General features: G+C 60.4%; 51 protein-coding genes, 4 tRNA genes, 1 pseudogene and 1 CRISPR repeat array (1 of these 57 cut by a window edge). Of the genes and pseudogenes, 25 read left to right on the forward strand and 31 right to left on the reverse strand.

Going from position 1 to position 57,031, the window contains the following annotated elements; all coding sequences use genetic code 11:
* On the forward strand, nucleotides 1-93 hold a 93-nt coding region (locus tag QP934_RS03165; protein ID WP_156474291.1), incomplete at its 5' end, for an IS3 family transposase.
* Between the two features lie 90 nt (nucleotides 94-183).
* Here QP934_RS03165 and QP934_RS03170 read toward each other — a convergent pair.
* From QP934_RS03170 to rplJ, 6 genes are all read right to left on the reverse strand, one after another.
* On the reverse strand, nucleotides 184-4,179 hold the full coding sequence (locus QP934_RS03170) for a DNA-directed RNA polymerase subunit beta' (protein WP_340419746.1): 3,996 nt from the start codon (nucleotides 4,177-4,179) through the stop codon (nucleotides 184-186).
* 107 nt (nucleotides 4,180-4,286) lie between these two features.
* Complete coding sequence (locus QP934_RS03175; protein WP_340419745.1) at nucleotides 4,287-7,781, reverse strand: DNA-directed RNA polymerase subunit beta; 3,495 nt, start codon at nucleotides 7,779-7,781, stop codon at nucleotides 4,287-4,289.
* A gap of 384 nt (nucleotides 7,782-8,165) precedes the next feature.
* On the reverse strand, nucleotides 8,166-9,182 hold the full coding sequence (locus QP934_RS03180; protein ID WP_419126789.1) for a DUF3068 domain-containing protein: 1,017 nt from the start codon (nucleotides 9,180-9,182) through the stop codon (nucleotides 8,166-8,168).
* Nucleotides 9,183-9,251: 69 nt separating this feature from the next.
* On the reverse strand, nucleotides 9,252-9,584 hold the full coding sequence (locus QP934_RS03185) for a HigA family addiction module antitoxin (protein WP_419126790.1): 333 nt from the start codon (nucleotides 9,582-9,584) through the stop codon (nucleotides 9,252-9,254).
* 134 nt (nucleotides 9,585-9,718) lie between these two features.
* On the reverse strand, nucleotides 9,719-10,108 hold the full coding sequence (gene rplL / locus QP934_RS03190; RefSeq protein WP_005322882.1) for a 50S ribosomal protein L7/L12: 390 nt from the start codon (nucleotides 10,106-10,108) through the stop codon (nucleotides 9,719-9,721).
* A gap of 88 nt (nucleotides 10,109-10,196) precedes the next feature.
* Entirely contained in the window at nucleotides 10,197-10,718 is a 522-nt protein-coding gene (rplJ, locus tag QP934_RS03195) for a 50S ribosomal protein L10 (protein WP_284839184.1), read from the reverse strand.
* A 314-nt stretch (nucleotides 10,719-11,032) separates the two neighbouring features.
* Between rplJ and QP934_RS03200 the strand changes: the two are divergent.
* From QP934_RS03200 to QP934_RS03215, 4 genes and pseudogenes are all read left to right on the forward strand, one after another.
* Nucleotides 11,033-12,191: pseudogene (locus QP934_RS03200) on the forward strand (cryptochrome/photolyase family protein).
* A 32-nt stretch (nucleotides 12,192-12,223) separates the two neighbouring features.
* A complete protein-coding gene (locus QP934_RS03205) occupies nucleotides 12,224-13,240 on the forward strand; it encodes a pyridoxal-phosphate dependent enzyme (RefSeq protein ID WP_419126791.1) in 1,017 nt (338 codons plus the stop codon).
* Nucleotides 13,237-14,538 carry an FAD/NAD(P)-binding protein gene (locus tag QP934_RS03210; protein WP_349819585.1) on the forward strand — a complete coding sequence of 434 codons (1,302 nt, stop codon included), beginning with the start codon at nucleotides 13,237-13,239 and terminating at the stop codon, nucleotides 14,536-14,538. Before QP934_RS03205 ends, QP934_RS03210 begins: the two co-directional genes overlap by 4 nt.
* Nucleotides 14,535-15,923: a Y4yA family PLP-dependent enzyme gene (locus QP934_RS03215; protein ID WP_419126792.1), complete on the forward strand. Its 1,389-nt coding sequence runs from the start codon at nucleotides 14,535-14,537 to the stop codon at nucleotides 15,921-15,923. Before QP934_RS03210 ends, QP934_RS03215 begins: the two co-directional genes overlap by 4 nt.
* 84 nt (nucleotides 15,924-16,007) lie before the next feature.
* On the opposite strand, the gene rplA is transcribed toward QP934_RS03215, so the two are convergent.
* From rplA to QP934_RS03250, 7 genes are all read right to left on the reverse strand, one after another.
* Nucleotides 16,008-16,712 (reverse strand): 50S ribosomal protein L1, encoded by a 705-nt coding sequence (rplA, locus tag QP934_RS03220; protein WP_049383568.1) that lies wholly within the window; start codon nucleotides 16,710-16,712, stop codon nucleotides 16,008-16,010.
* A gap of 68 nt (nucleotides 16,713-16,780) precedes the next feature.
* A complete protein-coding gene (rplK, locus tag QP934_RS03225) occupies nucleotides 16,781-17,224 on the reverse strand; it encodes a 50S ribosomal protein L11 (protein WP_049358678.1) in 444 nt (147 codons plus the stop codon).
* Nucleotides 17,225-17,396: 172 nt separating this feature from the next.
* On the reverse strand, nucleotides 17,397-18,326 hold the full coding sequence (nusG, locus tag QP934_RS03230) for a transcription termination/antitermination protein NusG (protein ID WP_349819583.1): 930 nt from the start codon (nucleotides 18,324-18,326) through the stop codon (nucleotides 17,397-17,399).
* 124 nt (nucleotides 18,327-18,450) lie between these two features.
* Entirely contained in the window at nucleotides 18,451-18,786 is a 336-nt protein-coding gene (secE, locus tag QP934_RS03235) for a preprotein translocase subunit SecE (RefSeq protein ID WP_349819582.1), read from the reverse strand.
* 212 nt (nucleotides 18,787-18,998) lie between these two features.
* Nucleotides 18,999-19,071, reverse strand: a tRNA-Trp gene (locus QP934_RS03240).
* 140 nt (nucleotides 19,072-19,211) lie between these two features.
* Nucleotides 19,212-19,283, reverse strand: a tRNA-Met gene (locus tag QP934_RS03245).
* Between the two features lie 38 nt (nucleotides 19,284-19,321).
* Nucleotides 19,322-19,397 (reverse strand) — tRNA-Thr (locus tag QP934_RS03250).
* A 396-nt stretch (nucleotides 19,398-19,793) separates the two neighbouring features.
* Here QP934_RS03250 and deoD point away from each other — a divergent pair.
* Genes deoD through QP934_RS03270 form a run of 4 tightly spaced genes read left to right on the forward strand, consistent with a single transcriptional unit; the run spans nucleotide 19,794 to nucleotide 24,146 of the window.
* Nucleotides 19,794-20,519: a purine-nucleoside phosphorylase gene (gene deoD / locus QP934_RS03255; RefSeq protein WP_349819535.1), complete on the forward strand. Its 726-nt coding sequence runs from the start codon at nucleotides 19,794-19,796 to the stop codon at nucleotides 20,517-20,519.
* Between the two features lie 16 nt (nucleotides 20,520-20,535).
* A complete protein-coding gene (locus tag QP934_RS03260) occupies nucleotides 20,536-21,903 on the forward strand; it encodes an MFS transporter (RefSeq protein ID WP_349819534.1) in 1,368 nt (455 codons plus the stop codon).
* An 11-nt stretch (nucleotides 21,904-21,914) separates the two neighbouring features.
* The gene (deoC, locus tag QP934_RS03265) at nucleotides 21,915-22,562 is read left to right on the forward strand and encodes a deoxyribose-phosphate aldolase (RefSeq protein ID WP_349819533.1); all 648 of its coding nucleotides are present in this window, start codon (nucleotides 21,915-21,917) and stop codon (nucleotides 22,560-22,562) included.
* Between the two features lie 3 nt (nucleotides 22,563-22,565).
* Nucleotides 22,566-24,146: a phospho-sugar mutase gene (locus QP934_RS03270; protein ID WP_349819532.1), complete on the forward strand. Its 1,581-nt coding sequence runs from the start codon at nucleotides 22,566-22,568 to the stop codon at nucleotides 24,144-24,146.
* On the opposite strand, the gene QP934_RS03275 is transcribed toward QP934_RS03270, so the two are convergent.
* The gene (locus QP934_RS03275; protein ID WP_340419733.1) at nucleotides 24,143-24,727 is read right to left on the reverse strand and encodes a DUF2335 domain-containing protein; all 585 of its coding nucleotides are present in this window, start codon (nucleotides 24,725-24,727) and stop codon (nucleotides 24,143-24,145) included. The genes QP934_RS03270 and QP934_RS03275 overlap by 4 nt on opposite strands.
* Before the next feature lie 142 nt (nucleotides 24,728-24,869).
* Here QP934_RS03275 and QP934_RS03280 point away from each other — a divergent pair, with 142 nt between their 5' ends.
* Nucleotides 24,870-25,142, forward strand: coding sequence for a hypothetical protein (locus QP934_RS03280; RefSeq protein WP_340419732.1), 273 nt, complete (start codon nucleotides 24,870-24,872; stop codon nucleotides 25,140-25,142).
* Nucleotides 25,143-25,206: 64 nt separating this feature from the next.
* On the opposite strand, the gene QP934_RS03285 is transcribed toward QP934_RS03280, so the two are convergent.
* Together QP934_RS03285 and QP934_RS03290 are read right to left on the reverse strand one after the other, a co-directional pair.
* Nucleotides 25,207-25,288 (reverse strand) — tRNA-Tyr (locus QP934_RS03285).
* 110 nt (nucleotides 25,289-25,398) lie between these two features.
* Entirely contained in the window at nucleotides 25,399-26,403 is a 1,005-nt protein-coding gene (locus QP934_RS03290) for a polyprenyl synthetase family protein (RefSeq protein ID WP_239274472.1), read from the reverse strand.
* Nucleotides 26,404-26,501: 98 nt separating this feature from the next.
* On the opposite strand from QP934_RS03290, the gene QP934_RS03295 reads away from it, so the two are divergent.
* Complete coding sequence (locus QP934_RS03295; RefSeq protein WP_349819531.1) at nucleotides 26,502-27,767, forward strand: geranylgeranyl reductase family protein; 1,266 nt, start codon at nucleotides 26,502-26,504, stop codon at nucleotides 27,765-27,767.
* 33 nt (nucleotides 27,768-27,800) lie between these two features.
* Here the strand turns inward: QP934_RS03295 and QP934_RS03300 are convergent, their stop codons facing one another.
* The 6 genes from QP934_RS03300 to QP934_RS03325 form a co-directional block, all read right to left on the reverse strand.
* A complete protein-coding gene (locus QP934_RS03300; protein ID WP_225746017.1) occupies nucleotides 27,801-28,490 on the reverse strand; it encodes a demethylmenaquinone methyltransferase in 690 nt (229 codons plus the stop codon).
* 11 nt (nucleotides 28,491-28,501) lie between these two features.
* The gene (locus QP934_RS03305) at nucleotides 28,502-29,701 is read right to left on the reverse strand and encodes a glycosyltransferase family 4 protein (protein WP_284787773.1); all 1,200 of its coding nucleotides are present in this window, start codon (nucleotides 29,699-29,701) and stop codon (nucleotides 28,502-28,504) included.
* A gap of 60 nt (nucleotides 29,702-29,761) precedes the next feature.
* Nucleotides 29,762-30,232, reverse strand: a complete 471-nt coding sequence (locus QP934_RS03310; RefSeq protein ID WP_299138128.1) for a DUF3592 domain-containing protein — start codon at nucleotides 30,230-30,232, stop codon at nucleotides 29,762-29,764.
* A complete protein-coding gene (gene menD, locus QP934_RS03315) occupies nucleotides 30,233-31,855 on the reverse strand; it encodes a 2-succinyl-5-enolpyruvyl-6-hydroxy-3-cyclohexene-1-carboxylic-acid synthase (protein WP_419126793.1) in 1,623 nt (540 codons plus the stop codon).
* A 72-nt stretch (nucleotides 31,856-31,927) separates the two neighbouring features.
* Nucleotides 31,928-32,659, reverse strand: coding sequence for a hypothetical protein (locus QP934_RS03320; RefSeq protein ID WP_419126794.1), 732 nt, complete (start codon nucleotides 32,657-32,659; stop codon nucleotides 31,928-31,930).
* Between the two features lie 78 nt (nucleotides 32,660-32,737).
* Nucleotides 32,738-35,140 carry an ATP-binding cassette domain-containing protein gene (locus QP934_RS03325; protein ID WP_419126795.1) on the reverse strand — a complete coding sequence of 801 codons (2,403 nt, stop codon included), beginning with the start codon at nucleotides 35,138-35,140 and terminating at the stop codon, nucleotides 32,738-32,740.
* Between the two features lie 219 nt (nucleotides 35,141-35,359).
* Here QP934_RS03325 and QP934_RS03330 point away from each other — a divergent pair, with 219 nt between their 5' ends.
* Complete coding sequence (locus QP934_RS03330) at nucleotides 35,360-36,271, forward strand: hypothetical protein (protein WP_419126796.1); 912 nt, start codon at nucleotides 35,360-35,362, stop codon at nucleotides 36,269-36,271.
* 3 nt (nucleotides 36,272-36,274) lie between these two features.
* On the opposite strand, the gene QP934_RS03335 is transcribed toward QP934_RS03330, so the two are convergent.
* Nucleotides 36,275-37,300 (reverse strand): o-succinylbenzoate synthase, encoded by a 1,026-nt coding sequence (locus QP934_RS03335; RefSeq protein WP_419126797.1) that lies wholly within the window; start codon nucleotides 37,298-37,300, stop codon nucleotides 36,275-36,277.
* 309 nt (nucleotides 37,301-37,609) lie between these two features.
* On the opposite strand from QP934_RS03335, the gene cas9 reads away from it, so the two are divergent.
* The 7 genes from cas9 (at nucleotide 37,610) to menE (ending at nucleotide 46,752) form a co-directional block, all read left to right on the forward strand.
* Nucleotides 37,610-40,966, forward strand: a complete 3,357-nt coding sequence (gene cas9 / locus QP934_RS03340; RefSeq protein ID WP_419126798.1) for a type II CRISPR RNA-guided endonuclease Cas9 — start codon at nucleotides 37,610-37,612, stop codon at nucleotides 40,964-40,966.
* Nucleotides 40,967-40,969: 3 nt separating this feature from the next.
* Nucleotides 40,970-41,884 (forward strand): type II CRISPR-associated endonuclease Cas1, encoded by a 915-nt coding sequence (cas1, locus tag QP934_RS03345; protein ID WP_340419722.1) that lies wholly within the window; start codon nucleotides 40,970-40,972, stop codon nucleotides 41,882-41,884.
* 7 nt (nucleotides 41,885-41,891) lie between these two features.
* Nucleotides 41,892-42,197 (forward strand): CRISPR-associated endonuclease Cas2, encoded by a 306-nt coding sequence (gene cas2 / locus QP934_RS03350; protein ID WP_419126843.1) that lies wholly within the window; start codon nucleotides 41,892-41,894, stop codon nucleotides 42,195-42,197.
* A gap of 50 nt (nucleotides 42,198-42,247) precedes the next feature.
* Nucleotides 42,248-43,689: direct repeats of the CRISPR family, unit length 36 nt; unit sequence GAAGTCTATCAGGGGTAATGAGAACTGAACCCCAGC.
* Nucleotides 43,690-43,756: 67 nt separating this feature from the next.
* Nucleotides 43,757-44,218: a DIP1984 family protein gene (locus QP934_RS03355; protein WP_419126799.1), complete on the forward strand. Its 462-nt coding sequence runs from the start codon at nucleotides 43,757-43,759 to the stop codon at nucleotides 44,216-44,218.
* A gap of 293 nt (nucleotides 44,219-44,511) precedes the next feature.
* Entirely contained in the window at nucleotides 44,512-45,480 is a 969-nt protein-coding gene (locus QP934_RS03360; RefSeq protein WP_419126800.1) for a 1,4-dihydroxy-2-naphthoyl-CoA synthase, read from the forward strand.
* Nucleotides 45,480-45,605, forward strand: coding sequence for a hypothetical protein (locus tag QP934_RS03365; protein ID WP_340419898.1), 126 nt, complete (start codon nucleotides 45,480-45,482; stop codon nucleotides 45,603-45,605). The genes QP934_RS03360 and QP934_RS03365 overlap by 1 nt, the downstream gene beginning before the upstream one ends.
* 10 nt (nucleotides 45,606-45,615) lie before the next feature.
* Nucleotides 45,616-46,752 (forward strand): o-succinylbenzoate--CoA ligase, encoded by a 1,137-nt coding sequence (gene menE, locus QP934_RS03370; protein WP_419126801.1) that lies wholly within the window; start codon nucleotides 45,616-45,618, stop codon nucleotides 46,750-46,752.
* On the opposite strand, the gene QP934_RS03375 is transcribed toward menE, so the two are convergent.
* Nucleotides 46,749-47,432 (reverse strand): metal-dependent transcriptional regulator, encoded by a 684-nt coding sequence (locus QP934_RS03375; protein WP_419126802.1) that lies wholly within the window; start codon nucleotides 47,430-47,432, stop codon nucleotides 46,749-46,751. The genes menE and QP934_RS03375 overlap by 4 nt on opposite strands.
* 108 nt (nucleotides 47,433-47,540) lie before the next feature.
* Here QP934_RS03375 and QP934_RS03380 point away from each other — a divergent pair, with 108 nt between their 5' ends.
* The 5 genes from QP934_RS03380 to QP934_RS03400 are packed head-to-tail and all read left to right on the forward strand — an operon-like array spanning nucleotide 47,541 to nucleotide 51,811.
* Entirely contained in the window at nucleotides 47,541-48,461 is a 921-nt protein-coding gene (locus tag QP934_RS03380) for a metal ABC transporter substrate-binding protein (protein ID WP_239194745.1), read from the forward strand.
* Entirely contained in the window at nucleotides 48,461-49,171 is a 711-nt protein-coding gene (locus QP934_RS03385; RefSeq protein WP_419126803.1) for a metal ABC transporter ATP-binding protein, read from the forward strand. The genes QP934_RS03380 and QP934_RS03385 overlap by 1 nt, the downstream gene beginning before the upstream one ends.
* Nucleotides 49,168-50,022, forward strand: coding sequence for a metal ABC transporter permease (locus tag QP934_RS03390; protein WP_419126804.1), 855 nt, complete (start codon nucleotides 49,168-49,170; stop codon nucleotides 50,020-50,022). Before QP934_RS03385 ends, QP934_RS03390 begins: the two co-directional genes overlap by 4 nt.
* Nucleotides 50,019-50,846, forward strand: a complete 828-nt coding sequence (locus QP934_RS03395; RefSeq protein ID WP_419126805.1) for a metal ABC transporter permease — start codon at nucleotides 50,019-50,021, stop codon at nucleotides 50,844-50,846. The genes QP934_RS03390 and QP934_RS03395 overlap by 4 nt, the downstream gene beginning before the upstream one ends.
* 38 nt (nucleotides 50,847-50,884) lie before the next feature.
* A complete protein-coding gene (locus QP934_RS03400; RefSeq protein WP_284810968.1) occupies nucleotides 50,885-51,811 on the forward strand; it encodes a 1,4-dihydroxy-2-naphthoate polyprenyltransferase in 927 nt (308 codons plus the stop codon).
* Here QP934_RS03400 and QP934_RS03405 read toward each other — a convergent pair.
* The gene (locus QP934_RS03405) at nucleotides 51,808-52,134 is read right to left on the reverse strand and encodes a DUF4229 domain-containing protein (protein WP_284820894.1); all 327 of its coding nucleotides are present in this window, start codon (nucleotides 52,132-52,134) and stop codon (nucleotides 51,808-51,810) included. The two genes, QP934_RS03400 and QP934_RS03405, sit on opposite strands and share 4 nt — an antisense overlap.
* 38 nt (nucleotides 52,135-52,172) lie before the next feature.
* Between QP934_RS03405 and QP934_RS03410 the strand changes: the two genes are divergently transcribed.
* A complete protein-coding gene (locus tag QP934_RS03410; RefSeq protein ID WP_286687760.1) occupies nucleotides 52,173-52,418 on the forward strand; it encodes a hypothetical protein in 246 nt (81 codons plus the stop codon).
* Here QP934_RS03410 and QP934_RS03415 read toward each other — a convergent pair.
* From QP934_RS03415 to QP934_RS03440, 6 genes are all read right to left on the reverse strand, one after another.
* Nucleotides 52,415-52,675: a helix-turn-helix domain-containing protein gene (locus QP934_RS03415; RefSeq protein WP_308572785.1), complete on the reverse strand. Its 261-nt coding sequence runs from the start codon at nucleotides 52,673-52,675 to the stop codon at nucleotides 52,415-52,417. The two genes, QP934_RS03410 and QP934_RS03415, sit on opposite strands and share 4 nt — an antisense overlap.
* Nucleotides 52,676-53,695, reverse strand: coding sequence for a c-type cytochrome biogenesis protein CcsB (gene ccsB, locus QP934_RS03420; protein WP_419126806.1), 1,020 nt, complete (start codon nucleotides 53,693-53,695; stop codon nucleotides 52,676-52,678).
* 94 nt (nucleotides 53,696-53,789) lie between these two features.
* Nucleotides 53,790-55,421, reverse strand: a complete 1,632-nt coding sequence (locus QP934_RS03425) for a cytochrome c biogenesis protein ResB (protein ID WP_419126807.1) — start codon at nucleotides 55,419-55,421, stop codon at nucleotides 53,790-53,792.
* Between the two features lie 7 nt (nucleotides 55,422-55,428).
* On the reverse strand, nucleotides 55,429-56,232 hold the full coding sequence (locus tag QP934_RS03430) for a cytochrome c biogenesis CcdA family protein (protein ID WP_419126808.1): 804 nt from the start codon (nucleotides 56,230-56,232) through the stop codon (nucleotides 55,429-55,431).
* Entirely contained in the window at nucleotides 56,233-56,844 is a 612-nt protein-coding gene (locus QP934_RS03435; RefSeq protein ID WP_419126809.1) for a TlpA disulfide reductase family protein, read from the reverse strand.
* A protein-coding gene (locus QP934_RS03440) for a histidine phosphatase family protein (protein ID WP_239274497.1) crosses the window boundary here: on the reverse strand, nucleotides 56,844-57,031 show its 3' portion. The gene runs 421 nt beyond the window's last position; the window shows 188 of its 609 coding nt (coding positions 422-609); its start codon lies off the right edge, out of view; it ends in the stop codon at nucleotides 56,844-56,846. The genes QP934_RS03435 and QP934_RS03440 overlap by 1 nt, the downstream gene beginning before the upstream one ends.

The raw sequence follows: 57,031 nt of genomic DNA on the forward strand, positions 1-57,031 counted from the left end.
CAGTGGTACAACACCGAACGCATCCAACAACGACTCAAGGGTCTGACCCCGATGCAATATCGAAATCAGACCCTTGAAGCCCTAACCGCCTAGAATTAAACCAGTCCAACTTTCAGGGGCCAGTTCATCGTTCAGGAAGGCGGGGCCATTTATTTCCCGCGTTAACGCAAATTGAACTGCACGTTAGAAGGTGAAGTCCTCATCCAGAGGAACGGAAGCGCCGGTGAATTCACCGAAGCCGTCATCGCCGTAGATGGAATCGCCGTACGTCGGAATCGAGTATGCGGCGTTGCGCGCAGCTTCGGTCGGCTTGACGGAGATGTTGCGGTAGCGGGAGATACCGGTACCGGCCGGGATGAGCTTACCGATGATGACGTTCTCCTTAAGGCCGATGAGCTTATCGGAGCGCTTGTTAATAGCGGCGTCGGTAAGCACGCGAGTGGTCTCCTGGAACGATGCAGCAGACAGCCAGGACTCGGTAGCCAAGGAGGCCTTGGTAATACCCATGATCTCCGAGCGCAGCTGAGCCGGCTCGCCGCCTTCTGCGACCTGGGCAGCATTGAGCTGCTTAGCCTCAGAGAGGTCGATGAGGTTACCCGGCAGCAAGTCCGTGGTACCAGCATCGATGACGGTGCCGCGGCGCAGCATCTGGCGGATGATGATCTCGATGTGCTTATCGTGGATAGCCACGCCCTGGGTACGGTACACAGCCTGCACCTCATTGATGAGGTGCTGCTCCACGCCACGGCGGCCGAGAACCTCGAGAACGTCGTGCGGGTCAGCCGCACCACGCATCAGGCGGTCACCAGTCTCAACGTGGTCGCCGTCCTTGAGGGAACGCTCGATCATGGCATCCGGGTTGGACTCCATTGGACGACGAACCTGAGCCAAGCCCTGACGCTTGGAGAGCTTCTCATAGACCACGTCATCAGAGCCGTCATCCGGGGTGATGGTCAGGGTCCAGAAGTTGCCCTCATCGGACAGGGACACGGTGCCGTCAACGGAGGCGATAGGAGCGCGGTTCTTCGGGTTACGGGCCTCGAAGAGTTCCTGAACACGCGGCAGACCGCCGGTAATATCGCCACCGACACCACCCTGGTGGAAGGTACGCATAGTCAGCTGGGTACCCGGCTCACCAATGGACTGTGCAGCCACAATGCCGACAGCCTCGCCGATATCGACGAGCTGGCCGGAAGCCATGGACTTGCCGTAGCACTTGGCACACACGCCGGCCGGGGTCTGGCAGGTCAGCACGGAGCGGACCTTGACCTCGGTGACCTTAGCGTCAAGCAGCTTCTGGGTGAGCTCCTCGGTGAGGTCGGAGCCGGCCTCGGCCACAACCTCGCCGTCTTCGCCCTTGACATCCGTCGCAAGAACGCGGCCGGATGCAGAGGTCTCCCACAACTCGGAGAGAACAACCTTGTCACCGGAAACCTCGCCGATTGGGACGCGCACGCCCTGGCGGGTGCCACAGTCTTCTTCGCGGACGATGACGTCCTGGGCCACGTCCACCAGACGACGGGTGAGGTAGCCAGAGTCAGCGGTACGCAGCGCGGTATCGGCCAGGCCCTTACGGGAGCCGTGGGAGTTGTTGAAGTACTCCAGAACGGACAGGCCTTCGCGGAAGGAGGTCTTAATCGGACGGGTGATGTAATCACCGTGCGAGTTCACAACCATGCCCTTCATACCGGCCAGCGTCCAGATCTGACGCATGTTACCGGCAGCACCAGACTTCACAATCATCGGAATCGGGTTGTGATCCGGGTACATGTTCTCGACGGCCTCACCGACGGTATCGGTAGCGTCCTTCCACAGCTCAACCAGGCGATCGTAGCGCTCGCGCTCGGTCAGAGCGCCCTGCTCCCAGTACTTGCGCTCGATGCGCTCTGCTTCCTTCTCATAAGACTCGAGGATCTCGGTCTTATTCGGCAGAACCAGAACGTCAGACATGGTGATGGTCACGCCGGAACGGGTTGCCCAGTAGAAGCCGGCATCCTTCATGTTGTCCAGCACCTGAGCCACGGTGATCATCGGGTACTTATTGGCCAAGTCATTGACCACGTCACCGATGAGAACCTTATTGCCGGAGCCGCCGCCCTTACGGACCATGATGCCCTCGAGGTACGGGTAGTTCCATGGCAGCAGCTCGTTGAACATGACGCGGCCAATGGTGGTGTAGCCCATCCATGCCTGGCCCTTGGACCAGCCATCTGGGAACTGCTCTTCCTCGATCTCCTTCGGCGGGCGAAGGTGATCGATGCGGACCTTGATCGGAGCCTGCAGGCCAACGGTGCCGCGGTCATAGGCCATGAGGGCCTCAGCGTAGGAGGAGAAGACGCCGGTAGCCGGCTTGTCCTTCTCTGCCTCGCGGAAGCGACCATTGCCGCCGATCTCATCCTCGGACTTGTCCATGGTCAGGTAGTACAGGCCGGTAACCATGTCCAGACGTGGCATGGCCAGCGGCTTACCGGATGCCGGGGACAGAATGTTGTTGGACGCCAGCATCAGGACGCGGGCCTCAGCCTGCGCCTCAGCGGACAGCGGCAGGTGGACTGCCATCTGGTCACCGTCGAAGTCGGCGTTGAACGCCTCACAAGCCAGCGGGTGCAGCTGAATAGCCTTACCCTCAACCAGCTTCGGCTCGAAGGCCTGAATACCCAGGCGGTGCAGCGTAGGAGCACGGTTGAGCATCACTGGGTGCTCAGAAATGGCCTGCTCCAGAACGTCCCACACCTCTGGGCGCTGGCGCTCAACCATGCGCTTGGCGGACTTGATGTTCTGGGCGTAGTCATTTTCTACCAAGCGCTTCATAACGAACGGCTTGAATAGCTCGAGTGCCATGAGCTTCGGCAGACCACACTCGTGCAGCTTCAGCTGCGGACCAACGATAATAACGGAACGGCCAGAGTAGTCCACGCGCTTACCCAGCAGGTTCTGGCGGAAGCGGCCCTGCTTGCCCTTGAGCAAGTCAGACAGGGACTTCAGCGGACGGTTGCCCGGGCCGGTAACCGGACGGCCGCGGCGGCCGTTATCGAAGAGCGCGTCCACAGACTCCTGCAGCATGCGCTTCTCGTTATTCACGATGATCTCTGGCGCACCCAGATCGATCATGCGCTTCAAACGGTTATTGCGGTTGATAACGCGGCGGTAGAGGTCGTTCAGGTCGGAGGTAGCAAAGCGGCCACCGTCCAGCTGCACCATCGGGCGCAGCTCTGGCGGAATAACCGGGATGGCATCCAGCACCATGCCGGCCGGATCGTTGCCGGAGCGCAGGAAGGCAGCAACGACCTTCAGGCGCTTGAGGGCACGCATCTTCTTCTGGCCCTTGCCGTTGTTGATGATCTCGCGCAGTTCCTCGGCCTCAGCCTCGAGGTCGAAGTTGCGGACCAGGGTCTGGATGGCTTCTGCACCCATGCCGCCGGTGAAGTAATCCTCGTAGCGGTCAACCAGCTCTTCGTAGATGGTCTCATCAATGATCATCTGCTTCGGAGCCAGCTTGATGAAGGTGTTCCAGATTTCATCCAGGCGGGCGATCTCGCGCTCGCCGCGCTCGCGGATGTGCTGCATCTCCCTATCGGCAGCGTTTTGTACCTTCTTGCGGGCATCTGCCTTGGCACCGGCTGCTTCCAGCTCAGCCAGGTCAGACTCCAGCTTGGAGGCGCGCTCGGCGATCTCGGACTCGGTATCGTCCTCAACGTCCTTCTTCTCCAGAAGCATTTCTGCTTCCAGGGTGGACTGATCGTTGTGGCGAGCCTCTTCATCCACGGAGGTGATGATATTGGCTGCGAAGTAAATGATGCGCTCGAGATCCTTCGGAGCCAGGTCCAGCAGGTAGCCCAGGCGGGAAGGAACGCCCTTGAAGTACCAGATGTGGGTCACCGGCGCGGCCAGCTCAATGTGGCCCATGCGCTCACGGCGGACCTTGGACTTGGTCACCTCAACGCCACAGCGCTCACAGATGATGCCCTTGTAGCGGACGCGCTTGTACTTACCACAAGCGCACTCCCAGTCACGGGTGGGGCCGAAGATGCGCTCACAGAAGAGGCCGTCCTTCTCCGGCTTCAGGGTGCGGTAGTTAATGGTCTCAGGCTTTTTGACCTCGCCCTTGGACCAGCGACGAATATCGTCTGCGGTGGCCAGACCGATGCGGAGCTCGTCGAAGAGATTTACGTCAAACACGTAATGTCTCCCTTTCATCCTCGTTGTCGAGGAATTGATGGCTTTGTATGAATGGAACGTTTATGCCCTGCCGCGGGGACTTACCCCGCGGTGGACCAAGAAACTAATTAGGCGATGTCTGCGGAGGAACCCTCATCGCGGGACAGGTTAATGCCAAGCGATGGGCTATCCATGTCATCGTCATCAGAGCCAGACAGCTCCATCGGCGTGCCGTCGGTGGAGAGAACTTCCACATTCAGGCACAGGGACTGCAGCTCCTTGAGCAACACCTTGAAGGACTCAGGGATGCCCGGATCTGGAATATTGTCGCCCTTAACAATGGCTTCGTAGACCTTCACGCGGCCGACGACGTCATCGGACTTGATGGTCAGCAGCTCCTGCAGGGTGTAGGCAGCGCCGTATGCCTGCATTGCCCACACCTCCATCTCGCCGAAGCGCTGGCCACCGAACTGGGCCTTACCACCCAGCGGCTGCTGGGTAATCATGGAGTAAGGACCGGTGGAGCGGGCGTGAATCTTCTCATCGACCAAGTGGTGCAGCTTGAGCATGTACATGTAGCCAACCGAAATTGGGTACTTGTACGGTTCGCCCGAGCGGCCGTCGAAAAGCGTGGCCTTACCGTGCTCATTCACCAGCACATCGCCGTCGCGGTTAGGACGGGAGGAAGCCAGCAGGCGCTCGATCTCGTGGTTGGTAGCACCGTCGAAGACCGGGGTGGCGGTCAAGGAATTCGCAGGAACGTCATAGAGCTCTTCCGGCAGGGTCTTGAGCAGCTCGGCGTTCTTCGGATCCTCGGTGTCAACCTTCCAGCCGGCATGTGCCAACCAGCCCAGGTGGACTTCCAGAACCTGGCCGATGTTCATACGACGTGGCACACCGTGGGTGTTGAGCAGGATGTCCACTGGGGTGCCGTCTTCCATGAACGGCATATCCTCTGGCGGCAGAATCTTGCCCACAACACCCTTGTTGCCGTGGCGGCCGGCCATCTTATCGCCGTCCTGGATCTTGCGCTTCTGGGCAACGTAGACGCGAATCATCTCGTTGACACCAGGGGCCAGATCGTCATCATCGTCGCGGGAGAAGCGAGCAACGCCAATGACCTTGCCCACCTCACCGTGCGGCACCTTCATGGAGGTATCGCGAACCTCGCGGGCCTTCTCGCCGAAGATGGCGCGCAGCAGGCGCTCCTCCGGGGTCAACTCGGTCTCACCCTTCGGGGTGACCTTACCCACCAGGATATCGCCGGCGCGGACGTCGGCACCGATGCGGATGATGCCGCGCTCGTCCAGGTCGCTCAAGACGTCCTCAGAGACGTTCGGGATCTCGCGGGTGATTTCCTCGGCGCCCAGCTTGGTATCGCGAGCATCGATCTCGTGCTCCTCGATGTGGACGGAGGTCAGGATGTCCTCTTCCACGATGCGCTGGTTGAGGATGATGGCGTCCTCGTAGTTGTGGCCTTCCCACGGCATGAAGGCAACCAACAGGTTGCGGCCGAGGGACATCTCACCATTGTGGGTACCCGGGCCATCGGCCAGAACCTGGCCGGCCTCTACGCGCTCTCCCATGGAAACCAGCGGGGTCTGGTTGTAGTTGGTGCCCTGGTTGGTGCGCTCGAACTTACGCAGGATGTAGGTATCGCGCTGCCCTTCATCATCCATGATGGTGATGACATCAGCGGTGACGTTTTCTACCACACCGGCCTTCGGGGTGATAACAACGTCGCCAGCGTCGTATGCAGCGCGCTGCTCCATACCGGTACCCACCAGTGGGGCCTCGGAGCGCACCAGTGGCACGGCCTGCTTCTGCATGTTCGCACCCATCAGAGCACGGTTAGCATCGTCGTGCTCCAAGAACGGAATCATGGCGGTACCCACGGAAACCATCTGGCGCGGGGATACGTCAACGTAGTCCACACCGGAGGCATCGGTAAGTCCGATATCGCCGTCCTTCAGGCGGACCTCAATACGCTCGCCGGTGAGGTTGCCCTCTGCGTCCTGCTCGACCTCGGCCTGAGCAATAGCAAAGCGATCCTCTTCATCGGCGGTGAGATACTCCACCTGGTCGGTGATCTTGCCGTCCACAACCTTGCGGTACGGGGTCTCAATGAAGCCGAAAGCATTCACGCGGGCGTAGGACGCCAGCGCACCAATGAGGCCAATGTTCGGGCCCTCGGGAGTCTCAATCGGGCACATACGGCCGTAGTGAGAAGCGTGAACGTCTCGCACCTCAATGCCGGCGCGCTCACGAGACAGGCCGCCTGGGCCCAGCGCGGACAGGCGGCGCTTGTGGGTCAGGCCAGACAGCGAGTTGTTGTGGTCCATGAACTGGGACAGCTGCGAGGTACCGAAGAACTCGCGGATAGCAGCAGAGACCGGGCGCACGTTAATCAGGGAGGTCGGAGTGATGGACTCCGCATCCTGGGTGGTCATGCGCTCGCGCACAACGCGCTCCATGCGGGACAGGCCCACTCGGACCTGGTTCTGGATGAGCTCACCCACGGTGCGCAGGCGACGGTTACCAAAGTGGTCGATGTCATCCGTGTGCAGGGAGATCATCTCACCGTTCGGTGCCTTCATCTCGCGCTCGCCTACGTGCAGGCGGACAAGGTACTCGAGGGTGACGGCAATGTCTTCCTCGGTCAGGGTCATCAGACCATCGTGGTCGCCGCCGAGCCCCAGCTTGCGGTTGACCTTGTAGCGGCCGACCTTAGCCAGGTCGTAACGCTTTGCACGGAAGAAGGAGTTATCCAGCAAGGACTGAGCTAGCTCGCGGGTGGGCTGCTCGCCCGGGCGCTGCTTGCGGTAAATCTCCAGCAGTGCCTCATCGGTGTTCGCTACACCGTCAGACTCCAGGGTGGACATCATGAGCTCGGAGAAGCCGAAGCGTTCCCTGATCTGCTCTTCGCTCCAGCCCAGTGCCTTAAGCAGCACGGTTACCGGCTGGCGGCGCTTGCGGTCAATGCGCACGCCAACGGTATCGCGCTTGTCGACGTCGAACTCCAACCATGCACCGCGGGAAGGAATAACCTTCACGGAGTGCAGCGGACGCTCGGTGGACTTATCGATCGAGCGATCGAAGTAGACGCCCGGGGAGCGCACTAGCTGAGACACGACGACACGCTCGGTACCGTTCACGATGAACGTGCCCATATCCGTCATAATCGGGAAATCGCCGATGAAGACGGTCTGCGACTTAATCTCTTGGGTGTCGTTATTAATAAACTCTGCGGTCACGTACAGCGGCGCGGAGTAGTTGATGTCCTTTTCCTTGCACTCATCCACGGTGTTCTTCACCGGTTCAAAGCGCGGCTCCGACAAGGACAGGGACATATTGCCCGAGTAGTCCTCAATCGGCGAGAGCTCTTCGAGGATGTCCTCGAGGCCGCTCGTCACGCGGGCGTCATCGCCGCGCTCAGCCTGCTCGCGCTCGCGCCATTCTGGCGAGCCGACGAGCCAAGCAAAGGAATCAAGTTGTACGTCAAGGAGACCCGGCAGGGCGATAGGCTCGCTGATTTTTGCAAACGAGTATCGCTTCGGGGCTCCGGGGATATTGGCCACTGACTTGGTCTGGCGGGAGACTGCCAAGATGGGTCCTTCCAGCACCTCACGCGGATTGCCTGCTCGCCCTGGCCGACGAGCCGCAAAACCGCTGGTAATTCTAGCATTCGGTCTGCTGTGGAGTGTCTGGGTTCAGAATGCACAAAATCACCTTGTCAAGTCGGTTTTGCCATCACCGGCCTGAAAGGCTAAATGTGCACCGAAGATCCAGATTCCAGCGCAACGAAACAGCTTATAGGAAAAGACCTGCCATGTAAAGACACACCACTCTTGGGGCGTGTCGCTACCGCGCTAGGGGGCAAGCTCGTGCTCGCCGCGGCGCTAACGCGTCCATGCCGCGCCACTGTGCGCGACAACCACCGAGCACCCTACCACTAAATTCTCGCCACACCGCAAACCTGGTGGCGAATTAGTCTATTAACTGGGCTTTTAGCGGCTGGCTGGAACCGCATTGCCGCCGACGCGTCCGCGGCTATGGCGCGAGCGGGCATGCTTGTTCTTGCCGCCAAATAGGCCGAGTGCACCAATGATTCCGAGCAGGGTCAACAGTGCGCCGAGGCCGATGGCGGCCCACTGCACGGTCTCCGCTACGCGGTCGCGCGGGAAATTTGCCGCCTCTTTGAGCAGCGCCTGCCGGCCCTCCTCGGAGGTAGAGCCATTAAAGACGAAGGCTCGCTCACGGCCCACGCCCTCGCGGTCCGCGTAGTAATCATCGATATCCATATCCATGCCCACCACCAGGCCAGTCTCCTGATCCACGTAGAAGTCACGGCTGCCAGAGTGGGTCAGGTACCCCTGCTCTTCCCCGCCGCCTTCCTTGGGCAGGCTCGTGGTATTGCCATCGGCCGCATAAAGCTGCGCCACGTTAGTCGGTTCGATTTCCTGGTGATAGCGGTAGACCGTGCGCCCATCCATCGTGGTCTCTTCTTCAAAGACGGCATCGACGGCCTTGCGCAGCGTCGGGTCAAAGACCGGATAGTTGGTCTTTTCCGCGTCCGCTGGGAACTTAAGCCAGTAGCCATCCACCGTTACTTTGTCCGAAGGCGTAGCAAGCGTATGGCTAAGCGACGCCTCCCCCAGAGCCTCACCACTCAGGCGGTCCACCGGGTAGCTCCACACCTGGGCTTGGCTTAGGTCATTGAGGCCCTCCCCCTCGCCACGCATGCGGGTTTCGCCAATGCGCAAGGTGGCCTTCTCCTCGTCCGAGGGTTCTTGGATGTCCATGTTGATCTGGTAGGTCATGGGGCCCGAATACGGCTGTGTACCGTCCTTGGACAGCTGCTGCGAATCCGCAGAATCATCGTGCAGTGTCCACGTACTGTTTTTCAGGTTCAACGGCAGCCGCGGGGAGTAATCCAAAAACGCCGGCGCCACAATACCGGCGGCGATGAGCGCGACGCCGAGGCCTAGGAGCAGGACGGAAAAAATGCGGGACTTGGGCAGCATGGGGGCTAATTCTACAGCCCTTGGCGGCGATTCCTTGTTTCTACAGGCCCCGCTACGCCGGATTGATTTTTAAGCTGTGTGCTTATTCCAAGCAACGATGCTGCTCGTATCCGTGGTTTGGCGCGCGCACCAAAGATCAAACTCTTCCTGCAGTCCCAGCCAGAACTCTGCCGAATTGCCAAAATAGGCAGAAAGACGAAGCGCCATTTCCGCACTAATCCCAATGCGCCCACGGACCAGCTTTGAAATTTGGGATTTGGAGCTAAAAATATCCCTTGCTAAGCGGTATTGACTAAGTCCGAGCGGTTCCAGAAACTCCTCGCGCAGGACCTCCCCAGAGTGTGGAACGGAAATGATATCCGAGTCTTCCTCTTCCTCATTTGTGATAATCGATGAAGTCAACGTCAACAGCTCCTTTCCCTGTCCATCGAAAGACTACTCTCCACTGTGCTCGCAAACACAAAACGAGGAAACCCCCAGCTCCCACCGCGCGCGGCGGTAAGAGTGGGGGTTTGAAAGCGTAAAGCTCAGTGAAATTACTTGAGCTCGACGGAAGCGCCAGCCTCTTCCAGCTTGGTCTTAGCAGCCTCAGCGTCGTCCTTGGAAGCGCCCTCGAGGATAGCCTTAGGAGCACCCTCAACCATTTCCTTAGCTTCCTTCAGGCCCAGGCCGGAGACGATCTCGCGGACAGCCTTAATAACGCCAATCTTCTTAGCGCCAGCGTCGGTCAGAACGACGTCGAACTCGGTCTTCTCCTCAGCGGCACCAGCGCCGCCCTCAGCCGGAGCGCCAGCTGCAACAGCAGCAACCGGAGCAGCAGCCTCAACGTCGAATACCTCTTCAAATTCCTTAACGAACTCGGACAGTTCGATGAGGGTCATTTCCTTGAAAGCTTCAATGAGCTCGTCCTTGGTGAGCTTAGCCATGATGGCAAGTCCTTTCTGTGTTGTGTGTGCGCTGCGCGTGATTTATGCGGCGCACACGGTGTTGTAATTGTGCGTCTTTTGTGACGACTTAAGCTTCTGCTTCCTTCTTGTCCTGCAGGGCTGCGACGGTGCGTACAGCCTTGGTTGCAGGAGCGTTGAAGAGAGCGGCAGCCTTCGCCATAGAACCCTTCATAGCGCCAGCCAGCTTTGCGAGGGTGGTCTCGCGGTTGTCCAGCTTGGCGATGGCCTCAACCTGGTCGGCAGACAGTGCGTTGCCGTCCATGTAGCCACCCTTGATGATGAGTGCCTTGTTGTCATCAGCGAACTTGGTGATGACCTTCGCAGCATCCACTGCCTCGCCCTTGATGAACGCAATTGCGGTCGGGCCAGTCAGCAAATCATCAAGACCTTCGATGCCAGCTTCCTTGGCAGCGATCTTGAAAAGGGTGTTCTTGGCGACGGAGTATTCAACGTCAAAGCCCAGATCGTTACGCAGCTCTTGCAGCTGGGATACGGTCAGGCCGCGGTACTCGGTCAATACAACAGAGTTAGCGTCAGCCAGCTTCTCCTTCAGCTCTGCCAGGTCTGCAGTGTTCTTTGGGTTTGCCATTGTCTCTCGCCTCCTTCCAAAACATCTCTTTTATTATTCCGCCGGGGCCTTCCTCGCTTCGGTTGCCCGAAACAACAAAAGCCCCGTGCAAGAGCACAGGGCGCGCGACATAAGAGAATGCCGCGAATAATCGCAAAGTGTCTCCTGCGTGGGCCGTCTCCTAGGATGGAGAACCTTCGATCCAAATGGATGACCAACGGTCTTCGGTGAACTTTGACTCGGCCGTGATGTGGCCGTTCAAACTTCGAGGGAAACACTACCTCCCCACCCACGGTTTCTCCAAATCGTCGTTTTCGCCGCGTAGGATAGCCGCCATGACCTGCCTGATGTGGTTTCGCGATGACCTGCGCCTGCACGATAACCAGGCCCTTTCCCGTGCGGCCGAGGCTGCCTCGCTTGGCGACGCCCCCTTGGTCGCCGTCGTCCTCGACGAGCCTGCCTATCCCGGCACTCGCCCGCTAGGCGGTGCGACCACGTGGTGGCGCGAGCGCTCCCTCTATTCCCTCGCCCGCGACCTTGCCGCCCACGGCGTAGAACTCATTCGAGCCGCCGGCGATGCCCGCGACGAGATCCCCCGCCTCGCCGCCGAACTGCGCGCCACCACTGTCACGTGGACCCGCCGCTACCATGGCCCGCTGCGCGAGGTCGATGCCACCGTCAAGGAAACCCTGGCCTCCCAGGACATCACCGCGACTTCCTCGCCCGGCTTCACCTTGGTGGAGCCGTGGGAGGTCAACAATGGCCAGGGCCAGCCCTATCAGGTTTTTACTCCCTTCTCCAAGGCCGCGTCCTCCCAAGTGGCAGGCGATGAACCGGAGGGGGTGCCGGAGATGGGGGCGTCGGCAAGCATTGCGTGCTCCTGGCCCGAGCCCACCGAGCCGGAGTGGGCCGCTTCGCTGGCCGCGCATTGGACACCCGGCGAGGCCGGGGCGCGCGAGCGACTAGCCCAGCTGGACCTGGCCAACTACGCCGAGGAGCGCGATATCCCGGCACTCAATGCCACCTCCCTGCTCTCGCCCCACCTGCGCTTTGGCGAGGTCTCCCCGCGTGAGGTGTGGTTCGCCACGGATCAAGGACTGGCAGGCCAGCACTACGGGCTTTCCGCTTATCGACGCCGGAATGCGCGAGCTATGGGCCACCGGGTATATGCACAATCGCGTGCGCATGGTGGTGGGCTCCTTCCTCACCAAGAACCTGGGCATCCACTGGCGCCTGGGCGAGGAATGGTTCTGGGACACCTTGGTGGACGCCGATGCCGCCTCCAATCCTTTTAATTGGCAGTGGGTGGCCGGTTGCGGCGATGATGCCGCGCCTTTCTTTCGCATCTTCAACCCCGAAACGCAGGCCCAGCGCTTCGACCCTAAGGGCAGGTACGTGCGCCGCTGGGCACCCACGCTGTCCGCCCCGCCCATCGTGGACCTAAAGGAATCACGCCAAACCGCGCTCGATGTCTATGCGGAGATCAAAGACTAGGCCGGCGGAAAAGGTGGACGTAAAGGTCTACCATGGGGCCAATGATGAGCCCTAGGATTCATTCTCAAGCGCACCCGCCCATTGGCAATACCCCACTCATGCGAGTGGAGGCGATTAGCCCCCGGCCGGATGTCCACCTCTATCTCAAACTCGAACAATTCAACCTCGGCGGTTCTGCAAAAGACCGGACCGCCCGAGCCCTTATCCAGGCAGCCCTCGAAGCCGGCGATATTCGCCCGGGTTCGACGCTGGTGGAATCTTCCTCCGGCAACCTGGGCATGGCTCTTGCTCGCCAAGCCCCGCTCCAGGGGATGAAGTTCCACTGCGTGGTGGATCCGCGGGTCAACGCCTCCACGGTAGCTACCATGCGGGCCTACGGCGCACACGTGGAATTGCTCGACCACCCCGATCCAGAAACCGGCGATTGGCTCACCGCCCGCCGCACCCGCGTGGCCGAGCTTTTGGAAGAGATCCCCGATTCTTTCAACCTCAACCAGTATTCCAATGAAGCCGCCTTCCACGCCCACGCCGAAGGCACCATGACTGAGATTCTGGACCAGCTCGGTCAGGCGCCCAGTCATCTGCTCGTGGCTATGAGCACCACCGGAACCCTTGGCGGCTGCGTACGCAAGCTCTCTGAGCTGGGCGCAGACACCCACACAATCGGCGTTGATGCGGAAGGCTCCGTGCTTTTTGGTGGTGACCGTGGCACCCGCATGCTGCCTGGCTATGGCGCTGGAATCGTAACCGAACTATCCACCAAGTTTTCGCCTTCTTCCGTGGAGAGGGTTCCGGACCTCGATGCCATCGTTGCTGCCCGGCAGCTCGCTCAAGCAGAGGGCCTACTGCCTGGCGCTTCCGGCGGTGCCGTCATCGCCGCCTTCCAACGCCTCGCGCCCTCCCTACCGGCAGGGGCGGAAGTGGTTGCCGTGCTGCACGACGCCGGCCAGCCTTACCTCGACACGATTTATAACGACTCCTGGGTGTGCGAAAACTTCGACATTTCGCCCTCTGAACTCGCGGCGCGCATCGAAGGGTCAGCGCAGTGACCTCTTCTCGTTCTGCCCGACGCATTGCCATCATTGGAGCTGGCCCGCGTGGCCTGTGGGCCGTCGAGGAACTCCTCGAGCGCGCCCGCGTTCCACTCGATGTCACTGTCTTTGACCCCTACCCCGCCGGTGCGGGCGCCGTCTACCGTCCGCAGCAGCCGCCGCAGTGGCGCCTCAACGTCAACTGCGCCATCGTCACCACTGCCCACGATAGTTTCAACGCCTGGCGCACCCGCCGCGGTGAAGACACCACCGATGCCTTCCCGCCGCGGGCTCAGGTGGGCCAATTCCTCGCCGATACCTGGTCCGCAGCAGTGCACCGCGCGCCAGCCCACGTTCGCATTCGGCACCTGCCGCACCGCGTGACCGCGGTAAGCGCTGAAGGAGAAGGGTTCATGGTCGATGGCGCCCCCTTCGACGAAGTCCTGGTCTGCACCGGCCACGACCATCTCCACGCTGGGTCTTTGGCCTATGCGGCCTCTTGCGTACCGGTCACCGGTCTTTACTTCGGTGCCGATCTTCCGAGCTCCGCACGGCAAATCGGCGTACGCGGTGCCGCCTTGAGCTTCATCGATGTGTGCCTGCTGTATGGCGATACCGCCGAAACCATCTACCCGGTTAGCCGCAGCGGGCGCTTCATGGAGGTAAAGCCCTCCCCGCGGACACCGCTGCCGGAGGTCTCACCGCGCTGGCGGCAGGCCTGCGCGCATATCGACAACGCTTCGGAGCTGCGTGAGATCCTCATCGGGGCTGCAGGCGAATTCGGTGACTTCTCAACTGCGGACCTCGCCGCCGTTATCGACGGTCAGGATTTCACTGGCGATGCTGTCGCTGAGCTCGAGACTTCCCTACGTGCGGCCGAAGGTACCGGTCCACTCACCCCGGCCGCGGCCGTAGGCGCGGCGTTTCGTGGGGTATTTCAAGAATGCGTCGATTGGCACAAGGCACATGGCCCCATGCCCGGCTTCCGCGAGCTTTCACGCACCCTTGAGCGCGTGGCTTTTGGTCCGCCACCGGTCACAGCCAAGCGCCTGCTCGAGCTGATCCACTCCGGTGTGGTGAATACCCACTACCTAGGCACGCCTGAGCAGATAGATTCCTGGCAGGAGCAGGGCGGCGTGGACCTGCTTATTGACGCCACCGTTGCTCCCCAAGCCACCCCATCCCCCTTCCACGACGTTCCTGGCGTAGTGGAAATTGGCCGGATGAATGAGATCTCCCTGCCCGGCCATGACTCCCTTAACCGTTCCGTGCACGATGACATCCCCCGCTGGGCGGAGAAAGTAGGAAACCCATGACCACCACTCCCGTAGACCCACTACCCGTCCACGGCACCGTCCCCTTGCGCGCCCGGTGGGAACGGTGGATGCGTGAGCTCGTCGAAAACCCGCAGAACGTCAGCGCATTAACCTCGCGCTACGGTTCTCCGGTGAACGTGTTGAATCCCGCTCCGCTGCGCCACAATGCCCAAGAGCTGCTCGACGCGGGCGCTTCCCACGGCGTGGAGACTCAGGTGTTTTTCGCACGCAAGGCCAATAAGGCTCTGTGTTTTGTCGATGCTGCACGCAATGCCGGGCTCGGGGTGGATGTAGCCAGCGAGAACGAGCTCCGCCAAGTGCTCGACCGCGGTGTCGCCCCAGAGCGCATCATCCTCAGTGCCGCTATCAAAACAGATGGCTTGCTCCGCCTCGCGGTTTCGCGAGGCGTCACTATCTCTTGTGATTCTCGCGCCGAATCCCGCCGCATCGCCGCCATCGCGAGGGATTTAGACACCACCGCCCACGTGGCACCACGCCTCGCTCCAGATCCAAACTCCCTACCTCCCACCCGCTTCGGGGAGAGGCTGCGGGCATGGCGGCAAGCCGAGTGGCCTAAGGAACTTCGTGCTGTAGGCGTCCACGTGCACCTGCACGGCTATAGCGAAGCCGACCGCCGAACCGCCCTGGCAGAGGCAATTTCCTTGGTCGAGCACCTCCGCACATTGGGCCAGCCCGCTAGTTTCATCGATATCGGCGGCGGCGTGCCCATGAGCTACCTAGAATCCCGCGAGCAGTGGGAGAATTACCTCGAGCGCATCGCCTCCCAACGCGCTGGTAGCGGTGAACCGTTCACGTGGAAAGCGGATCCGCTATCCAATACTTACCCCTTCTGGCAGGAGCCAACCCGCGGTCAGTGGCTGGACCAGCTCCTCTCTGGCGAGGTCCCCGGTTACGGCACCGCTGGCACGGCGCTGCGCGAGCGGGACATCGCCCTACATCTAGAGCCCGGCCGCAGCTTGCTCGACGGCTGTGGAGTCATCCTCACCGAGGTGAGCTTTCTCAAAGAACGCTCTGATGGCCTGCCCCTTATCGGCGTGGCGATGAATCGCACCCAGTGCCGGACCGCCGCAGATGACATCCTGCTCGATCCTCTCTTGGTACCTACGGCTGGGCCGGTAAAGGAAATCACCCGTGAGCCACGCACCGGCTTTGTGGTGGGCGCCTACTGCATTGAAGACGAGGTTATCCTGCGCCGCGAACTGGACTTCCCGGATGGCATTGCCGTAGGAGATACCCTCGCCATTCCGAATACAGCCGGATATTTTATGCACATCCTCGAGTCTGCTTCGCACCAAATTCCCTTGGCACGCAACGTCTACTTCGACGGCGGCGAGTGGGTGCCAGACGATATTGACGCCACTTAACTACCGGCGGTCCACCACATAGAAAAAGGGCTTCGAGGAATTCCTCGAAGCCCTTTAGCTTTAAGCGCAGTGCGCTAAACCGATTTACTCGGTGTAGCCCTTAACCACGGAACCGTCAACCGGGATGCCCGGGCCGGAGGTGGTGGAGATGGTAGCACGCTTGATGTAGATGCCCTTAGCGGAAGAAGGCTTCAGACGCTGGATCTCGTCCATGAGAGCGCCGTAGTTCTCAGCCAGCTTCTCAGCATCGAAGGATGCCTTGCCGATGATGGCGTGCAGGTTAGCAGCCTTATCAACGCGGAAGGAGATCTTGCCGCCCTTAACCTCAGAGATTGCCTTAGCAACGTCTGCGGTAACGGTGCCGGTCTTCGGGTTCGGCATCAGACCACGCGGGCCCAGGACGCGAGCAACGCGGCCGACCTTGGCCATCTGATCCGGGGTAGCGATAGCAACGTCGAAATCGATGTTGCCCTCGTTGATCTGCTCGATCAGTTCAGCGGTGCCGACGATGTCAGCGCCAGCTTCCTGAGCGGCGGTAGCCTTCTCGCCCTCAGCGAAGACAGCAACGCGAACGTCCTTACCGGTGCCGTTAGGCAGGGAAACGGTGCCGCGAACCAGCTGATCAGCCTTGCGCGGGTCAACGCCCAGACGGAAGACGACGTCAACGGTGGCGTCGAAGTTCTTGGAGGAGGTCTCCTTAGCCAGCTTGGTGGCCTCGATCGGACGGTACAGGCGGGATTTATCTACCAGTTCCGCAGCGGCCTTATAAGCCTTAGACTTGGTGCTCATTTAACAATTCCTTTTCTGGATTGGTGTGGTGTTTGGCGGGCCGTAGCTGGCCCTACCACATAAAGTTTTTACTTCTCCGGTGCGCCATCGACGGTGATGCCCATGGAGCGGGCGGTACCGGCGATGATGCGAGCGCCGTTCTCGATGTCACGTGCGTTCAGGTCCGCAAACTTGGTCTCTGCGATTTCCTTGCACTGATCCCAAGACACAGAACCGACCTTGTCGGTGTGTGGGACGCCGGAGCCCTTCTGGATGCCAGCGGCCTTCAGCAGCAGCTTAGCTGCCGGCGGGGTCTTCAGCTTGAAGTCGAAGGAACGGTCCTCGTAGACGGTGATCTCAACCGGAACCACGTTGCCACGCTGGTTCTCGGTAGCGGCGTTATAAGCCTTGCAGAACTCCATGATGTTGACGCCGTGGGCACCCAGTGCCGGGCCAACTGGCGGTGCCGGGTTAGCGGCGCCTGCCTCGATCTGCAGCTTGATGAAGCCGGATACCTTCTTCTTAGGAGCCATCGAATTACCTCTTTCCTGTGTTACCGGGATGTCCGCCACGATGAATAACGGGATCCCGTCCGGATGCTCACCTTCAGTGGGCCACCGGAGGATGAAACGTTTTCTTATACGCACGCCAAAGGCGCACGGCGTTCCAGTTTAGAACACCGTGCGCCCTGCACAAAATCACTTTTTAGGAGATGCGCTCGATCTCGGTCGGGGAAAGCTCCACCGGGGTCTCGCGGCCGAAGATGGACACCAAGCCCTGCATCTTGCCGGTCTCCGGGTCGATCTCGGAAATGGTCGCGGATACGGCGGCCAGCGGTCCGGACAGGATGGTCACTGCCTCGCCCACCTCGAAGTCGTGCGCGTACTTCTTGGCCACTTCCTTCTCCGGCATATCCACAACCTGCTCGCCCTCTGCCTCGTTCGGGGCAGCATCGCCCTTGGTGGACGGCGCCTCGTTGGGCATGAGGAACTTAGCTACGTCGCGGGTCTTGACCGGGGTGGCGTTGCCTTCGTTGCCCACGAAGGAGGTCACGCCCGGGGTTTCGCGGATGACGGACCATGCGGCGTCGTTAAGCTCAGCGCGAACCAGGACGTAGCCCGGCAGCAGCTTGCGCTTCACAATCTTCTTCTTGCCGTCCTTGGTCTCCAGGACCTGCTCAATAGGAACAACGACCTCGAAGATGGAATCTTCTACCTCGAGGGTCTGGGCGCGCATGTCCAGGTTGGTCTTTACCTTGTTTTCGTAGCCGGAGTAGCACTGAATGATGTACCACTGGCCCGGCTGCTTCTTCAGCTCGCGGGTAAAGGAGCGAAGGCGCTTGCGGTAGGCGGCATCCTCGGATTCGTCTTCGCCGGCCTCAGGGGCTGCGCCCTCGGCTTCAGCTTCGGCCGCTGCCGGTTCCGCTGCGTCGGTGGACTCGGCGGACTCGCCTCCAGTGTCGGTGGACTCAGCCGTTCCTTCAGTTTCTTCCGCTGCCGGAGCGGCTGGGGTAGCGTCCTCTTGCTGTGCTTCTTCTACGGAGCTAGCGTGCTCTGCCGCCTGCTCCTGCACGTTGGACTGCATTGCCTCTTCCAGCGAGGTGCCTACGGTTTCGACGTTGTTCTCGTCGCTCATAATTCTTACTCCAAATATTCCTCGGCGCGTTGCGTAGGACCAGCCTACCCGCCCGCGTATGGGCAAAAAGTATCCCGCCGTTCCTTGAAGCGGAAACAGCGGGATAAAAGGTTATGCAGCTATCTTACTTATCAGAGAGAACCTGCTCAACTCCGAGACCAGCCAGGGTGTCAACGCCCCAGACCAAAGCGGTCAGCACGATAAGGAACGCAAAGGTAATGAGGGTGTACTGCAGCATCTCCTTAGCGGTAGGCCACACCACCTTCTTCATCTCGGATGCAACCTCGCCAGGGAAAGCGGCTACGCCACCACCTGGGGTGCCATCGTGGTTCTTATCCTCTACGCGGACGACGTGCTTATCGGCGTAGTCCGCGGAGGACGTGGTAGCCGCACCAGAGAGCTGACGCTTACCGGTCGGGCGCGATGCACCCGAATTCTTCGGCTGCTGCTCATCGCTCACAGCTAACCCTCCTTGGGAACTAAATCTAATAGGGCGCTTAACGCGCACCTCCATAACTTTGTCAACCCTAGCAAAGCTTGCACAGCATGAAAAGCTGACCACGGCATTTGCAAGGCGTGGCCTTGACAAAATGTGCGTGGGCTAAGCGCCACGAAGAAAATAGGGCATGAAGAAACCCCGCCACCTGATGCCAGATGACGGGGTTTACTGTGCAGGGGCGACAGGACTCGAACCTGCAACCTACGGTTTTGGAGACCGTTGCGCTACCAATTGCGCCACGCCCCTATTCCTTTATTCCTCAATGCCTAAGCATCAAGCGTTGAAGACCTTACCAGAGCCATAGTTCCAATCCGAAACTAGGCACAGCCGGGACTGCCTTCAGCGCGGTAATAAAAAAGCGCCCTGCGGGCGCCTTTCTTTCCCGGTAGCGATGGCGAGAATTGAACTCGCGACACAGCGATTATGAGTCGCTTGCTCTACCACTGAGCTACACCGCCATATTCACCTCGGAGGAGTTCCTTCCTCCAAACATGAATGGAGCCCCCTGACAGAATCGAACTGTCGACCTTTTCCTTACCATGGAAACGCTCTGCCGACTGAGCTAAGGGGGCACATCCTAGCGTTGAACACATCGCTATTTCGTTGTGCTCTCCGTTGCGGACTCCAATAATCTAACCTGCTTTCAACGTTTTACACAAATCGCCATGTCAGAGCGTAAAAATGCATAGTTCTTGTGGCACCTTTTCGCGCCTATTGAAGGCAGTTAGAGAAACGGCATGGCCGCCCACCCCTGCGGGCTGCTCGGCTCCGCCTCCTACCGTGCGCCGGCAGCCGTGCGAAGGCATGTGGATTGGGCAATTGTGGGAAAAGGGGCGTCGGCAAGCGTGGACTGGAGGCACTGAGGCTCTCCACGGTTGCTAAAAGCTGCAAATAGTCCCATTGACTCGGGGTCCTGAGGGTTTAAGCTTGGTCTGTAAACTCCCCACCCCAAACCGAGGAGCGAAGATATGTCCGCTACGGATATTGCCACCCCACACATCAATCCGCAGGGCGCACCCATTGCGGAAACCATCCTCCTGCCCGGTGACCCGCTGCGCGCGAAGTTCATCGCCGAGAACTTCCTGGAAGATACCGTCCAGTTCAACAGTGTACGCAATATGCTGGGGTTTACCGGCACTTTTAACGGCAAGCCCATCTCCGTCATGGGCTCCGGCATGGGCATTCCCTCCATCGGCATCTACTCCTGGGAGCTCATCCACAACTACGGCGTAAAAAAGCTCATCCGCGTCGGTTCTATTGGCGCCATGCAGAAAGACATTGAGCTGCACGATGTCATCGTCGCTTCGTCCGCCTCCACCGATTCCAACTTCTTGAGCCAGTACAACCTGCCGGGCAGCTACGCCCCCACCGCCTCATGGAAGCTCCTCAAGGCTTTGGTGGACCAGGCCGAAAAGCAGCAGGCCCACATCCATGTGGGCAATATTTTGAGCTCGGATATCTTCTACAACTTTGACCAGAGCGTTAACGAGCGCTGGGCGCACATGGGCGTGCTCGGCGTAGAGATGGAATCCGCAGCACTCTATGCCACCGCGGCTGAGGCCGGCGTGGACGCGCTGGGGCTTTTCACCGTCTCCGACAACCTAGTGCACGATACCCACCTCTCCGCGGAAGAGCGCCAGACCGCCTTCCGCACCATGATTGAACTCGCGCTTCCGCTCAACGCGCTCGACTAAAAGGAGCCTCTCCGCCGTGACTTCCACCCACCCCACCGCTTCCCCGCAGGACAAGCGGCCAGGCTCCGCGGTAAACCCCAAGGTTGCCGTACCTATCCTGCTCTTTGTCTTCGTCTTCTCGCTGGTTATTGATAACGGCTTTAAGACGATGACCATGCCGATCGCCGAGGCGCTCGACATCTCCGATACCACCGCCTCCCTGCAAGCTTCCCTCGCCGGCGTGATTATCGGCATCGGCGCCGTGGTCTACGCCGCGCTGGCGGATTCCATCTCCATCCGCAAGCTCATGCTCACCGGCGTCATCCTCATCGCCGTGGGCTCGCTATTGGCCTTCGCCTTTTCCAGCTTTTGGCCCATCGTGCTCACCGGCCGCCTCATCCAAACCACGGGTCTTGCCGCCGCGGAGACGCTGTATGTCATTTACGTGACCAAGCACTTGAGCGAGGCCGATCAGAAGACCTACCTCGGCTTTTCCACCGCCGCCTTCCAAGCCGGGCTGCTCATTGGCGCGTTGACCTCCGGCTTTATTTCCACCTATGTCTCGTGGACGGCGATGTTCCTCATCCCGCTCATCCTCATCCTGGCCATCCCGCCGATCATCAAGCTGGTGCCAGAAGATGAAGCCGTGGAGGGCCACCTCGATGCCCTGGGCCTGTTTTTCATCGCGGTCTTTGCCACCGGCCTGACCATGTTCATGCAGGAATTCAACTGGGGATGGCTCATTTTTGCTCTCCTCGGCGTCGTAGGCTTCATCATCCACATCGGCCGCGCCAAGCACCCCGTGGTCACCCCGGAGTTCTTTACTAACGGCCGCTACGTGTGGACCATCCTCATGGTCTTCTTTGTCTACTCCACCCAGATGGGCTTTATCTTCCTGCTGCCGTTTGCCGCACATGACTTGCACGGCATGAACATCGATAAGGCCTCCCTGCTGATGATTCCGGGCTATATTTGCGCCATCCTCATCGGCGTTTTCTCCGGAAAGATCGGCACTGTGTTATCTTCCCGCGCCACCATCTACACCGCCTTCGTCCTGGTTGCCGGCGCACTGGTGGCGGCCGCGCTCTTCGTGCAGCTGCACGTTGCCGTACTCATCCTGGCCATCGTGGCCTTCGCCTCCGGCTTTGCGCTGATGTACGCCCCGCTGGTCAATACCGCACTGCGCAATATCACCGCCGCCAAGTCCGGCATCGCCATCGGCTTTTATAACCTGACCATCAATATCGCCATCCCGCTGGGCATTGCCTATACCGCCAAGCTGCAGGACCTCACCAGCTATAACACCGTGCTGTGGATCCTCGCGGCCGTTGCCGCCATCGGCATTGCCCTGTATATCGTCTCTGACCTCAAGATGGCCCGTTCCGAATCCCGCCTAACCCGCTAAGGAGAACAATTATGACTTCCCGCACCGACGTTGCTTCCATCATCGACCACACCCTGCTCAAGCCGGAGGCCACCCCGGACCAGTTCCGCGCCTTGGTGGATGAGGCGGCCGAACTGGGCACCTATTCCATCTGCGTTTCCCCGTCTGCCCTACCCATCGAGGTTCCTGATTCGCTGCATATTGCCACCGTCGTGGGCTTTCCCTCCGGTGCCGTGAAGCCGGAGATTAAGGCCGCTGAGGCCGCCCGCGCGGTTGCCGATGGCGCCGAAGAGGTGGACATGGTCATCAATATCCCCCTGGCCATCGAGGGCCGCGCCGAGGAACTGCAGGCCGAAATCCAGGCCGTGCGCGATGCCATCCCTGGCAAGGTGCTCAAGGTCATCATCGAGTCTGCCGCTCTTTCCGACGACGCCATTGTCCTCGCCTGCAAAGCCGCCGCAGCCGCCCAGGCGGACTTTGTCAAGACCTCCACCGGCTTCCATCCGGCCGGCGGCGCCTCCGTGCACGCCGTTAAGCTCATGCGCGAGACCGTAGGCGACAAGCTAGGAGTCAAGGCCTCTGGCGGCATCCGCACCGCCAAGGATGCCTTGGCCATGATTGAGGCCGGCGCAACCCGCCTGGGCCTTTCTTCCTCCGCCCAGATCCTCGAGGAGCTCTAAGCCATGTCGAAGGCCGCCACCGTGGATTATGACTACGCCCGCACCTGGGCCGAGCACGACCCCGATCCGGACACCGACCGCCAGGTGATGACCTGGATTGAAGAGGGCAATACCGACGAGCTCGCCGCCGCCTTCGCCGGTCCCCTCGCCTTCGGCACCGCAGGCCTGCGCGCCGCCGTGGGCCCGGGCGAGTCTCGCATGAATCGCGCCGTAGTCATCCGCACCACCTATGGACTTATCTCCTGGCTCAAACAGCACGTGGACGCCCCAGTGGTAGCCATTGGTTGCGATGCCCGCCACGGCTCCGCGCAGTTCCAGCACGATGCCGCACAGGTCATCTCCGCGGCCGGTGGCAAGGCCTTGGTTCTACCCGCGCAGAACCCCACTCCGCTCACCGCCTTCACGGTCCGCTCACTCAAGGCGGATGCCGGCATTATGGTCACTGCCTCGCATAACCCGCCGGCCGATAATGGCTACAAGGTCTACCTGGGAGGCCGCATCGCCACTGGGCCGGCAGAAGGCGTACAGCTGGTTTCGCCCGCCGATGCCGAAATCGCCACCACCATCGCCGCGGCACCCCATGCCGATGAAGTCCCGCTATCCGCCGACAGCATCGTGGACGTCGATACCCGCGCCGAGTACCTCGACCGCGCCGCGCAGCTTGTGGGCGCACATACCGATGTCACCATCGCGCTGACCGCCATGCACGGCGTCGGCGCCGCCTTGGGCGAAAAGCTGCTGACCCGCTGCGGGTTCGGCGTCTCTCTGGTTCCTGAGCAGGCCCAACCGGATCCTGATTTTCCCACCGTCTCCTTCCCCAACCCGGAAGAGCCTGGCGCCCTAGACTTGGGCATCCGCCACGCGGAGAAGATCGGCGCCGATATTCTTATCGCTTATGACCCGGATGCGGATCGCTGCGCCGCCGCCGTGCCCACTTCCTCAGGCACGTGGCGCCAGCTCACCGGCGATGAAACCGGCGCCCTCTTGGGCGATTACCTTGCCCGCCAGGGTGCGACAGGCAACTTCGCCAACTCGCTCGTTTCCTCCCGTCTGCTCGGGCGCATCGCCGCCCACTATGGCCTCGGCCACGAGGAGACCCTGACCGGTTTCAAGTGGATCGCCCGCACCCCGGAACTTGCCTTTGGCTACGAGGAAGCCATTGGATTCTGCCCCGACCCCACCGCTGTCCGTGACAAGGACGGCATCGCTACCTCCGTAGTGCTCGCCAGCCTCGCGGCCGAGTGCAAGGCCGCAGGAACGACCCTGCTCGAGCGCCTGAAAGGCATCTACGCCACCGTGGGCGCCCTCTACACCCAGCCGCTGACCTTCCGCGTCGATGACCTCAGCATCATCGCCCAAGCGATGGATAAGGTCGCATCTACCCCGCCCACCGAACTGGCTGGCTCGCCCGTGGCGAAGGTAGAGAAATTCGCCCAAGGATTCAAGTTCTTCACAAACAACGATGACCGCGTCATCGTGCGCCCCTCCGGTACCGAGCCGAAGCTGAAGTGCTACCTCGAATCCCCCGACGCCGACCGCCTCGATGCCATTGCGGCCGACCTGCGCGCCTACTTTGGAATTTAAACCCCTCCCCGCTCCGCGTTCTCTAATTGGTCCTTCTGAGATTGCTTAGGGCCAATGAGGGTGCGGACTAGTGGGCTTGCTGCCGCCAGGCCCACTGCCGCAGTACCAACTATCGATTCCGGTGGGTCAAAAAGAACGAGTATCGCCGGTATAAGGATGAGCGCGCCGAAAATGACACCTACGGCTGTAAAGAGCCGTACTTTTGATTCAAATATCGCGTACTCGAAAGATTCTGCTGTAACTTTCCTATCGAGGACAATATCTGCATGAGCGTCCTCCATAATCCGATCGCCTGCGCCCGGCTGAATGTCATTGTGCTGTTTGATTATCTGTGGATGCGGAGTTGGCCCCTGATGCGCCCACACAGCAATTTGGTCGTCAAGGTTAGAAAGTCTATTTACGCCAGGGAGCGCTCCTCCAACTGGTGGGAAATCGCTGCGTTTATTTTCCGGTGCGCCCGATAACTGCGAGTCCGATTGCGCAGATGTGCTTGCTGCGCTGCCTGCGCTACTCGCTGGCTTTGAAATAGGTGAATCTCGTTTACCCCGTCCAGCATCGTTCGGATCGTCTTCATATTCCATATCCTATCGCTAAACCCCGTACCTTCATCTCTACAGTGACTTTCTGTGACTGATGGTATGGCTACCGAGCACGCCTGTTGGCGCAAAGCACCTCAGAAAGGTGTAGTTTGCTGGTCCTGAAGTCCGAGATGAGAGGAGTTAGATGATTACAGGACCCCACCACTCACCTTTAACAATTTTGCTAGAGATTGCAGTTGGCATTTCATCATTGCTCTGCCTCGGCTATTTCATTGGCGGTTTGAATGCGGTATACATTGCCAAGGCCCTGGAGGGATCGGGTTCCACCTCATTGCCGGATATTTCTCGTAGGTTAGGAAATGGATTTTTCTACTTCACGATCGCTGGGATATTCCTAGCAGTATTCCTCGTTGGAGCCTATGCGGTGTTCCCCAGAGCTCAGGAGTCCTGCCGGTAGCACCCGTCTCACGACTGCAGATACGACCAAACCCCGCAAGCATATGCTTGCGGGGTTCATTCTGTGCCAGGTAGAAGATTCGAACTTCTGAAGGCAATGCCGGCGGATTTACAGTCCGCTCCCTTTGGCCGCTCGGGCAACCTGGCATGCACTGTGTGGTGCGAGTAAGTACTTTACTACGAACCACCCTCCCACCTACAAATCGCCAGCGTAGTAGGGGCGAATGGGGCGGGAATAAGGGGGCATCGCCAAGCAGCTAGCCCACGCGGCGCACCGTGTAATCCGCCAATTGACGCAAGGCCTGGCTCGCGGAGTTCTCCGGTAGCACGGCGAGCTGCTCCTCCACCGTGCGCAGGTAGGCATTGATGTCCTCCAGCGCCTTCTGACGGCCGCCAGACTGGTGCAGGAGCTCGATGGCGCGCTCCACCTCGGCGTCGGAATGCAGCGGGCCAGTAAGCAGCTCACGCAGCTTGTCGCCCACTTCGCCCTCTTCTTCCAAGGCGTAGAGAACCGGCAGGGTAAATACGCCCTCGCGCAGGTCCGTGCCCGGGGTCTTGCCGGACTCCTTTGGGTCAGAGAAGATGTCGATGACATCGTCCACAATCTGAAAGATCATGCCAATGGCACCACCAATGCGATGCAAGGCTGCGGCATGCTCGGCCGAGGCGCCGGAGTGGTAGGCGCCCAGGTAGCCAGCAGAGGCGATGAGCACCGCGGTCTTTTCACGGATAACGGCCGTGTAGTGCTCCACGGCATTGGCCTCACCCGCGCCGATGGTTTCGCGCATCTGGCCGGTCACCAGCTCCTCAAAGGTATCGGCAAAGTGGGCCACAGTGTGGGTATCCAGTTCACTCATCAGGCGGGAGGCATGCGCCAGGAGCGCATCGCCGGCGAGGATGGCCACGGAGTTATTCCACCGCGAATTGGCAGATTCCACGCCGCGGCGGCGGTCCGCCTCATCCATGACATCGTCATGATAAAGGGTAGCTACGTGCACCATCTCCACGACGGTGGCGGCCTTAACAACCTCTTCGCAGCCCGGACGCGGACCATACTCGGAGGCCAGCAGCGCCATCATGGGGCGAAAGCGCTTGCCACCGGCCTTAGACAGGTGGCTGACCTTGTCCTTTAAGAAGTCCTGGCCGCGGTCGATTTCACTGCGCAGCTTGTCTTCTACTGCTTCCATGCCCGCACCAATGCGCTCGTTGAGCTGCGGATCACCAAGATCCACGTGCGTGGCATGCGATTGACCGTGAGTCATTAAATAGTGTTCCTTGCAACTAAAAGCCAGAGATAATCGATTACCTACCGTAGTCCAAACTGCGCCCCTAAACACACTCGAGGGGTCGAACTCATGCAATGATAGTCCTCATGTCGGAGCAGATCGATTCCCAAACCTATGTCGAGGTCGCCATCATTGGCGCTGGGCCTGCCGGAGCCGCCGCCGCGATTCATGCCGCACGCGCCGGTTATAACACCCTCCTTATTGATTCCGCGACGTTTCCCCGCGATAAAACCTGCGGCGACGGGCTCACCCCGCGCGCGATGCACCAGCTTGCTGAGCTCGGCATTGTGGTCAACGCCTCCTACCGCAATCGCGGCCTGAAACTGCACGGCTACGGCGGCGATATTACCGCGCCTTGGCCGGAGACCTACCCCTCCCAGGTGGGCACGGCCCTGCCGCGCTACCGCTTTGATGCCCTGCTTGCCGACGCCGCCCGGAAAGCCGGCGCCACCCTCCTCACCGGCACCCCTGCCACCGATCCGGTGCTCGAGGGCAACCGCGTGACCTCCTTCCGCGTGGGAGAGGCCACCGTGCATGCCAAGTGGATCATCGTGGCCGATGGCGTGCGCTCTACTTTTGGCAAGAAGCTCGGCCGCACCTGGCACCGCGAGGAGGTCTATGGCATTGCCGCGCGTTCCTATGCTTCCTCTACGCATGCCACTGAGCCCTGGATGCACTCCCACGTTGAGCTCAAGGACGAAGAAGGCGAGGTGCAGCCCGGCTACGGTTGGATCTTCCCGCTCGGCTCCGAGCTAGGCCAGGTCAATATCGGCCTCGGCGCGCTGTCGACCGCGCAGCGCCCCGCCAAGATCAACACCAAGAAGCTGCTCGAGTTCTACGCCACCCAACAGCGCACCGAGTGGGGACTCGGGGAAATTGAGCACGTTACCTCTGCCTTACTGCCCATGGGCGGCGCGGTGTCTAACGTGGCCGGCGCCAATTGGATGATCATTGGTGATGCCGCGGCCTGCATCAACCCCCTCAACGGCGAGGGCATCGATTATGGTTTGGAGACCGCCGCGCTGGCCGTAGCCCTGCTCGGCCCGAAGGATTTCACCCTGGCCTGGCCGGCCGTCTTGCGCGAGCACTACGGCGAGTCCTTCCTCTTGGCTCGCACGGCCGCGCGCCTGCTTACTTATCCACAGTTCCTACCGCTGGCCGGTCCACTGGCCCTGCGCGGGCCCATCGGCCGCATACTCATGCCGGCCGCCGCGCGCCTGATGGGCAACCTCATTACTGACGATGACCGCGACCTCATCGCACGCACCTGGCGCGCCGCCGGCCGCACGGTCTCGTCCCTTCGCCGCGATACGCCCCTCTGGGATTCGACCGCGGCATAGTCCCCCGCTTCCCCGGGCGCGAAGGAGCGGCGCCTAGGCTGGCTTTACCGCCGAGTGCAGCGCCACGATGCCGAAGGTAAGGTTCTGCCAGCCGGCCTCGGCCCAACCATTGCGATTGATAACCGCGGCAAGCTCCTCCTGCCCGGGCCACGCGCGAATGGATTCCGCGAGGTAGATATATGCCTCCGGGTTAGAAGAGACCAGGCGCGCTACCGGCGGGAGCAGACGCATCAAGTATTCCTTGTACACGGTGCCAAAAATCGGTACCACCGGGGTGGAAAACTCCGCCACCGCAAGACGCCCGCCCGGCTTGGTAACGCGCGCCATTTCGCGCAGGCCGAGCTCAAAGTCGTGGATATTGCGCAGGCCATAAGAGATGGTCACGGCGTCAAAGGTGTTATCCGCAAACGGCAGCTGCATGCCATCGCCAGCCACCTTGGGCACGTTGCGCTCACGGCCGGCGGCCAGCATGCCACGGGAGAAATCACACGCCACGCACCACGCACCGGACTTGGAAAGTTCCACGGTGGACACGGCGGTACCCGCTGCAAGGTCGAGGACCTTCTCGCCCGGCTTAAGGTTCAAACGCTCGCGGGTGCGCTTGCGCCAGTGCGCGTCCTGCCCAAAGGACAGCACGGTATTGGTGAGGTCGTATTTCTCGCCCACGGCGTCAAACATGCGCGCCACATCGAAGGGCTTTTTATCCAGATCTGCCTTAGACACAAATGATCAGTCTAGGCTACGCGGGCGCCAAGGGCACGAGCCGCCCATCGCGGCAGCTCGGGACGCTGGCCCAGAATGGTCAGCGGCACCCGGCGAGTATCCTCCAGTACCTCTTCGTAATAGCCCACGAGCTGCTCACACAGCGCCTTCCACGTCTTGGAGGAAATGGACTCTCGGGCATTGTTCCGCATCTCTTGGTGAATCTCCGGATTGAGCAGAGCGTCCACCGCATTGGGGAGGTCTTCCACAAAGGTCTTTACCTCCAGCAGCAGTCCGTTATAGCCCTCGTTGATGAGGTCTACCGGGCCACCGGCCCGCGGCCCGATAGTCGGCACGCCGGAGGCCTGCGCCTCCTGGATGGACTGGCAGAAGGTCTCGAACTCGCCAGCGTGGACGAAGACGTCCAAGGAGGCATAGGCGGCGGCGAGGTCTTCGCCAGACAGCGCACCGGTAAAGACGGCACCGGGCAGCTGGGCCTCCAATAGCGGGCGCTCCGGCCCATCGCCCACGATGACCAGCTGGATATCCTCGCGCCCGTTGAGCGCCGAGAGGCGGTGCACGCCCTTTTCCGCGGCGAGGCGACCAACGAATCCCACTACATTCTTGGTGCCGCTCGGATCCCAGCTGCGGCGCAGCTCATCAGAGCGCTTGGAGGGGTGGAAAAGTTCCGCGTTCACGCCACGACCCCAGTGGCGCACGTTCTTGATGTGGTGCTTTTCCAAGTCCCGGATGGTCAGCGAGGACGGCGCCAGCGTCATCTGGCAGGAGTTATGAATCGTGCGCAGCCACTCCCACACGCCATAGGCCAGCGCGGAGGCATGGTACTTGGTGGCAAAGCCGGCAACATCGGTCTGGTACAACGCCACGGCCGGCACGCGCTGCTGGCGGGCGGAGAAAGCGCCAGCAGCGCCGAGTACGAAGGGGCTGGCCAGATGGATGATATCGGGCTTGAAATCACGCAGCGCCTCATCGACCGCCGTGGTAGGCACGCCCACCGGCAGCGAATCCACCAGCGGCACGCGCACGGTGGGCACACGATAGATGGGGAATCCTAGGTAGTCCGGAATTTCCTCCTGTCCCTCACGAGCACCCGGCGCGATGACGATGGCCTCCTGGCCGGTCTCGTGCAGGTGCTCTAAAACGCGCAGCACGGAGTTGGTCACACCATTGACATTGGGGAGGAAGGATTCAGCCACGATCGCAACACGCATGCCACCATCATGGCCCATTTTCTTAAGTTTATGGTGAAGCCAGCGGAAAATCTTGGTTAATTATTTCTCCGCGCGGCGGGTAAAGAAGCTAATCAGCTTCCACAGCACGGCCGCGATGAGCGTGGCAACCACCCCTACCGAGAGCGCCGGGATGATGGCCAGCGTCCATTCGCGGCCCTCGACCTTGACCAGGTCTGGGTCGTCCTGGGCATATTGCACCCACACCTGCTGGCCCTCGCCCAGCCCACTGGGATAGAGCAGCCCGTGCTGTGGGGTGTGGTAAATCCCTTCACTGTCTTGGAAATCCACCGTAGTGCGCAGCACGCCCACATCCTTGACCGTGGCCAAAGCGCGCGCGGGGTGAGTAGCGATGGTGTGATCATTAAGCGCCGGTCCGATGATCATCGCTACCACGCCCACGAGTGCGGCCAGATACAGCGCCAGCGTCAGCTGGTGCAGGCGGCGGCGATAGACCGCGGGCGTATAGCGCGGCACCACCGCGGCGTGCGGCTTATGCTGCGGCGGGGCCACTTACTGGCCCACCTTTGCGGTGAGCTTCTCATTGAGCGCCCGGCGCGTGGCACGGGTGGTCTTGGCCTCCACGACGGTAATCCCGGTGGAGTATTCCTTCAGCTCCGCCAGCGTATCCAATAGCTCCTGCGGGGTGGTCACCTCGCGGTAGTCTGCCTCATAGGCTTCTGCCAGCTTGCCGACGTCCACCCCATGCGGCGTGCCAAACGCCGGCTCGAAGGACTCGCGCAGCGCATCGGCGCCTTGTTCCAGAGTCTCGAAGATGCCGCCACCATTGTCATTGGCCACCACGATGGTGAGGTTTTCCGGTCGCGGTTGGTCTTCCGGGATGAGCAGGCTATTCGCGTCATGCAAGAAGGTGACATCCCCCATGAGCGCCACAACGCGTGGGGCACGCCAATTTGTGGGATCCAGCGATTGCGTGGCCAAGGAAATGCCGATGGCCTGCGCGATGGTTCCGTCAATACCGGCCGCCCCGCGCGGCGAGTACGTATCCACGCCGTCGAAAGGCAGGCCCACCATGGAGGCGTCACGCACCGGATTCGAAGCGCCGAGCACCAGGGTGTCATTGACAGAGAGCGTATCGCCCACCGCGGCCGCGACGTGCAGACCGGTAAATCCCAGTTCCTCATCCTCGAGGGTCTCGCGCACGGCTTGTCCCGTCATGTCGGTAGCACCTTCACAGATCTTCATCCACTCGCGGCTCGGCTCACCGGTGACCTTGACGGTGGTACCAAGCCGGGCCTTTTCGCCGCGCTGGTTGGTGAAGTCCTTGGTGCGTGAGAGCACCACCAATTCAATATCCGGATCATTCATCAGCGCTAGCACGCTGCGGTGCAGCGTCGGGTGCCCCACGACGATGACCTGTTCAACCTTGGTGTTGACCACATAATCATTCGCGGAGACCTGCGCCTTGCGGAAGATATGCGCCGCCGCTGGATGCACCGGATGATACGGACCCGGCGCGCTCGGCTCTGCGATGGTTGGCACGTCTTGGAGGCCTTCTACCTCCCAGGCCTCATCACCCGCAATAACCAAGGTATTCTTGCTCAAGTCCACGGCCACTTCACCGTGGTCCACAAAGGCCGGTGATGGCTCGCGCACGCCGTCGCCGGAGGTGTGGTCCGGCAAGGTGGCGTCGACAAGCGGGGCTTCAAAGGCCACATTGATGTGTACCTGTAGGTCCTCGCGGAAACGCTGGGCCATCGCCGCGATATCGTCCGCGTCGGTGACCTGGGTGGTATCCGCATAGACGCCGAAGATGCCCTGCTGCTCGATGGTCTGCGACGCCCCCGTGCCCACCAGGCGCTCCGGCCGATCCGCGCTAATGATGGCCAGCGGCGTATGGGAATAGTGTGCCTCCACCACGGCTGGCAGAGTATTGGCCACCGCAGTTCCCGAGGTCATCACCACGCCCACGTGGCGGCGCTGCACCCGCGCCATGCCCAGGGCGGTAAACGCTCCCCCGCGCTCGTCCAGGCGGGTGTGTACGCGGATATCATCACGCGCCAACAGCGCCAGCGACAGCGGCGCGTTGCGCGAACCAGGGCACAAGACGACATCCGTGAGGTGGCGCGCCAGTTGGGCGGCTACCTTCTCAGCCAACTGCATCGATTCATTCATGCCGCCCGATTTTACCTGCCCGCACACCATTTCCCTTACCGGGCAGGTGCTGGGCGCTTAGTTCTGAGCGCCCTACTGGTTGGCCGGCTGCTCGCCGCCGCCCAGCAGATCGTTAAGGAGGCCCTCAATGTCCACGTCGCTGCCCTTATCCAGCTGGTCTTGTACCTCCGGTGGCAACTCGGTCGGGATATCGGACGGCAGGTCATTCTGGAAGTCCGGCAGCTTCGGCAAATTATTGGAGTTCTCGTCCTGCGTATCCGGCTCTTCGGTCTGGGTCACGGTGGTGGGAACCTCCGTGGTCAGCGTTTCCGTCACCGGCTGTGGGTCCGGCTTATCCGCCTCATCCGCAGCATTGCGCCACAGGAAAAACAACACAGCCGCAGCCAGTACTGCAAGTACCGCGATGGCTGCGAAGACGCCGGCCATAGCCCCGCCACCGCTGCGCTTCTTCTTGCGCTTTTCCGGCTGGTCCGGATCATAGTTCGACGGCACCGGCTCGTACTCGGCCTGCTGCGCGTATTGCTGGCCATAGGCCTGCCCGGCCGGCTGCTGATAGTTCTGGCCGTAGCTTTGCTGCTGACCGTAGCCCTGCTGATAGCCAGCGGCCGCATCGAATTGACGAGTCTCATTCTGCGGCTGCTGCTCGCCCGGGAAGTACTGCTTGGGGTGCTCGCGGCGCGCTTGGTCGCGGCTGGGGCCGGCGGCATTATCGGGCACGCGGCCAATCTGGCGCGTGGCATCATCCGCCGGGCTGGACCAGCTGCGGGTTTCATTATTATCGCCATGAGGGCCTTTAGTAGTCATACCCTCTACCTCTACCCCATTTTGCTGTGAGATCCCAGAGAGGTCTCCCACAGCTAACGGGCAGCGAAAGCTCGCCGCTTAGTGCGCTTGGCGTGCGCTCAAGGCTCGGCCGGTAGCGGTATCCCCTGCGGCAACCTGCGCCGGGGTGGCATCCGCGATGATGCGGCCGCCATCTTCGCCAGCGCCCGGCCCCATCTCAATGATGCGATCCGCATTCGCCATGACCGAAAGATCATGCTCGACGACGATTACCGTATGGCCCGCATCCGCCAGCTTGTGCAGCTCGGTATTGAGCAGGTCGATATCGGCTGGGTGCAGGCCCGTGGTGGGCTCGTCCAGCAGATAGACCGTGTGGCCGCGACGCGAGTTGCGGGAGCGCTGCAGCTCCGTGGCCAGCTTGATGCGCTGAGCCTCGCCGCCGGACAGCTCCGGCGCGCCCTGGCCCAAGCGGAGGTAGCCCAGGCCGACGGCCTGCAACGTGGCGATGGCGCGGTAAATCTTTTCTTCCTCGGCAAAGACCTCTGCGGCCTCGTCCACGGTCAGTTCCAAGATGTCCGCGATGGTGCGGCCCTGCCAGGTCACTTCCAAGGTCTCGTCGTTGAAGCGGGCACCGCCGCATTCTGGACATGTGGTGTACGAGCCCGGCAAGAAGACCAACTCCACCTCGATCTTGCCCGCGCCGCCGCAGGTGGGGCACTGGCCTTGTTTTACGTTGTAGGAAAAACGCGAGACCGTCCATTTGCGCTGCTTGGCCTCGTCGGTGGAGGCGAAGAGCTTGCGAACGTTATCGAAAAGCCCGGTATAGGTTGCCAGCGTGGAACGCGGGGTGCGGCCAATGGGCTTCTGGGTAATCTGCACGACGCGCTTTACTCGGTCAAAGCCCTCCGTGCTCTCCACGGACCAGCCCTTATCCTCGGTCTCTTCCTCATCGGAAACGGCCGTGGCAGACTGTCGCAGCAGGCCAGCCAGCACCGTACTGACCAGGGTGGACTTGCCCGAACCGGAGACACCGGCGACCGCCGTGAATTGGCCCAAGCCAAAGTCCACATCCAAGTTGTCGATGCTGCGTGCGTTAATGCCGCGGAGGGCGAGGTGGGAGGAGGGGGTGCGGGGGTCGTCGGCAAGCGTGAGCGTGCGGTGAGCCAGCGCATTGGCGGTAGGGGTGTCCGCGTCATAGTCTTCGACCGGGCCCGAATAGACCACGTTGCCGCCGCGCTCGCCGGCCAGCGGGCCGACGTCAACGAGCCAGTCCGCTTGCGCGACCAAATCCATGTCATGCTCCACCAAGAGCACGGAGTTGCCGGCCGCGATGAAACGGCGGCACATATCCATGACCGCATCGCGCTCATCGGGGTGCAGGCCGGCCGAGGGCTCGTCGAGCACATACGCCACGCCAAAGAGGCCGGAGCGCAGCTGCGCCGCCAAACGGATGCGCTGCATCTCGCCGCCGGATAGGCTTTGCGTCGGCCGATCCAGGCTGAGGTGCGCCAAGCCGAGCTCCAGCGCCGAGGTCAAGGCGGGAAGAATCTGTTTGAGCAGCAAATCCTCGGCCGAATTCTCCTCCGGGTTCTGCTTGCTGAGCACCTCATGCACCCTATCCAGCGGCAGCGCGCCCAGCTCATCAATCGGCATGCCCGCATAGGTAACCTTCAGCGCGGCCGGGTTGAGGCGGCGGCCGCCACAGGTCTCGCACTCGCGGGATTCCATATAGGACAGGGTGCGCTTGCGCAGCGTATCCGATTGGGTCTCCGCCAGCGTCTTTTTGAGGTAGCTGGCCACCGAGCGCCACGTGCCCTCATAATTGCGCTGAATCTGATCCTTGCCACGCAAAGGTTTGACCGTGACTACGGGGCGCTCTTCCGTGAAGAGGATCCAGTCGCGGTCCTCTTGCGGCAAGTCCTGCCACGGCGAATCCAAGTCATAACCCAAGTTCATCAAGATGTCGTGGAAATTCTTGCCGGCCCAGGCACCGGGCCACGCCTGGATGGCGCCTTCCTCGATGGAGAGGGTGGGATCCGGGACCATGGAGTCCTCGGTGGGCTCATGCACCACGCCCGTGCCGTGGCACTGCGGGCACATGCCCTCCGGGGTATTGGGTGAGAAAGAATCCGAGTACAGGCCCTCCGGGTTATCCCCGGCGCGCGAATAGAGCAGGCGCACGCTATTCGAAAGCGCGGAGACCGTGCCGACCGTGGAGCGCGCACCACCACCGGAGGTCGATTGCTGCAGCGCGACCGTCGGCGGTAGGCCCTCTACCTGGCTGACCTGCGGGTCCACGGCCGAGCTAATGAGGCGGCGCGCGAAGGGCGCTACCGATTCGAGATAGCGGCGCTGGCCTTCGCCGTGAATCGTGCCGAAGGCCAACGAGGACTTGCCCGAACCAGACACACCCGTGACCGCAACGAGCTTGCCGCGCGGCATATCGACGTCGACGTTGCGTAGATTGTGCAGGTGGGCATCGCGGACCTTGATAGTAGACATGTCCTCTAGCGTACGCACAGGTGGCGGGTTGGGCAGTTTGAAGTCTGACAGCAGTCTCCTTAAGCGGTTCGCCGGTTCTCTTTTCCCGGTTCACCGGTTTTCAACGATTTCGTCCATGCAGATGGCGAAAACCGTCAACGGTTTAGGTGTTTTAGATGGACGAAATCGTTGAAACGAGGAAAGCGGAACCTTCCTGGAAGATTTCCAGTCCAATGAGTCATGTGGACGAGAAATGAATTACTAGATTTAGGCCTTACTGACTATCAAATCCGCAGCAGGGTTAGTGAGGGAACGCTGTTACGCTTGCGGCGCAATTGTTACGTCGCGGCGGAGGCGAGTACTAGGAACAAGGTTGCCGCAATAGCGCAGCTTTATCCAGATGCGGTATTTACGGGAACGGCGGCGCTCGCGGCGTACGGCTTTTGTGAGGTGCAGCTGCCGGCGACGATTCGGGTGGATAACAATTGCCGGACACATGCGAATGAGCTGGTGCGTACTGTGAGGTCGCGGCCGGTACCAGCAAATCGGGTGAAAGGCGTGCGGATGGCGTTGCCGGCGCAAGCGGTGGCAGATGCCCTAAGCTTTGAGCGCTGCGGCGAGTGGCTGCTGAAGGAAGCACTAGCGCAGGCGTATCGCGGGCTCAACGGGAAGGGAAGGTTTGCGGCCGATTTAGAGATGGTGACCAGCAAGGAAAAGGGCGCGGTACGCGAGCTGGCGGAGGAGGCGCCGGTAGGTACGGCGTCGAAGTGGGAGCAGCGGATGTTTCGCGAGATGCGGCGGGTGGGTCTCAAGCCTGTGCCAAATTTCCGGTTAGGACCGTATACCTGGGATTTAGGCTTCAAAGCGGGAACGACGGTGGTGGACTTGGACTCGCTTTACTATCACACGCCGGAGAATAATCACCAAGAATTCCTCATCGGGACGTGGAAGACCAATCACGCGGTGCAGCACGGATGGGCGCCATTGAAGTTTACGGATGAGTGCACCGACTACCACCTCAAGCTGGTGGTGGAGACGGTGCAGGAAACGGTGGCGCATCGGCGCAGTGTGCGCGAGCTAAAGAGCAGGCCGCAGAAGGTGCGCCGCGCAATAGCAACTCCGGCGTGGAGGTTTCACCAGAGCTTGCTCTAGGCCCTAATCAGCAAGGTGCGGCCAACAAGCACGAACGCGGTCGAACCACCAGTCGCGGCGGTCGGCGGGGGCGGCGAGTGCGGCGAGGCGGTCTGGATCGGGGGCGAGGATATCGGCGGGAAGGTGGCCATCGACAAGCGGGCGCGGGGCGGTGACATCCTCTTCGAAAAGGGAGCCGGTGGCAAGGCCGGCGGCGGCCGGGGTGACGTCGATGTCCTCGTCATCGTAGATGCGCGGAAGCGCGGCGACGGCCGCAAGGCCCATATTGATGCCAATGGAAGTATCGAGCGCGGAGGCCACCGTGATATCCATATGGCGCTGGCGCAGGTGTTGGGCCACCTCGAGGACGCGGCGCACGCCGCCAAGCGGGGCGGGCTTGACCACGGCGACGTCCGCGGCCTGCAGCTCGGCGACGCGGTACGGGTCGGCGACCTTGCGAATGGATTCATCGGCGGCGACGCGCACGAAGAGGCCAGCGCGCATAAGGCGGCCGCGCACCTGGGCGAGCTCCTCAGTGGTGGCGCAGGGCTGTTCCATATAGTCCAGCGGCATCATCATCTGCGCGGCCTCGACCGCCTCATCGACGGTCCAGCCGCCGTTGGCGTCCACGCGCAGGATAGGGATATCGCCGCGTTGGGTGACGGCGTCGCGGACGGCGCGGACGCGAGCGGCGTCGTCGGCAAGCGTGTGGCCCTTCTCCGCTACCTTGATTTTGAAGGTGCGGCAGCCCGGGTAGCGCTCCACCACGGCCGGAACCTCGCTGGCGGGCACGGCCGGGATGGTGGCGTTGACCTCGATGGAATCGCGCACCGGCTCCGGGAAGCCCTCGTAGGCGGCCTCGAGCCCGGCGCGCAGCCATGCAGCGGACTCGGCCGGGCCGTATTCCAGGAAGGGCGCGAATTCGCCCCAGCCGGCCGGCCCCTCGATGAGCAAGGCTTCCCTGGTGGTAATGCCGCGGAAACGCACGGCGAGCGGGAGGGAGACTACGTGGGCGCGGTCGAGGACGTCATCGATATGCATGGCCTTCATGGTAGCGCCCCGTCGCAAGAAACTATTGGCGCCATTTCGCCCACGAAATCCATCGCTCCCTCTCACCGCATCGTCACCAGGGCCGTTAATAGGTACGTCATCGACCTAGTTATGCACTTGGTCGATGCCCTATTCAAGGAACACCATTTTCAGCTGACCTCGCTACGAGGGCATCAGGGGTTTAAACCTCTGATCACGTCCCCCTTATGGGTGAAACTCCGATTTAATTGGAGACATCGGTTTCTTAAAGGGCTAAAGTATGGCGTGAGAATTGAACCTCAGTAAGCGTCGGCTCGTTTCCGGCGTTGAATGCTCCAGCCGAACCTCCGGGTTCGGCTTTCTTTTTACCCGAAAGGAACTATTCCTGTGTCCGTCCCCTATCGCGTTGGAATCGATGTCGGAACCTTTTCTCTTGGATGCTCCGCAATTGAAGTTGATGAGAACGATCAACCGGTAAGAATTCTTAGTGCAGTATCCCTTATCCACGATTCCGGCCTAGATCCGGATCAGCAAAAGCGGGCAGTAACTAGACTGGCCTCCTCCGGCGTTGCGCGGCGAACCCGACGCCTCTACCGACGACGCCGCCACCGCATAATCAAGCTGGAAAAATTTCTCAAGGAACAAGGATGGGAAACTCTTCCCTTCGAACGCTACTCCGACCCATACTTTCCTTGGAAAGCCCGCGTCGCCTTAGTCAACGGCTATATCGATGATGCGGCCGAACGAGGCCGGTATTTATCAGTTGCGCTGCGCCACATTGCCAACCACCGCGGGTGGCGGAACCCTTATTGGAAAGTAACGAGCCTCTATTCACCAGGTGGCCCAAGCGAAGCGTTTGAACAAGTTCGAGCTGAATTAGAGTCTGCCAAAGGATATGAGATTCCATCTGACAGCACTGTCGGCCAGCTTATTTCTTTCGCACAGTTTGGCAAGGATCGACTTCGGGGAGGCGGGAAACAAAAAGATAAAAGCAAGCCACAAAGCGAGCTAAAGCAGGCAGTAATCTCCGCACGACTGCATCAAATCGACCATGCACGTGAGATTAACGAAATCTGTCGAGTCCAAAGGATTGACGATTCTTTACGGAAACGCATCCTTGATTTAGTGTTCGCTGCAGAGTCTCCGAAAGGTGCGCAGTTGGGCCGAGTGGGCAAAGATCCACTGCAACCGCGCTTCGATCGGGCGCTCAAGGCAACGGATGCTTTTCAGCGCTACCGCATTGCAGCTCTAACCGGAAACCTTCGGATTCACCGTGATGGTCACAATGACCGGCTAACCCATGAAGAGCGCCTTATTGTCTTCAACTATTTGGTGAACCTTGATCACAAAACCGAAGCGTCATGGTTGAATATAGCGGATATCTTGCATATTGACCGCGGACAACTACGCGGTACGGCAACAATGACAGATGACGGTGAGCGTGCCGGAGCTAAGCCTCCCGTCCACGACACCAACCGGACTATTTCTAGCTGCAAAGTGAAACCTCTCTCCCAATGGTGGGAAGGTGCATCCGATGATGAGCGTGCAGCAATGTTGAAATCGCTTTCTAATGCAGACGTCGAAGATCCTGATTCTCCGGCTGGTGCACAAGTACATGCATTCTTCGCCGAGTTAGATGAAACCGAACACGAAAAACTCGACGCCCTGCACCTTCCTATAGGACGCGCCGCTTACAGCGAGAACACTCTCACACGACTCACTACTCGTATGCTGGATAACAACGTAGACCTCTACGAAGCTCGTCTCGCAGAATTCAACATAGACAAAGACTGGGTACCTCCCGCACCGAGAATTGGCGAGCCTGTGGGCAATCCCGCCGTGGATCGGGTTCTCAAGGGCGTCGCCCGCTGGCTAGAAGCGGCTGCTGATGAATGGGGGGCCCCGAAATCAGTGGTAATTGAGCATGTACGTGATGGTTTTGTAAGCAAGGCTAAAGCAAACGAAATCGACCGTGAAAACAATGCTCGACACCGACGAAACCGTAAACTTTTCCAAGAAATGCAAGAGAAGCTCGGTATCGATGGCCCCGTCCGCAGCTCGGACCTTTGGCGGTTCCAATCAGTGCAGCGCCAAAACTGCCAATGTGCCTACTGTGGTTCCCCGATTACCTACTCCACGTGCGAAATGGACCACATCGTCCCTAGAGCAGGTGAGGGGTCCACTAACACACGAGATAATCTCGTTGCTGTATGCCATCGCTGTAACCTGTCTAAGAAAAACGTTCCGTTTGCAGCATGGGCTTCGAAATCCGAAATTCCCGGTGTCAACGTCAAAGAAGCCTTGGAGCGCACACGGCACTGGTCCGAAGATACTGGCATGTCTGCCAAAGATTTTAAGAAGTTCCGCAACAGTGTGTGCGAGCGTCTCAAGCGCACTACCGTAGACGAACCAATTGATGCCCGTTCAATGGAGTCTGTGGCATGGATGGCCAACGAACTTCGCGGACGAGTCGCGCAACGTTTCTCCGGTCAAGATACAAAAGTAAACGTCTATCGTGGCGCTCTGACTGCTGAAGCACGCCGTGCCGCCGGGATCTCCAACAAACTGCGATTCATCGACGGCTCTGGAAAGTCACGGCTTGACCGTCGTCACCACGCCGTCGACGCCGCAGTAGTCGCTTTTACACAAAACTATGTGGCAGAGACGCTCGCTATTCGGAGTAACAAGAAGCGAGAAGCACAACTACTGCAGGCCGCCCCACAATGGAAAGAGTTCACCGGGGCCGATGAAGCACACCGTTCAGCTTGGAATGCGTGGCTTCCTAAAATGCAGAAACTCGCTGTTCTTCTCCAAGCTGGATTAGATGAGGACACAATTGTCGTTACCTCCAATCTCCGCCTCCGCCTTGGCAACGGCCGCGCGCACGAAGACACCATCGGCGAGCTAAAAAAGGTCCGAGTAGGCGAAGCAATCTCCGCTACAGACATTGACCGTGCTGCGACGGAAGCACTCTGGTGTGCACTCACCCGAGAAGAAGACTTTGATGAAAAAGAGGGGCTTCCGGCTAACCCTCAGCGCAAAATTCGTGTTAACGGAACCTGGTTCGAGGCGGAGGATGAGATAGAAATATTCCCTGTAGGTGCCGGTGCAATCAAGCTAAGAGGAGGCTATGCAAAGCTTAGCCGCTTCCATCACGCGCGCATTTTCAAGATTCCTGGCAAAAAGAAGCCTACCTATTGCATGCTGCGCGTTTACACCACTGATCTGAACAAGCACCGTCACGAAGATCTTTTCGCAGTTGACTTAAAGCCACAGACAATGTCTGTCCGGCAGGCTGAGCCCAAGCTGCGCAAAGCCTTAGCAGCCGGAACCGCCGAGTATTTAGGCTGGATCGTTGTAGATGACGAGCTAATCGTCGATACATCACAGTTTGCCACAGGTCAGATCTCCGAGATGCAAAGTGAGTTTGGCCAGGTTAAGCGCTGGAGAGTTGATGGCTTCGATTCAAATTCAAGACTCCGGTTGCGTCCTTTGCAAATAAGTGCGGAAGGCCTCAGCGAATCGGTTTCCGAGGGCACAAAGGAAATCATCGACATGCGAGGCTGGCGTTCGGCAATCAATAAGCTCTTTACCGAAGGAGAAGTCACGGTGATCAGACGCGATTCACTTGGAAGAGTTCGGCTCAACAGTGCTGCGCACCTCCCTGTTACTTGGAAGGCTGAGTAGCTGATGAACGCTGGATGGCGGGTTGTTGATTGCCTCAATCTCAATGGGTCCTTGAAGTATTCGAGAGGGCAGTTAGTCATCCAGCGTGACGACTCGCCCGACGTCGCATTACCTCTCTCACAGATAGCAGTCGTACTGATTGGAGTTAAGAGCTCAGTTAGCGGCGCTATCCTACAAAAATTTGGCGAATACGATATTTCTCTTCTTGTATGCGATTGGCGCAATGTCCCAGTATCAGGGGCCTACCCTTGGAATCAGCATTCACGCACTGGCGCACGCAAACAAGCGCAAGCTCAACTTCCAATCCCAAAGAAAAAGCAAGCATGGACGCGGATCGTAGCATCAAAAATCCACGGACAAGCTGCGGTCCTTTGTGCTTTAGAAAAGCCCGGATCGAACGAACTGATGAGGATGTCACGGTCTATTAGATCAGGAGATCCGGAGAATAAGGAAGCACAAGCAGCTCGAAAGTACTGGTCATTTATTTCTCACAATGAGAGTTTCTCTCGACTTCCCGGAGCAGGCGACCCCGGTTGGAACTCAGCTCTTGATTACGGCTATACCCTTTTGAGGGGTTATGGAATTCGCGCTATTTCAGGCGCGGGTTTATCAGGTGCACTTGGAGTTTTTCATCACGGCCGTGGCAATAACTGGGCGCTTGTAGATGATCTTATGGAGCCGTTCCGACCGATGGTGGACCAGATCGTATTTACACATATCTCTTATGGTGAGCCCCTCGAAGCTACCCAAAAAGCAGCGATCTCTTCAAGAATAAATAGCGCTTTCGACGAAACAGGAAGGTCCTTGACGACAGCGTTTAATGAATTCGGACAACACTACGGATTATATGTTGAAGGGAAAGTGCGCGATCTCAGCGTTCCCAGATGGGAAGGAATCCTCGATGCCAGCGAAGGATAGTGAGCCCATGTGGTGCGTTGTGATGTTCGACCTCCCGGTGAAGTCCAAGAAGCAGACAAGAGAAGCTAACAGATTTCGCAACCATCTACTTGACCTCGGTTTCTGCAGATCTCAATTAAGCGTTTACGTTCAATACTTTCCGTTGGCCTCTCGCATCGCATCAACCGTAAAACAAATTAAGACGAATCTACCGGATGGTGGCGACGTCAGGATCATCTCAATCACTGACAATCAATGGGCAAAAGCCATCAGATTTTCCAAGTCTGAGCCTGCACCTGTAGAAGATACGCCCTCTCAACTCGTAATTTTTTAGGCAAGATCGCCCAACAAACCCCAGCTAAACGGCCATATTTTGGCCGCGCTGAAGTCTATCAGGGGTAATGAGAACTGAACCCCAGCATGCGCATCAACGATTAGCGCCCGGGGGGAAGTCTATCAGGGGTAATGAGAACTGAACCCCAGCCGCTCGCGTACCTTATGCGAACGTCCAAGAAGTCTATCAGGGGTAATGAGAACTGAACCCCAGCGCGTGTGCCATTTATGCGGAATGCCCGGGAAGTCTATCAGGGGTAATGAGAACTGAACCCCAGCAGAAGGCGCGTGACTTCTTCCCGTTCTCGAAGTCTATCAGGGGTAATGAGAACTGAACCCCAGCTGAAATGCCGTTTAAATTTGTCCCCGATGAAGTCTATCAGGGGTAATGAGAACTGAACCCCAGCACGCCGAATACCTAGGCGACTACAAAGGGAAGTCTATCAGGGGTAATGAGAACTGAACCCCAGCTAGAAGTCGATGACAACGGCCGGTTTGTGAAGTCTATCAGGGGTAATGAGAACTGAACCCCAGCAAACAGATTGCCGACATTGACAGCAAGGGAAGTCTATCAGGGGTAATGAGAACTGAACCCCAGCTATGGCTAAGGCCTTCCAATTGGTACAGGAAGTCTATCAGGGGTAATGAGAACTGAACCCCAGCCAATGGCAGAAAGCTATGCGTACGAAACGAAGTCTATCAGGGGTAATGAGAACTGAACCCCAGCATATCTTGGCATTAGTCCAATATGTCCTGAAGTCTATCAGGGGTAATGAGAACTGAACCCCAGCCATAGCCCGTGGCCCGTAAGCGCGATAAGAAGTCTATCAGGGGTAATGAGAACTGAACCCCAGCGTAGGCAGCACAATAAGCAACTAGCCGCGAAGTCTATCAGGGGTAATGAGAACTGAACCCCAGCACGGTGGCCTATGAGACCGCGACAGAGTGAAGTCTATCAGGGGTAATGAGAACTGAACCCCAGCCCTCGTGCTCGCTGGTATAGGTGGCCAAGAAGTCTATCAGGGGTAATGAGAACTGAACCCCAGCTAGCCGATTGTTCTTAGGCATGTTGGTTGAAGTCTATCAGGGGTAATGAGAACTGAACCCCAGCTGGACGTTGACGGGCTAGCGATGGGCGGAAGTCTATCAGGGGTAATGAGAACTGAACCCCAGCTTCGGATACGGCTAAAAATTCCCATAAGGAAGTCTATCAGGGGTAATGAGAACTGAACCCCAGCTTATTCAGATACGTTGTCATTATTGTTTGAAGTCTATCAGGGGTAATGAGAACTGAACCCCAGCATCATGTGGGATACCGACGTATCCGATGAAGTCTATCAGGGGTAATGAGAACTGAACCCCAGCAAGATTGGCTAACGAATTATCGCCGCCCGAAGTCTATCAGGGGTAATGAGAACTGAACCCCAGCACCAACACGGACTCCATTCTCCGCGTTGTAAGTCTATCAGGGGTAATGAGAACTGAACCCCAGCCCGGTAACCATTGACCCCTCCCCCGCTCTGCGCTATTTTGGGAACCTATACCAATAGAGGAGGAATTATGCTGCTAGCTGAGGCATTAGCGGAACGCGCCCAGGCGCAGGAGCGCCTCAATAGCCTGCACGAGCGGCTGCTCGCCGTGGTTCGCGTGCAGGAGGGCGATACCCCGGAGGAGGATCCGCAGGAGCTGCTGCGCGAGCTCGACGGCGTGGCTGGGCGCATCGATGAGCTGGTTCAGGCCATTAATGCGACGAATATCGCCACCGCCTTCGATGAGAAGATGAACCTGATGGAAGCCCTCGCGCTGCGCGACGGCCTTTTGCGCAAGCGCCGCATCTACCACGACTTGGCACAGCGTGCGGGCACGCGCTCGGATCGCTATTCCCGCAACGAGATTAAGTTTGTCTCCACCATCCCGGTGGCGGATATGCGCAAGCGCGTCGACGATCTATCTAAGCAGTACCGCGAGCTAGATACCCGCATCCAGCAGCTGAACTGGAATACCGAACTGAAAAACGGATAGTCATATCGCGCGCTGCTTAAAGCGCGCGATGGTAGCCCACACACCTGCAGCGAGCAGGCCCCCACCCTGGAGGGGAAATTCCTGGGACACAGGCCCCCTTTAGCGCTTTAAGGGGCGGGGAGTTCGAGTCTCCCCACGGCATGGAGTACCGCGCTGGTATGGCGTACACGGGTACATTGCGAGGCGAAGCCCTCGTAGTATCGCGTATTGATTATTACCGGCCTGCTGGGCAGCGTGTGTGGGTGAGGGTTGGGAATGGGGACTATTCTTCTTTTGCCACTAAGCTGGCCTTTATGAGCGAGCAGAGAAAGTACAGCACCGATAATCCCTTTCGATCGGAATTGTGGCATACCGTAGAAGGGTTTGAAGACCTGACGGATATCACCTATCACCGGCTCAACGGCGAGGGCCGCAAGAACGGCATCGTGCGCATTGCCTTTGACCGCCCGGAGGTGCGCAATGCGTTTCGCCCGCATACCGTAGACGAGCTCTACCGTGCCTTGGATCACGCACGCCGCACGCCGGATGTGGGCACGATTTTGCTCACCGGCAATGGGCCGTCCGAAAAGGATGGCGGCTGGGCGTTTTGTTCCGGCGGCGACCAGCGCATTCGCGGCCGCTCCGGATACCGCTACGCCACCGAGCACGCCCATGATGACGCCACCGCGGATGAATCCACCGTGGACACTGCCCGCGAGAAGGTGGAGGGCGGACGCTTGCATATCCTCGAGGTCCAACGCCTTATCCGCACCATGCCCAAGGTGGTCATCGCCGTGGTCAATGGTTGGGCGGCCGGCGGCGGACACTCGCTGCACGTGGTCTGCGATATGACGGTCGCCTCCCGCCAAGAGGCGCGCTTCAAGCAGACGGATGCGGACGTGGGATCCTTCGACGCCGGCTATGGCTCGGCGTACCTGGCCAAGATGGTGGGCCAGAAATTCGCCCGCGAAATCTTCTTCTTGGGCCGCACCTACGATGCCCAGCGCATGTTTGAGATGGGCGCGGTCAACGAGGTCGCGGACCACGCCGAGCTTGAAGACGCCGCCATCCGCATGGGCCAGGAGATTAATATGAAATCCCCCACCGCCCAGCGCATGCTGAAATTCGCCTTCAACCTCACCGATGATGGCCTGATGGGCCAGCAAGTCTTCGCCGGCGAGGCCACCCGCCTGGCCTATATGACCGACGAGGCTGTCGAGGGCAAGGAGTCCTTCCTAGAAAAGCGCGAGCCCAACTGGGATAGCTTCCCGTACTACTACTAATGCTTATCGCTTTTTGTATCGGCATTGCCGTCGTTGCCACGGGTGCGCTCGTGGTCGGGCGCATTGTGTTGCTGCGCGGCATACGCAAGGCGAAAAAAGACGAATCCCGCCCCTTCGACGGTTAAAATCGCCTCCGTGACTATCCTCTCCCCGCTTCCGGTTGATCCGCATAACCCGGCCAGCATCCTCCCCGATTTGGAGGCCGCCATTGCTGGCCAAGGGTGCTTTTTACCGCTCCCGCTTGCCGACGCCACCCGTGCCACCCTCCTGCGCAATACCCAACGCGCCGGCGAGCCCATAGACCCAGACATCGCACTCGTGATGTCCACCTCTGGCTCCACCGGCACGCCGAAGGGCGCGCAGCTTACCCCAGCAAACCTGGTAGCCAGCGCTGATGCCACCCACCAGGTGCTCGGCGGCACCGGCCAGTGGTTACTCGCCATGCCGGCCCACCACATCGCCGGCATCCAGGTGCTGGTGCGCTCGCTGGTAGCGGGCGTCGATCCGCTATGCATGGATCTCAGCGAGGGCTTCGATATCCCTACCTTCGCCCGCGCGGCCGCAGAGCTCGACCGCACTGGCGACCGCACCTATACCGCGCTGACCCCGCTGCAATTGGCCAAGGCCATGGATTCGGTCGAGGGGATCGACGCGCTGCGCACTTTCGATGCCATCCTGGTCGGCGGCGCAGCCATCAACCCGCGCCTGCGCGCAGCGGCCGAGGAGCTGGGCATTGCAGTAGTGGCGACGTATGGATCCTCCGAAACCGCCGGTGGCTGCGTCTACGATGGCCGGCCGATTCCCGGCGCGCAGGTCCGCGTCCAGGACGGCCGCATCCTCTTGGGCGGGCCCACCATCGCCCACGGCTACCGCAACGCGCCCGAGCACCAGGCCTTCCGCGAGCCAGGCTGGTTCGCCACTTCCGACGGCGGCTTCATCGACGCCGGCACCCTCACCGTCACCGGCCGACTGGATAATGTCATCGATTCCGGTGGCCTCAAGCTGCATCCCGAGGCGCTAGAAACCGAAATCCTCAAGGTTAAGGGCGTGGACCATGCCTGCGTCGTCGGCGTGCCGCACCCGCGGCTCGGCCAGGCAATCATGGCGGCGTATACCGGCTGGGCCGATATCGGCGATATCCTCGAAGCCCTCGAGGACGCCGAGCTTCCCCGCTGGCAGATACCGAAAGACATCAAGCGCCTTGCGGAATTTCCCACGGCCGGGCCAGGCAAGATAGACCGCCGGGCGGTGGCGCGCATCTTCGGCGCTTAGCCACCTTCCACGTCGCGCACCGCGATATCGCGCGCCGCGGATTCACCGAGGGAAAAGCTGGCCCCATTATCCACGCTGACCTCTAGGAGGCCGGCTACCGGCGGGGCAACGACGGTCAGCCGCACGCCCGGACGCACCCCGTGTTTGTCCAAGTAGCGCAGGAATTCGCCATCGGCGTCATTGACCTGTTCCATGGTGACGGGAGAGTTGGGTGGGACGTCGGCAAGCGAAATGCGCGAGAGCGGCTCAGCCGTGCCATCGGCCGCCGGAATGGGATCGCCGTGGGGATCGCGCGCAGGGGCGCCGAGGAAAGCATCGATGCGCTCGACAAACCTATCGGAGGTCGCATGCTCTAGCATTTCGGCTTCCTCATGCACCTCGTCCCAGGTATAGCCCAAGGTGCGTACCAAAAAGGTCTCGAGCAGGCGGTGGCGGCGCACCATAGCCACGGCCAATTCGCGACCTTCCCTGACCAGCCGGACGCCAAAGTAACGCTCGTGTTCCACGAGTCCCTTGGCCGCGAGGCGCTTGACGGCCTCGGAGGTGGTGGGCAGCTTTTGGCCGGCAGCCTTGGCCAGATCACCGAGCGGCATGGTGGTATCGCGTCCCGCTTTTTCCTCGTGGTTCCACAAAATCTTGAGGTAATCCTGGGTGCGTTCGGGCAGCTCGCTTACGTGCATTCACCCCATCGTAGTTCATCCTATTGCTTCCATCAGCTTCAATATGTATGTTTTTAGAAGTTCACTTCATTGAACTTTGGTATTCATTTCTAATTTAAGGACTTTTCTTTGCAGAAAACCACCGCACTTCCCCTCGCCGTACTGCTCGCCGCTACTACGCTAACGGCCTGCTCAAGCGGCGATGACAACCACGGAGATAGCCTAAAAATCTTCGCCACCACCGGCTACTTGGCCGATGCTGCAGCCAACCTCGCCCCCGAAGCCGATATCACCACCATGGTCGGCCCCGGCGGTGATCCGCACACCTACCAGCCCACCACGCACGATATTGAGGCTATGAAGGACGCCGACCTCGTACTCTGGAATGGCCTCCACCTCGAGGCCCAGATGGTGGACCAGCTCAAGTCCCTGGGAGACAAGCAGCTCGCGGTGGGCGATCAGCTCGATGAACAAGATCTCCTGCCCTGGCCGGAACAAGGAAAGGGCGGCGAGCAACTCTATGATCCGCATATCTGGAATAGCCCCAAGCTGTGGAGCCAGGCCGTCGAGAGCATCGGCGACAAACTTGGCGATATCGATTCCGAGCACGCCGCGGACTACTCCACTGCCGCCGATAACTACGAAAGCCAGATCGCCGCTGCACAAGACAAGGCTAAGAAGGAACTCGCTGCTGCGAAGCCCCGGGTGCTCATCACCGGCCATGATGCTTTCAACTACTTTGGCAAAACCTTCGACTTTGACATCCACGCCACCGATTTCGTGACCACCGAGGCCACAAAATCCGCCACCGAGATTTCCGCTCTGGCCGATACCATCGCCGATAAGAAGGTCCCCGTCATCTTCAAGGACAATCAAGCCAACCCACAGGCCATCACCTCGCTGCAGCAGGCCGTGGAGTCCCGCGGTTGGAAGGTTACCGTCTCGGACGAGGAGCTCTTCGCCGATACCCTCGGACCCGACGCGCCCACCGATACCTACCTGGGGGCTTTCGAGCACAACGCACACACCGTGGCAAAGGCCTTAAGCTAATGCTGCGCGCCACCCACCTCACCGCAGGCTATCCGCGCACGCCCCTGCTTGCCGACGCCACCTTTGCCCTCACTCCCGCCACCATCACCGGCCTCGTGGGCGCCAACGGCTCCGGCAAGTCCACCCTTGTGCGCACCTTGGTGGGCTTGCTTCCACCGCTTAACTGCGAATCGCTCACCTTTGATGGCACCAACCTTGCCCATTTCCGCCACCGGCTCGGTTACATGCCGCAGCACGCGGATATCGATTGGGATTTTCCGGCCACGGCCTTCGACGTCGCGCTTATGGGCCGCACCGCCGGCCTGCGCTGGTGGCAGTGGCCGAGCCGCGCCGATAAGCGCGTCGCTCACGACGCGCTCGCCCGCACCGGAATGCAAGAGCACTCGCACCTGCCCATTTCGGCCTTGTCCGGCGGGCAGCGCCAGCGCGTCTTACTCGCTCGCACGCTCGTGAGCGATCCTGAGCTCATTATCTTGGATGAGCCCTTTGCTGGGGTCGACGCCGCAAGCCAGCGCGCCATCATGGAGGTACTGCAGAATCTGCGCGCCGATGGCGCCACCATCTTGCTGGTCCATCACAACTTGGCAGAAGTCGCCGATTTCTGTGATGAGGTCCTCATGGTGGGCCAAGGCCACCTCATCGCGGCCGGGCCTACTAAGCAGGTGCTCACCGAATCCGCCATCGCCGACATGTTTTGCCTGCCCTCATGAACCCACTAGAACTCTTTCAGGATTTCACCTATACGCAGGCGCTTTGGGGCACCGTACTCATCGGAGCCTGCGCCGGCGCGCTCGGCCCGCTGGTCTATGTGCGCCGCACCAGCCTGCTCGCTGATGCCATCTCGCATTCCTCCCTGCCTGGCCTGCTGGTCGCCTTCGTCGTGGCCACGGCCTTAGGGTGGGACGGCCGCAATATCTGGCTGCTTTCTGCCGGCGCCATCCTCACCGGCACACTGGCCGTCGGCTGTATTCACCTGATTCCACGGCTGGCCCCGCTCGGCCCAACCACCGCGATGGCCGCTACGCTTACCACATTCTTCTCCATCGGCATGCTGCTCATGCAGCATATTTCCCGCCAGCCCTTGCCCGGCAAGGCCGGCATCCAAGATTACCTGCTGGGAAACGCGTCCACGCTCACGCGCGCCGATGTGAGTTCTGCGCTCGTCATTGGCGGCGGCGTCTTGCTAATTCTTTCTTCGGTACACACTCGGCAAGCCACCGTCGCCTTTGACGCCCCCTTTGCCCGCGTAGCCGGCATTCGCACCATGGCCTTAAATGCCCTCAGCTTCCTCTCCTTAACCGCCGTCACGGTTATAGGCGTCAAGGTGGTCGGCGTGGTCCTCATGGTGGCCGTAATCATCAGCCCGGCCGCGGCCGCCCGCCCCTGGGTTCACCGCCTGCTTCCCTTCATTGCACTAGCCGGCTTCCTAGGCGCGCTTACTGCCGCCGTGGGTTGCTACCTTTCTATCGCCTTTGGCCCGCTGCCTACCGGCCCCATCATCGTGCTGGTGCAAGCCGCCACCGTAGCGTTCAGCCTCGTCACCAGAAAGCTTCGACCATGACCCTTGCCGCTACCGCTTGCCTGCTTGCCGTCCTTACCGCCGTAACATGCGCGCTGCCCGGCACTTTTGTAGTTCTACAGGGACAGGCCATGCTTATCGACGGCATCGGTCATGCCGTCCTCCCCGGCATCGCCGTGGGCTACCTTTTAACCTCCGATATCGACTCCCCGCTGCTGCTTATTACCGCCGCGGCCGGTGCCCTGGCCGTCGCGCTCGGCACGCGGTGGCTGCAGCGCAGCGCGCTGGTTACTGCCGATGCCGCCCTAGGCCTCATCTTCCCCGCCCTCTTTGCCGCCGGCGTCATCCTCATCTCTACCCGAATGAGCCACGTACATATCGATGTCCACGCCGTCTTGGTTGGCGATGTTAACCTCGCCGCCTTTTCCAATCCCCACTACTGCTATGTCATGGCCGCCGTGCTCGCCGCGAATGCGATCTTTTTTGCCCTTTCCCTGCCGCGTCTTGCTGCTATATCTTTTGACGCCGCGTTCTGCACCGTGCGCGGGGTCCGCTCCCGTGCTGTACAGACAGCGTTTATGGCGGTAGTTGCCTGCACGGCTACTGCCGCTTTTCACGCCGCCGGCGCCATGCTGGTAATCGCCTTGATGGTCTTTCCCACCATGACCGCGCGGCTTTTCACCCGCCGCGTGCCTACCCTAATGCTCACCGCTTGCGGCATCGCGGCACTCAGCGCAGTCGCAGGATTCTGGCTGGCCTATTGGCTTGATGCGGCCACCTCCGCCGCGATGACGGTCACCAATGCCACTCTTTTCTTCGCGGCACTAGCCGCCTATCGGCTGCGCCGTCGCGCCTACCTTGGCTAATTGCCGCCCGCGCGTGACGCAGTGGCACAATAGTGGCTATGTCTGCCTCCAAGTCTGCCCCGCATTCCAAGGACCATTCCGCCGGCCGTTTCTCCGCCACTGCCCAGGATTGGCTCGAGGGCGCACGCCCACATACCTGGGCTAATGCGTTCGCGCCCGTCGTTGCGGGCACCGGCGCGGCATTCGGCATCGACGGCGGCCACGTGGGCCGCGCGCTCCTCGCACTCATCGTGGCATGGGCGCTTATCATCGGCGTGAACTACGCCAATGACTATTCCGATGGCATCCGCGGCACTGACGATGACCGCACCGGTCCCCAGCGTCTCACTGGCGGCGGCCTGGCCCGCCCGCAGCAGGTGAAACTCGCCGCCTTCGCCGCGTTCGCTGTGGCCGGGATCGCCGGCATCGCGCTGTCTTTTGCAGCGCACGCCTGGTGGCTCATCCTCGTCGGCGCGCTGTGCATCGCCGGCGCGTGGTTTTATACCGGCGGCAAGAACCCGTATGGCTATCGCGGGCTCGGCGAGGTCGCCGTCTTTATCTTCTTCGGGCTCGTCGCCGTGCTCGGCACCGAATTCACCCAGGCCGGCCGCCTGTCATGGTCGGGCCTCGCGCTGGCCGTGGGCATCGGCGCGATGAGCTCCGGCGTCAACTTGGTCAACAATATCCGCGATATTCCCTCCGACGCCGAAACCGGCAAGATTACGCTCGCCGTGCGGCTTGGCAACGAGAAGGCGCGCCTGCTCTTTACGGTGCTGCTCCTGCTGCCTTTCTTGCTGACTATCGGCATTGCCTTTGGTAGCTGGCTCGCACTCGCCGGCCTGGTCTATTTCCCCTTCGCGCTGCGCGCCATCCGCACCGTCAACCGCGGCGCCCAAGGCCCAGAGCTTATCCCCGTGCTCGGCCTGACCGGCCGCGCGATGCTCCTGTGGGCGATTATCGAGGCCGCCGCGCTCATCCTCGTCTAGTCCTGCGCGGCGCGGCCTTCCAGCTCCGCCTGGACCCAGCGCTTGTGGGCCTTGCGCTGGGCGGAGTACTCGGCCAGCGTCTGGGTGGCCTCGATGCGCCACTTTTTAAAGATCAGCATCGATAGCGGCAGCGCCACAAAGAGCGCCAGCAGCGCCGCGATGAGCACCGGGATGGGAAAGCCGATGGCGAAGGCCAAAAGCTCAATCACCACGGTCAAAGCGATAAAAAGTACTACGCGGGCGAGCCCGTACTTCCACAGCGCCGCGCGCGAACGGCGGCGCAGTTCTGGGTCCGGCTTGGGTGGCTCAGGATTATGCGTCATGGGGGTTGATTGTACGCGGTGCAGGTAAGATCTCGAGCATGGGCCGAATCATCCTCCTTTTACTCTTTGTTCTCGCCGCTTACTTGGTGTGGAAGGCCTTCGGGCCCTCGACATGGAAAAAGCGCGAGGTGGAACAACCCCGCGCTATCAAAGGCCCCGACGATGACGAGGAATTCCTCTGGAACTTAGAAAAGGAGCGCTTCAAGCAGCGCCGCGCACAGGAGGCAGAAGAAGAAAAACGCCGCCAGCGCCGCAATCGCGGCACCGACGGCGACAAGGACTAGGAATCCTTCGGCACGAAGCGCATCTCCAAGCCGAGGGCCTCGGCCACGGCGGTAATCTTTTCCCACCGCACGCCCGCTCCACCGTGCTCGATGGTGTGGAGAGTGGAGCGGGAGATACCGGCGGCGTCGGCAAGCTGCTGCTGCAAAATGCCCAACTCGCGGCGGCGATCGGCAAATTGTGCGCCCAGCCCCAAAATCACCGCATTATCGCCAGCCGGCTTTCCCTGCTTATGGCGCGGGCTCGTATGCTCCGCCATCTAGTTCAGCCCCGCATAGGAATGCAGGCCGGAGACGACCATATTGATAAAGAACAGGTTGAAGACCATCAGCGCCATCGCCATGACGTTGATCCACGGCGCCGCCTTGCGGAAGGCCGGCGTCGCACGCGCATGCAGGTATGCGGCATACAGGATCCAGGTGGCAAAGGACACGGTCTCCTTCGGGTCCCAACCCCAGAAGCGGCCCCAGGCGGACTCGGCCCAGATGGCGCCCAAGATGATGCCCAGACCCAAGGTCGGCAGGGTGATAACAGCCAGGCGGTAGGCCAGCTGGTCAATCTTCGCGGCAGAAGGCAACGGGCGGGCCACCGCACCGAAGAAGCCATGCTCGGCATGCTTCGGTTGCGCCATACGGAACAGCGTCAGCAGCGAGACAATGCCGGAGATAATACCGATGGACGCGCCCAAAGAAACCACGGTGACGTGGATGGGCAGCCAGTGCGATTGCAGCGCCGGCACCACCGGGGCAGACTCGGCATAGAGCTTGGTGGAACCATAAAACATCAGCGCGAGGGTCGGGGTGAGCAGCCACGGCCACACGGTGCGCCATTCCTTGCGCTGCATGGCAATATTGCCCACCAGCAGCACACCGAAGCTCACCATCAGCACGTACTCGTACAGGTTGCCAAACGGGAAACGGCCGGTAGCCAGGCCACGCAGCACAATCGCCGCGGCGTGCAGGGCAATGCCCACCCACATCAGCGCGCTGGTCATGCCGCCGAGCTTATCGGCCTTGCGCTCCTTTTCCTGCAGCTCATCGGCCGTGATTCCGGAAGAGGACTGGGCAACCTCGCCGGCATAGCTCTGCTTGTCGACGTCCCCAGCGCCCGCCCCCACCAAGACCTTCGCGGCCTTGGACTTCACGGCGCGGCGGCCCTCGATGATGCCCTGCATGCGGCCGTAGTAAAACAGCGACAAAAAGAGCGCGACGCAGTACAACACAAAGGTGGTCTGCACCGCGATATCCGAGAAATTAGACAGATTCTGATCGATCTGCATGAATGCTCCTAGCCTTCACACGTGCGGGATAAGTGCTGATTACCTTACTCAGCGAAACGACCCAATCCAACTTTTGTTGGATCGGGCCGGGGCGCTAGTCATCGGTATAAAGTTCGTCTTCTTCGACCTCGTCTGGGTCTGGCAGCTCCAGCAGCCCGCGGTGCAGCTCGTGGAACTCCTCGGACCAGCCGGCGCGGTCGGTGCGGGCGAGGCCGCCCATCTCCACGTCGGTGCCGCCGGCCGCGTTCGGCCGCAGGCGGATGTAGACGCGGCGGCGCTTAATTATCAGCGATCCCACCAAGGAAATGAGCATCACCAGCGCGGAGGCCAGCACCCACTTCTGGAAAGGATCATAAGAGACCTGGTAGTTGGCGAACTCGCTGGCGCCGTCGAAGGTGATCTTCGTGCCATCGTCCAAGGTGACGTCCTCGCCCTGGTTGAGGTTCACGCGGTCAATCTTTTGTAGCTGGCCGGACTGCACCAGGTTCGGGTCCAGCGAGAAAAAGGACTGCGGGGTGCCGGTGTCCAGGCCGGCATCACCGCGGTAGATATCGATGGCCATCGCCGGATCCTGCAGCCCGGGATATGCGGACTGCAGCAGCTTGCCGTTCTCACCAGCCCACTCGGCCGTGGGCGCGAAGAGACCCTGGATGGCGATTTGGTTCTGGCGGCGGTCATAGAGATCTGGATGCATGCCGGCCGGCGGGTCGAAGCGCATCGCGCCGGAGGACAAGAAGAAGGTCGTGTCATTCGGCTGGAACTGAATGGTCTGGGTGCGCTTTTCGCCATTGGGCCATTCCACCGTGACCGTCGGCGCGTAGCCGTGGCCCTGCAAGTAGACGCGGTTGTGCGCCAAGCGCAGCGGGTGGTTGACCTTAAGCTCATAGTCCTTCCACTCGGAGTCATCCTTGTAGATGTCCTCGCCCTCCGCATAGGAGACGTTGGAAGTAAACATCTCCGCCTGGCCGTTGGGCAGGTATTCCGCCGCGAAGTCATGGGCGACGAAGCAGAAGGGGTGGAGACCGGTGCCGTCGAAAAGCGGGCCGGCACGGAAGGAGTCAAAATTGGACGTGGAAGTATTGCAGAACTCCGTGGACTGGTCCAAGGTCTGACCGCCACCCTGCGATCCGGACTCGGTGACCACGATGACCTGGCCCTCGTAGTTGACCAAGCGGCCAGCGGCAACGGTCACCAAGATGGCCACCAGTGCCACGTGGAAGATCAGGTTGGCCAGCTCGCGGCCGTAGCCGCGCTCCGCGGAAAAGGTGTGCACGCCGGCGCGGTCTTCTTCGGGGGAGTACTCGGCCACGCGCCACTTCTTCAGGCGCTTTTTGATTTCTGCGGATAGCTCGTCCTCGCTCTTATCCGAATGCCCCTCGGCTGCCAGCGGCAGCTTGTGGAGGTACTTCGGCGCGCGCGTTGGCGGGGTCTTCCACGCCTTGTAGTGATCCCAGGAGCGCGGCAGGATGCAGCCCACTAGGGAAATGGCCAAAAGGATGAAGATGGCCTGGAACCAGACGGAAGAAAAGACGTCGAAAAGCTGCAGCTTGTCGTAGATCTTCGCTACGTTGCCGTTGGACTCGATGAAGTCCTGCACGTTCTGCTCGTTGAGGTCGCGCTGCGGCAGCAAGGAACCGGGAATCGCGGCCAGCGCCAGCAAGAAAAGCAGCGCCAGTGCCGTGCGCATGCTGGTCAGCCAATGCCAGGCTTTGCGGAAATATTTCACGTCTCTCCTAAATCAGGGTGGCGCCGTAGTCCACGGTCCACTGGCGGATGAGGCTAATAAACTCGCCCCACAGGCCGGTTACCAGGGCCAGGCCGACGAGGATCATGGCCACGCCGCCGATGACCTGGATGGTATGCGAGTGCTTGCGGGCCCACGAAATCGAGCGCATCGCCCGCGCGGAGCCCAGCGCCACCAGCAGGAACGGCAGGCCCAAGCCCAGGCAATAAAAGATGATGAGCAGCACGCCGCGCGCGGCCGTCATGCCTTCGGTGCCCGCCGATACGGAAATAATGGCGGCCAGCGTTGGGCCCAAGCACGGCGTCCAGCCCAGCGCGAAAATCCCGCCCAGCAGCGGCGCGCCCAGCCAGGTGGTCCAACGCTTCGGTGCCATGCGGGTGTCCTTTTGCAGCGCCGGGATCGCGCCGAGGAAAACCGCACCCATCAGGATGGTCACGCCGCCGCCGATGCGCATGAGCGTCTCCTCATTGAGCCGGAGCGCGGAAATCGCGCCGAATACGGAGACCGTCGCCAGCAGGAAAACCACGGTAAATCCCAGGATGAACAAGGCGGCGGCCAGTACCACGGCCCATTGCCTGCGCTTGCCGACGCCCACCCCCAACTCGCCGTCAAACGTAACCTCGCCGCCCACCACGCCGGCTAAGTAGGAAATATAGCCAGGCACCAGTGGGATCACGCACGGGCTGGCAAAACTCACCAGCCCCGCCACGGCGGCCGCGAACAGGCCCAGAATGAGTGGGCCGGAGGTCGCGGCCTCGGCAAAAGAGTTGCCGATGCTCGCTGCGTTGTCCATTTATTCCTTTTCTAATTTGTCCACTACGTCCATGACGTCCTTGGTGGTGATACTCCGCAAAAAGACCGTAGCCGGGCGGTGCTGTTTGTCCAAGACTATGGTGGTCGGGACCACGGAGGTGGGTACGCCGCCTAGGGCCGCCGCGGTCTTAAACGGTGGATCGTAGATGGAGGGGTAGGTCAGGCCATTATCCTTGAGAAAGTCATTGGACACCTGCGGGTTATAGTCGCGCACATTAATGCCCAAGACAGTGCCAATCTTCCGCTTCTGTAGCTCGGAGTGGATCTCTTGCAGGTCATCGGCCTCGGCGCGGCACGGAGCGCACCACTGGCCCCAGGAGTTGAGCACGACGATTTCGCCCTCATAATCCTCCAAGGAAATGGTCTTATCTCTATCGCGCACATCCTCGCCAGAGAAGGTGCGCAGCGGCTTGCGCTCAGATTCCTCGTAATTGATGACCTTTTCGCCGCCGGGCGTGATGAACTCGAAGTTGCCGCCGGTAGCAACCGCGTTTTGCGCTTTATCGGCGTCTTGCGAGCAACTGGCAAGCGGCAGCGCGATCGCTGCCGCCGCCAGCACCGCGCCGACCGCGCGTCTGCATTGTAGTGCCATTAAATCTCCTGGGCCGGCGAGGAGTAGAAGATGTCGGTGACCTGATTATCCTCAAAAAGCAGCGAGGTAACCGAGGCCAAGTCGCATTCGCGATTCCACGGCGCGTGCGGCAGGCGCTGGCCCAGCACGGTGCGCTGCACCATCACGATGGGCAGCTGGTGGCTCACCAAGATCGCCTCGTGGCCGG

Source organism: Corynebacterium sp. MSK122, from assembly GCF_030229435.2.
Classification (GTDB): domain Bacteria; phylum Actinomycetota; class Actinomycetes; order Mycobacteriales; family Mycobacteriaceae; genus Corynebacterium; species Corynebacterium marquesiae.

What these genes read in the sequence shown, in the direction of transcription:
- QP934_RS03215 (WP_419126792.1), top strand. Translation starts at nt 14,535, where the DNA reads ATGACCACCACTCCCGTAGACCCACTACCCGTCCACGGCACCGTCCCC.
- QP934_RS03280 (WP_340419732.1), top strand. Translation starts at nt 24,870, where the DNA reads ATGATTACAGGACCCCACCACTCACCTTTAACAATTTTGCTAGAGATT.
- rplL (WP_005322882.1), bottom strand. Translation starts at nt 10,108, where the DNA reads ATGGCTAAGCTCACCAAGGACGAGCTCATTGAAGCTTTCAAGGAAATG.
- QP934_RS03390 (WP_419126804.1), top strand. Translation starts at nt 49,168, where the DNA reads ATGAACCCACTAGAACTCTTTCAGGATTTCACCTATACGCAGGCGCTT.
- cas9 (WP_419126798.1), top strand. Translation starts at nt 37,610, where the DNA reads ATGCTCCAGCCGAACCTCCGGGTTCGGCTTTCTTTTTACCCGAAAGGA.
- QP934_RS03410 (WP_286687760.1), top strand. Translation starts at nt 52,173, where the DNA reads ATGGGCCGAATCATCCTCCTTTTACTCTTTGTTCTCGCCGCTTACTTG.
- QP934_RS03305 (WP_284787773.1), bottom strand. Translation starts at nt 29,701, where the DNA reads ATGCGTGTTGCGATCGTGGCTGAATCCTTCCTCCCCAATGTCAATGGT.
- QP934_RS03360 (WP_419126800.1), top strand. Translation starts at nt 44,512, where the DNA reads ATGAGCGAGCAGAGAAAGTACAGCACCGATAATCCCTTTCGATCGGAA.
- QP934_RS03295 (WP_349819531.1), top strand. Translation starts at nt 26,502, where the DNA reads ATGATAGTCCTCATGTCGGAGCAGATCGATTCCCAAACCTATGTCGAG.
- QP934_RS03325 (WP_419126795.1), bottom strand. Translation starts at nt 35,140, where the DNA reads ATGTCTACTATCAAGGTCCGCGATGCCCACCTGCACAATCTACGCAAC.
- QP934_RS03355 (WP_419126799.1), top strand. Translation starts at nt 43,757, where the DNA reads ATGCTGCTAGCTGAGGCATTAGCGGAACGCGCCCAGGCGCAGGAGCGC.
- ccsB (WP_419126806.1), bottom strand. Translation starts at nt 53,695, where the DNA reads ATGCAGATCGATCAGAATCTGTCTAATTTCTCGGATATCGCGGTGCAG.
- QP934_RS03270 (WP_349819532.1), top strand. Translation starts at nt 22,566, where the DNA reads ATGTCGAAGGCCGCCACCGTGGATTATGACTACGCCCGCACCTGGGCC.
- QP934_RS03335 (WP_419126797.1), bottom strand. Translation starts at nt 37,300, where the DNA reads ATGAAGGCCATGCATATCGATGACGTCCTCGACCGCGCCCACGTAGTC.
- QP934_RS03385 (WP_419126803.1), top strand. Translation starts at nt 48,461, where the DNA reads ATGCTGCGCGCCACCCACCTCACCGCAGGCTATCCGCGCACGCCCCTG.
- QP934_RS03205 (WP_419126791.1), top strand. Translation starts at nt 12,224, where the DNA reads ATGGGGCCAATGATGAGCCCTAGGATTCATTCTCAAGCGCACCCGCCC.
- deoC (WP_349819533.1), top strand. Translation starts at nt 21,915, where the DNA reads ATGACTTCCCGCACCGACGTTGCTTCCATCATCGACCACACCCTGCTC.
- QP934_RS03180 (WP_419126789.1), bottom strand. Translation starts at nt 9,182, where the DNA reads ATGCTGCCCAAGTCCCGCATTTTTTCCGTCCTGCTCCTAGGCCTCGGC.
- QP934_RS03435 (WP_419126809.1), bottom strand. Translation starts at nt 56,844, where the DNA reads ATGGCACTACAATGCAGACGCGCGGTCGGCGCGGTGCTGGCGGCGGCA.
- deoD (WP_349819535.1), top strand. Translation starts at nt 19,794, where the DNA reads ATGTCCGCTACGGATATTGCCACCCCACACATCAATCCGCAGGGCGCA.
- QP934_RS03415 (WP_308572785.1), bottom strand. Translation starts at nt 52,675, where the DNA reads ATGGCGGAGCATACGAGCCCGCGCCATAAGCAGGGAAAGCCGGCTGGC.
- rplK (WP_049358678.1), bottom strand. Translation starts at nt 17,224, where the DNA reads ATGGCTCCTAAGAAGAAGGTATCCGGCTTCATCAAGCTGCAGATCGAG.
- QP934_RS03275 (WP_340419733.1), bottom strand. Translation starts at nt 24,727, where the DNA reads ATGGAATATGAAGACGATCCGAACGATGCTGGACGGGGTAAACGAGAT.
- nusG (WP_349819583.1), bottom strand. Translation starts at nt 18,326, where the DNA reads ATGAGCGACGAGAACAACGTCGAAACCGTAGGCACCTCGCTGGAAGAG.
- cas2 (WP_419126843.1), top strand. Translation starts at nt 41,892, where the DNA reads ATGTGGTGCGTTGTGATGTTCGACCTCCCGGTGAAGTCCAAGAAGCAG.
- QP934_RS03330 (WP_419126796.1), top strand. Translation starts at nt 35,360, where the DNA reads ATGTGGACGAGAAATGAATTACTAGATTTAGGCCTTACTGACTATCAA.
- QP934_RS03290 (WP_239274472.1), bottom strand. Translation starts at nt 26,403, where the DNA reads ATGACTCACGGTCAATCGCATGCCACGCACGTGGATCTTGGTGATCCG.
- QP934_RS03430 (WP_419126808.1), bottom strand. Translation starts at nt 56,232, where the DNA reads ATGGACAACGCAGCGAGCATCGGCAACTCTTTTGCCGAGGCCGCGACC.
- rplJ (WP_284839184.1), bottom strand. Translation starts at nt 10,718, where the DNA reads ATGGCAAACCCAAAGAACACTGCAGACCTGGCAGAGCTGAAGGAGAAG.
- QP934_RS03365 (WP_340419898.1), top strand. Translation starts at nt 45,480, where the DNA reads ATGCTTATCGCTTTTTGTATCGGCATTGCCGTCGTTGCCACGGGTGCG.
- QP934_RS03320 (WP_419126794.1), bottom strand. Translation starts at nt 32,659, where the DNA reads ATGACTACTAAAGGCCCTCATGGCGATAATAATGAAACCCGCAGCTGG.
- cas1 (WP_340419722.1), top strand. Translation starts at nt 40,970, where the DNA reads ATGAACGCTGGATGGCGGGTTGTTGATTGCCTCAATCTCAATGGGTCC.
- QP934_RS03400 (WP_284810968.1), top strand. Translation starts at nt 50,885, where the DNA reads ATGTCTGCCTCCAAGTCTGCCCCGCATTCCAAGGACCATTCCGCCGGC.
- rplA (WP_049383568.1), bottom strand. Translation starts at nt 16,712, where the DNA reads ATGAGCACCAAGTCTAAGGCTTATAAGGCCGCTGCGGAACTGGTAGAT.
- QP934_RS03395 (WP_419126805.1), top strand. Translation starts at nt 50,019, where the DNA reads ATGACCCTTGCCGCTACCGCTTGCCTGCTTGCCGTCCTTACCGCCGTA.
- QP934_RS03405 (WP_284820894.1), bottom strand. Translation starts at nt 52,134, where the DNA reads ATGACGCATAATCCTGAGCCACCCAAGCCGGACCCAGAACTGCGCCGC.
- QP934_RS03375 (WP_419126802.1), bottom strand. Translation starts at nt 47,432, where the DNA reads ATGCACGTAAGCGAGCTGCCCGAACGCACCCAGGATTACCTCAAGATT.
- menD (WP_419126793.1), bottom strand. Translation starts at nt 31,855, where the DNA reads ATGAATGAATCGATGCAGTTGGCTGAGAAGGTAGCCGCCCAACTGGCG.